The sequence below is a fragment of the Ensifer sp. Root558 genome (assembly GCF_001427045.1).
GTDB lineage: Bacteria > Pseudomonadota > Alphaproteobacteria > Rhizobiales > Rhizobiaceae > Ensifer > Ensifer adhaerens.
The window spans coordinates 1-57,671 of the sequence record NZ_LMGC01000004.1; the positions used below are offsets into that span (position 1 = coordinate 1).

The window sequence follows — 57,671 nt, forward strand, 5'->3', positions numbered from 1 at the left end:
CCGGCGGAGACGTTGACGCCCTTTGCCAGCATCTTGGCCACCGGCGGCGTCGCTTCAGCGACACCATGGCCGTAGCGCTCGACGAAGTACTCGCCCTGATAGGCCATGCGGTGCTGCACGGCGATGCCGCCGCCAAGGGCGGCGATCCGGTCGATCGAGCGGTCAGAGATCGTCTCCGCATGGTCGAAGAACCAGTTGATRCCCTCAAGCGGGATATCCYGGTTGACCTTCTCGAAGACGTCGAGCGCACGGGTGATCGTCTCGTCATAGGTGGCATGCAGTCGCCAGGGCCAGCGGTTCTCCGCAAGAATRCGCACGACCTCTTCGAGTTCGCCCTCCATCTCCGGCGGCATGTCCGGGCGCGGCTCGCGGAAGTCCTCGAAGTCGGCGGCGGAAAACACCAGCATCTCGCCGGCACCGTTGTGGCGGAAATAGTCGTTRCCCTGCTTGTACTTGACCGACGACGTCCATTTSAGGAAGTCGTCCTTCTCCTGCTTCGGCTTCTGGGTGAAGAGGTTGTAGGCAAGGCGGACCGTCATCTGGCCCTCGTCCGAGAGCTTCTGGATGACGGCATAGTCATCCGGGTAGTTCTGGAAGCCGCCGCCGGCGTCGATGACGCTGGTGACGCCGAGCCGGTTGAGCTCGCGCATGAAATGACGGGTCGAGTTGACCTGGTAATCGAAGGGCAGCTTCGGCCCCTTGGCGAGCGTCGAATAGAGGATGCCGGCATTGGGCTTGGCCAAGAGCAGCCCCGTCGGGKTGCCGCTGGCATCGCGAGTGATCTCGCCGCCCGGCGGGTTCGGCGTGTCCCTGGTGTAGCCGACGGCGCGKAGCGCCGCGGCATTGAGCAGCGCCCGGTCATAGAGATGCAGCAGGAACACCGGCGTATCGGGCGCGACCGCGTTGATCTCATCGATCGTCGGCAACCGCTTTTCGGCGAACTGGTGCTCGGTGAAGCCGCCGACGACCCGCACCCATTGCGGCGCCGGCGTGATCGCCACCTGCCGCTTCAGCATGTCCATCGCATCGGCAAGCGAGCGCACGCCGTCCCAGCGCAGCTCCATGTTGAAGTTGAGGCCGCCACGCMCGACGTGGGTATGATTGTCGTTCAGGCCCGGCAGGACGCGCTTGCCCTTGAGGTCGATGGTCTTTGTGCCTGAGCCTGCCAGCGCCATGATCGTCCTGTCGTCACCGACAGCGAGGATCAGGCCATCCTTGACGGCAACGGCAGTGGCAGTCGGATTGGCGCGGTCGAGCGTCGTCACGAGGCCGCTGTGAAGGATCAGGTCGGGCGTCATCGAAGTATCTCCGGTCTGTTGGGCGCCGGCGGTGCGGGCCGACGGGAAGAGAGCGGGCAGCGCCAGCGACGAGGCGGCACCGAGGAACGAGCGTCTTATCGAAGTATCTCCGGTCTGTTGGGCGCCGGCGGTGCGGGCCGACGGGAAGAGAGCGGGCAGCGCCAGCGACGAGGCGGCACCGAGGAACGAGCGTCTAGTCGGCATCGTCAGGCCCTTTCGTCGGTGCCGGCAGCATCCTTCGCCGTGCCGGTTGCGATCTGCCCGCCGGGCAGATGGCCGAACACGTGCGGCATGCACTGCCGATTGAACCAGGAGAGGTTGACCGGCTCACCCGACAGGGCGCGCTTGACCAGGGGGACGGATTGCTCCCCGATGAGAATGCCGAGCAGACCGATCAGCGCGATGACCGGCGGCGCCGGCGAGCGGACGTTGAGCAGCGCATAGATGACGCCGACGACCAGCCCGGCTCCAAGCGAGAGAAGGTACATCTTCATCGCCAACTCCTTTAGGGGATAAAGGTGGCGCTCCGGCCGCAGCGAGGCGGCCAGAGCGTTAATCTAGAGCGCGGAAGCGTTCTGTCAGTGGCCTTCGGACGCGCCGAACATCGACTTGGCGTAGATGATGCCGAGGCCATACGAACCGCCGAACTTCTTGGCGATACCGGTGGTCATGTCGTAGGTCTCGGTGCGCGCCCAGTCGCGCTGCAGCTCGAGCATGTATTGCAGCGAGGTCATCGGCCGGACGCCGGCCTGCACCATGCGGTCCATCGCCCGCTCATGCGCCTCATCCGAAACGTCGCCGCAGGCGTCGGCGATGACATAGACCTCGAATCCCTGATCGAGCGCCGAGAGGGTCGGGCCGACGATGCAGACCGAGGTCCACAGCCCGCACATGACAAGGCGCTTCTTGCCGATGCGGTTGACCTCTTCGATCACCGCGACGTCTTCCCAGGTGTTCATCGAGGTGCGGTCCAGCAGTTTCTGGCCGGGGAAGGCATCGGTGATCTCGGAGAACATCGGGCCGGAGAAGGTCTTTTCGGCAACGGTCGTGAGGATGGTCGAAACGCCGAAACCTGCCGCCGCATTGGCGACAAGTGCTGCGTTGTTGCGCAGGAGCACCGCGTCGATCGACTTGGTCGCAAAGGACATCTGCGACTGGAAGTCGATCATGATCAGGGTGTGGTCTTTGGGCGAGACGAGGAGTTTGCCGGGGGTCGCTGTCGCAGACATGGTCGTGACCTCTTACTGTTGAAACTGAACTCCGATTGGAGAGGCCCAACTATGCCGCCGACCGGCGACCCGTTCTTGTCGCCAAAGGTGGATTTTTGAAAGTTTCGCTCGCCTTCAGCCGGCAGGGCGCGTGTACTTTCAGAGGGTTACGACTGTCGGCTGCGCCGCCACTGGCGCGGCGTGGCACCTGCGGCCTGCGCAAAGGCCCGGGTAAAATGGCTCTGATCCGAAAAGCCGCAGACGACGGCAATTCCACTTAGGGACGTGGGCGAGAACTGCAACAGATCCTTGGCCTTTTCGATCCTCTGCTGCAGCAGCCAGCGGTAGGGCGTGCTGCCCATGGTCTCGCGAAAGGCACGCAAAAAAGCCGCCTGCGACAGATTGCAGGTCGCAGCCATGTCCTCGACGGTGAGCTCGCCATCCAGACGGGCTTGCACCAGATCGCGGATCTTTGCCTGGCAGCGCTGCGAAAGCCTGCGTCCTCCGGCAAGGCTCTCGCCACGGCCGTTACCGTACTGCCGGACCATATGCACGCCGATTGCCACCGAGAGCTGGTCGACAAACAGCGCGCTTCGATCCGTGTATCCGTCCACCGACGCAAACAAAGCGCCGAGCATGCCGCCGAGAACAGGGTCGGGCGAGCCGGAAACGGGCCGCAGCTCGCTCACGCCAGAAGCATTTGCCGCGTCTGCGATGCGTTCGAGCGCACCGTGGCCGATTTCAAGCAAGGTGAAATCGAAGGATCCTTTGAGATCGGCTTTATAATCGTCGGCAAAGTTCCTGACGTAGATCGAGTTTTGGCCGAATTCCTGGGTCGCAGAGTGGTGCGCTCCGAAAACCCGGCGGCGATGACCGCCCACAAGCGATAGGCCGATCAGATAGCCTCGCCCGTTGCCAGGTGTCGTGACCTGGCCCGGCGGTCCCGCTGTCGACCGCTTGCGGTGGAAGACCATGTCGCGGCCTTCGATCGTCCTGTCGTCATCCAGCTGGTCGAGCGAGCATCCGAGACTGTCGCGCGGTCGCGCTCCGGCCGAGGCAGCGGAAACATTCGTCATCGTCTTCGCTCCTATGTGTCGAGACTGCCCGCCAAACCCACCTGCCGTGACGACGAAAACGAAAGACGTAAGTCGCCGTGCGCAGGGTAAACGTGCGCGCAACTCATTCTCGGTTTCACCAAATCATTTGCAGGAGCGGCCCTATGATTGCCCCCGGTCGCCGCATCATTCTTGCACGTTTTTCACCTGTTTTGAAAATTTTGCACGAGGGCGCGCCCTCTTTCCACCCTATTGCGGAGATCGATCCACAGCGACGACGACCGACCGGTTCTTTTTCCGGAAGCGTGCCGGCGTTTCCCCCGTCAGGCTGGTGAATACCCGGGTCATGTGGCTCTGGTCGGCAAAGCCGCAGTGGATAGCAATTTCAGCAAGGGGTGTGTCCTGAAGCAGACACTCCTTAACCCGCGCGATCCGATATTCGGACAGCCACCTGGACGGTGTGCGCCCGAAGCTTTCCTTGAAAGCCTTGTTAAAATAGCTGCGCGAGAGCGCGCACTGGGCCGCAAGATCGCCGATCGAGAACGGCGTGTTGAAATGGGCGACCAGAAACTCCGTCGCCAGCCTCTCCTGCCATGGCGCCAGCGTCCCCTTCTTGTCGACGGGGAAATGCAGACCGCCATAGGCCTGGCTGAGATGGGCCAATGCGGCAAGGTTGATCTGTTCGACGAAGAGCAGATTGGCCCGGTCCGGCTCATCGAGCGAGGGCAGCAGGGCCTGGGCAAGGCCGAACATGACCGGATCCACGCGTCCCTGCACGGGAGACAGCGACACATACTCGCCGCGCCCGGCCCTTTCGGTAAAGCTCCGCATAGAGGCAAAGGGAATGTGGAAGCGGACATTGTCGAAGGGCGACAGATGGTGGCACTGCCATTGGTCGCGAAGATCGGTGATCGCGAGCGAGGCCTTGGGATGCCCTCCCTCATACACGAGTTCGCCACGCCGCCACAGGCGATGCGCCTCGAAGTCATGCATCTGGACGATGACGTTGAAGGCATCGGCGACCGGAATCAGCGGCCCGACTTCCAGATCGAAGCGATCCGAGAAGGTTCTCGTGACGGTGATGTCACCGACGCTGATCCGCTTGGCGATCGGGCGCGGTGTGCGTTCGTCTGCGCTCAGTCCTTCTTGCAAGGCCATCGGTCAGGGTCTCCCGATTTCCAGCTCAGCCGCCCGCTTCAGCGGCCGGGCGGATGCTACAACGGTTGGCTGTCGCAATATAGAGGCAAATCCAGCGATGCATCGCCGAGCGTCAAAGGTCAGCATGGTACCCTCACTGCAGCCAGCGCGCGCGCCAGACGGCGGGTGTCACGCCCGTCACCTCACGAAAGGCCTCGACGAACCGGGCCTCGTCGGCATAGCCGCAACTGGCGGCGGTTTTGCTCAGCGACCATCCCTCTTCGATCAGATAGCGCTTGGCGCGACCGATCCGGTACCGCATCAACCACTCTTGCGGCGTCTGGCCGGTCACGGATGCAAAAGCCGCGGCAAAACCCTCTTCCGAAAGATTTGCGGCCGCTGCTGCTGCCGCAAACGAAAAGTCCTTGGCCCAATGGTCGATCATGAAGTCCTTGGCCGCCTTCTCCTGCCACACAGACAGATCGGGGCCGCCGGATGCGACGGCGCGATCCGGGTAGGAATGCAGAAGATGCGCGCAGATGGCGACGGCGATGTGCTGCAGCAACGCACCCGGTTCACCCTCGCTCTCGTCAAGAAGCGGCGACAGCGCCAAGGCGAGATTGTGCATGACGTCGTCGACCTCGCCGCGACGGCATCTGAGACTGGTGGCGGCCGGAGCATGCGAAAACTCGCAGACTTCATGAAACAAGGCCCGTGGCAGATGGAAAGCGAGTGAATCGAGATCGCTGACGAGCCGGATACTGGCGCCCTCAGCGAGATCGACGAGACAGATCGACCCCTGCCGGTAGCGGCGAATTTCACTTTCGCTTTCGCCCGGCACCAGGTCGCAGTGCATGACATCCTTGAAGTAGAACATCAGGAAATAGGCGTCGTCGGCCGGCAGCGATACGATGCGGCTCAGTTCTCCGTTCAGCCGGCACCGCAGGCGCGTCACCGAAAACCGGGCGTCCCGCACGGGCCGCACCATGAGAAACGGCGCCTTCGGCTCGCCAAAATACGCTCCAATACCGCTTGGCTCTGTCATCATCCGTCCAGCCCCGCCCCCTGGCGATGGAGTTCACTCCTCGCGTGCAATCCGATTCGATGCGCGAAAGATCCGACGCAAGGGGGCATCTCGCTATTGCCGCTCATATCCGAGAAAACATGGGGGGTGCTGCCAGTAATTTCTTGTATCCTTTGCTCACATTTAGCCGCAAACGGCTCTGTATTGACTTCATGCCGCATGATCCCGCCGCTTCAAAGCGGCCGCGTCTCGGTGACGTAGCTCTCGAAGAAATCGGAGAACTTGGCAACCCTGAGCGGCAGCCGTTGACGGGCTGTGCGATATCCGGGCATTCGCGGCCTCCGTGGAAGACCTGGCGAACACCATCGGCGACAGGCGGCGTGTGTACCCGGGCCAAGCCGTCTATGGCATCGGCTACGCCACAGGCGCGACGCTGCTCGCCGCACTCCTGGTCAAATATCCTGGTCTGTTCGAGCGAGCGGTCCTGCTGCATCCCCTTGTGTCGTGGGTGCCACCCGGCAACGCCGGACTTCAGGGCAAACCGATCCTGGCCACCGGCGGCCAAGACGATCCTACCGGTCCATTGGCGCTCGCCGAACAACTGGTCGATTATCTTGCGGGGCAGAAAGCTGATGTCCGACCCCTCTACAATCGGGCCGCACACGAGATCGAGCAGGATGAATTGATAGCGCTTCGGGATTTCCTTCAGGCGGCCATCGACTGAAGCAATGCGGGCCGCATCTGATGACGCGGCCCGCGATAGATTTTACTGCGCCTTGGCTTCGATATCGACTTGCTCGAGCAGAAGCGCCGGGTTTTCGGCAGCTCCCATCAGTTCGAGCGCGCCGACACCGGCTTCATCCTTGGCCTTGACCTTCAGCGTGAAGGTGCCGGGCTTGCTGATGAACTGGGTAAACGCCGTCGCCGCGTCCTGCAGTTTCGGCTGCGTGGCGGCAAAATGCTGCACGCCGGCGCTCGTCATCAACACGAGCAGGCCGCGAACGCTGTCCTCGGTCATGTGGTTATCTTCGGCATAGAGCTTGATGCCCTTGGCCATGATGCCCTTGTCCTCGAGCTTGAGCGTGACTTCCCTCGCCGTAAGACCGAACATCGCGATCTGCGCGGCATTGAGGTCGCCAGAGAAGAAGTCCTCCGAAGCGCCGCCCATGACGCCGGAGAAGGAGAGGCTGCCCATGTCCTTGCCATCCAGCGAAATCTGCTTGATGACGAAGTTCTCGTTGGGCTCATCCCACGACAGTTCGACGTTGGACGAGAAGACCAGCTTGTCGAGGCCGATCTTGCGCAGCGTCTTGAAGCCCTCTTCCTGCGTGTCCGCAGGGATCGGAACGCTGAGGTCGCGGTAGCTGACGCGGACATCCGTCGGAATGCCGTTGCGCGGCTTCGTCAGCGCGATTTCATAGGTATCGAGCGTGAAACGAACGCGTTCCGGAACGGACGGCACGGCCGGCTGCTCTACGGGCGCCTCGGCCATCGGGTCTTCCGGCACTTCACCGGCGATCTCCGCGCCGCTGGCGGCTTCGCCGTCGGTCGCTTCATCCGCCGACTGCTCTGCAGGCGCCTCGGCCATCGGCTCTTCTGCTGCATCGCCGGGGACCGCCGCGTCGCTGGCGGCTTCGCCGTTTGTCGTTTCGTCCGGCACCTGCTCGGCTTCCGGCGCCTGTTCGGCACTGATCGACGGATCGACCTCGGTTTCGGTCGCGCTCTCGTCCTCGACGGTTTCACTGTCCGTCACGGCTGCCGGGTCGCTACCGGGCATGTCCACGTCGAGCCCGGCGATCCGGATCGTGCCGAATTCCGGCATCAGCGTGGTGTAGGGGAAGGTCTCGAATTCCTCCTCCTTCAGGCCCGCAAGCTTCGTCAGTGCCTCCATGGTCGGAGCCCAGGAGAAACCGTTGATGCTGGCTTCGGCAAACTTGAAGTAGTCGGTCCCCTCGCCCGCCGTGACACCGTTCATCGTGCCATCGAAACTGCGACCGTTGAGCTGGAACGCCATCTTGTCGACGGCGAGCTTCACGAGCTTGCCCTCGGCGCTTTCCTGCTCCGGCACTTCCATTTTCAGGCCGAGCAGTTCCATGTCGCCCTTTGCCAGCATGTCGACCAGCGAAAGAATGCGTTTGAAGAATGCCTGGCGCTCCGCCGGTGGCAGGCCTTGCGGATCGCTGACCGCCTGGAGTTGCTCGAGCGTTTCGAGAAGCGGCTCGGTCGGCATGCGGACGCTGAGGCCGCTGCTGCGCACTTCGTCGTAGCCGAAACGCGACTTGCTATCGGAGAAGGCAAGGTTCTTTACGGAGATCGGGCCGTAGAGCAGCTTCGGTTCCTTGTCCTCAGGACCGGCTTTTTGCGTGTAGATGCGGGCCATGTAGGCCACATCGAAGCTCTCTCCGGTGACGGCGCCCATGGTGCCGTCCATCTTTTCCCGCTTCGTTGCCCCTTCGCCGTCAGGAATATCCATGGCAAAGGCGAACGTGGCGCCGCTCGCCGAATAGCGCGCAACGCGGCCGCTGGCGATATCCTCGAGCCGGACATCCTTGTAGACCGTCTTCTGCTCGGAGCTTGCAACGTTCTGGACGATGGTCACTTCCGGCGCGGAGACCTGCTTTGCCGCGAAACGCTCGATGCGCTTCAAAAGGTCAGCCTTTTCCCCGCTTGCCGTCAGGCCGGCTGCGAAAAAGTCGGGATCTTCCAGCGTTGCCGCAGGCACGGAAAGCTTGGCGGCCTTCAGGTCGAGCTCCAGGCCCTTCACGTCGAGCTTGCCGCTCAGCGAAAAGATCTTCGGACGTCCGTCGATTGCCGCGATGCGCGCGCTGACACCATCGGCGAAAGGCAGCGTGACGTCGCGCAGATGAATGCGGCCGAAGAAGTCCGCCTCAACCGAACCGGCCTTCCCGCCGCGCTCGGCGATGAAGGTCCCGACCGCCTTTTCGAGCATGAACTTGCCGCCGACGACACCCGCGGCTGCGATCGCGATGACCGCGACAGCAGCCCAAAGTGCTTTGCGACGGCCCTTGCCGGCACCAATTTCTGTCTCAGCCACGATTTCTGTCCTTTCGTCACACGAAAAATGGAAAGCTCTTGAGTCGTTGCGGTGTGACTAACCATTGGCGCTACCTTCCGCAAGTTTGGCGGGAGTGCAGTGCAACAATTTTCTTGTATCGGCTGCAATCGGCAACGCTCGAACGTCATCAAAAATGCATGGAGGGCTGCAAGCATGCGCCCATGGGACCCACGTCCATTAGCGATAGGATCCGCTTATCGCCACAATCAGGAAATCCAACTTAAATTAATGGAACCACTTTGATAGAGTCCGCGCACAATGAGGGAGACGCAGCCAGTGGCGACACCGCTTCGCGGAACGACAACCACCGACGGCACCAGACATGCCGGGCCGCGGGCTCGGCTGGGCGCCTGTCCACGCCTGGCGCTTTTCCTCTGACCCATCCAATATTCACGTCATCTTGAAGGGAGATAAAAATGGACGCTAAGGCCGAAAAAACGGGCAAATGTCCCGTCATGCACGGAGCTCAGACGAGCGCACAGTCGCCCGGCACCTCGAACCGCGACTGGTGGCCGAACCAGCTCAACCTGAAGATCCTGCACCAGAACTCTTCGCTGTCCGATCCGATGGGCGAAGCCTTCGACTACGCCGAGGAATTCAAGAAACTCGACCTGCCGGCGGTGAAGAGGGACCTCTTCGCGCTGATGACCGATTCGCAGGATTGGTGGCCGGCCGACTTCGGTCACTATGGCCCGCTCTTCATCCGCATGGCCTGGCACAGCGCCGGCACCTACCGTACCGGTGACGGCCGCGGCGGCGCGGGCGCCGGACAGCAGCGCTTTGCGCCACTCAACAGCTGGCCGGACAACGCCAACCTCGACAAGGCACGCCGGCTGCTGTGGCCGATCAAGCAGAAATACGGCAACAGCATCTCCTGGGCCGACCTGATGATCCTCGCCGGCAACTGTGCGCTCGAGTCTATGGGCTTCAAGACCTTCGGCTTTGCCGGTGGCCGCCCCGACGTCTGGGAACCGGAGGAAGACATCTACTGGGGCACGGAAAAGACCTGGCTCGACGACAAGCGCTACTCGGGCGACCGCGACCTCGAAAACCCGCTCGCCGCCGTTCAGATGGGCCTGATCTACGTCAATCCGGAAGGCCCGAACGGCACTCCGGACCCGCTCGCCGCCGCGCGTGACATCCGCGAAACCTTCGCGCGCATGGCGATGAACGACGAGGAAACCGTGGCGCTGATCGCCGGCGGCCACACCTTCGGCAAGACCCATGGCGCCGGCGATGCGGCCAATGTCGGCCGCGAGCCGGAAGCTGCCGGTATCGAGGAACAGGGCCTCGGCTGGGCAAGCACCTACGCCAGCGGCCGTGGTGGCGACACCATCACGAGCGGCCTCGAAGTCACCTGGACGACGACGCCGACCAAATGGAGCAACAACTTCTTCTGGAACCTCTTCGGCTACGAATGGGAACTGACGAAGAGCCCGGCCGGCGCGCACCAGTGGACGCCGAAGCATGGCATGGGTGCCAACACCGTGCCGGACGCGCACGACAAATCCAAGCGCCATGCGCCGTCGATGCTGACGACCGACCTCGCCCTGCGCGTCGACCCGGCCTACGAGAAGGTCGCACGGCATTTCTACGAGAACCCGGATGCCTTCGCCGACGCCTTCGCCCGCGCCTGGTACAAGCTGACGCACCGCGACATGGGTCCACGCGCCCGCTATCTCGGCCCGGAAGTGCCGGCCGAAGAGTTGATCTGGCAGGATCCGATCCCGGCCGTCGATCATCCGCTCGTCGACGCCAAGGATATCGCCGATCTCAAGGCCAGGATCCTCGCTTCGGGCCTTTCGGTATCCGAACTGGTTTCGACCGCCTGGGCGTCGGCCTCGACCTTCCGCGGCTCGGACAAGCGCGGCGGCGCCAATGGCGCGCGCATCCGCCTTTCCCCGCAGAAGGACTGGCAGGTCAACCAGCCGGCGCAGCTGGCGAAGGTTCTCGAGGTCCTCGAAGGCATCCAGCGTAGCTTCAACGACGCCCAGTCCGGCGGCAAGAAGGTGTCGCTCGCCGACTTGATCGTGCTCGGCGGCGCCGCAGCGGTCGAGAAGGCAGCCAAAGCCGCCGGCCACGACATCGAGGTCGCCTTTGCGCCTGGCCGCATGGACGCGACGCAAGAGCAGACCGATGTCGAGTCCTTCGCGGTTCTCGAACCGATCGCCGACGGCTTCCGCAACTACCAGCGGGCCCAGTACGCGGTTTCGCCGGAAGAGCTGCTGATCGACAGGGCGCAGTTGCTGACGCTGACCGCGCCGGAGATGACCGTGCTCGTCGGGGGCTTGCGCGTTCTCGGCGCGAACCACGGCCAGACCGCTCACGGCGTCTTCACCGATCGTCCGGAAACGCTCAGCAACGACTTCTTCGTCAACCTGCTCGACATGGGCACGGCCTGGACGGCGACGTCTGACGCCAAGGATGTCTTCGAAGGGCGCGACCGCAGATCCGGCGACGTCAAGCGGACGGCCACCCGCATCGATCTCGTCTTCGGTTCGAACTCGCAGCTGCGGGCCATCGCCGAAGTCTACGGCCAGGCGGATGCAAAGGCGAAGTTCGTACGCGACTTCGTCGCGGCCTGGAACAAGGTGATGAACGCCGACCGTTTCGACCTCGTCTGACGGCTCGATCCGGCAACAGTACTAAGCCTGGTCCCGGCATCGCGCCGGGACCTGTCTACTCGACGGTTCCGCGGAACTGTCACCGGAGGTTGCAGGCCGGTCTCGTCAATTGTGACGATGTGGCACACGTAAAACGTTCGCCTCCACGCACTTCCCTCAACCGAAATCCGCCAAAATCAGCCTGTCGCCTCCCTCTGCCGTGAACGCACGATGGTCCGGCAAATCATTGCTTTTGTGACAAGTTCTCTCTGAACCCGACTTTCGCGGGTATTTACATCATCTTTGCAAGCCTCCGCTTAAATCAACCCATGATTGCGTGACTTGGCGCGGAGAACATGTTCTGATTTCAATGCACTGCCAAGGACTGATCTTATCTCCAGCTGTTTCGTTCAGGGGGAACGTTGCATGCGTCGTTCGAGAATTCCTGCCCTTTCACTATCATCAGCACTGCTTGTCGCGATCGGGTTTTCCGCGCAAACGGCATTGGCGCAGCAGGCGCCAGCCGTGGTCGTGGCGCCGGCCACCATCATGGACCTGCGCGAGAGCGTGGATCTGACGGGCAAGGTTACGGCGATCCAGAAAGTCGACATTCGCGCCCGCGTTTCGGGTTTCCTCGAGGCGGTCAACTTCACCGAAGGGCAGAAGGTGACGGCGGGCACGGAGCTCTACCGGGTGGAAGACGGCGCCTACCGCGCCGCCGTGCAGGAGATCGAAGGGCAGATCGAGGCAGCCGAAGCCGCCAAGGAATTCGCGATCCTCGAGCGCGACCGCGCCGAGCAGCTCCTCACCAGCAAGACGATCAGCCAAGCCAAGGTCGACGAAGCGCACGCGCAAGTCAGGAAAGCCGAAGGCGACCTGATCCGGCTCAAGGGCAGCAAGGACAACGCCGACCTCAACCTCTCCTATACGAAGATCACGGCGCCTTTCGACGGCATCGTCGGCCTGACGGCGGCCGATGTCGGCGCCCTCGTCGGCCCGGACAGCGGCCCGCTCGTGACGCTGACCCGGCTCGACCCGATCTATGTCCAGTTTCCGGTGGCGACCGCACTTTACCTCACCTATCGCGAACGGGTGCTGAGGGGCGAGATCAGCGGCGGCGCCAATGTCGGGCTCGGCCTTCCGAACGGCACCGAGTACAAGCAAAAAGGCACGATCAACTTTATCGCCAGCAACGTCTCGCAAGGGACGGACACCGTGACCGTGCGCGCCGAGTTCCCCAATCCGGACAGCATCCTGCTCGACGGTGCGCTGGTGCGGGTGATGCTCGAACAATCCGACAAGCAGAACGTGCTTGCCGTGCCGCAGCAGGCGGTCCAGCGTGACCAGCAGGGCGCCTTCGTTCTGGTGGTCGACGCCAGCTCCAAGGTCGAGCTTCGCCGCATCGACGTGTCACGCAACGCCCGCGGCCAGGCGGTCATCAGCAAGGGCCTCAAGGAAGGCGAGAACGTCATCACAGAGGGCGCCGGCAAGGTGCGGCCCGGCATCACCGTCGATGCAGCCACGGCAGCAGGTGGCTAAGCGATGATTTCAGAGATCTTTATCGATCGCCCGCGCTTCGCCACGGTCATTTCCATCGTGCTGACGCTGGCGGGTCTGCTTGCGCTCACCCGTCTGCCGATCGCCCAGTTCCCCGATATCGTGCCGCCGCAGGTGAGCGTCACCGCCAGTTATCCCGGCGCCGGCGCCGACGTGGTCGAAACCACCGTCGCCCAGCCGATCGAAAGCAAAGTCGTCGGCGTCGACGACATGCTCTACATGAAGTCGACGAGCGGCGCCGACGGCTCTTATACGCTGACCGTCACCTTCGCCGTCGGCACCGACCCCGACATCGCCACCGTCAACGTGCAGAACCGCGTGTCGCTCGCCGAGGCCGGCCTGCCCTCCGAGGTCAAGCAGAGCGGCGTCAGCGTGCGCAAGAAGTCCTCCGCGCTGATGCAGGTCGTCACGATCTTTGCAGCGGACGAGAAGCAGAACTTCGACAGCCTGTTCCTGTCCAACTACGCCACGATCAACGTGCTCGACACGGTCAAGCGCGTGCCCGGCGTCGGCGATGCCCAGCTCTTCGGCGCCCAGGACTACTCGATGCGCGTCGTGCTCGACATCGACCGCATGACCAGCCTCGACCTGACGCCGACCGATGTGATCAATGCGCTGAAGGCCCAGAACGTCCAGGCCGCGATCGGCCGCATCGGCGCCCAGCCGATGACCGACGACCCGCTGTTCCAGCTCAATCTCCAGACGCAAGGGCGCCTCACCGATCCCAAACAGTTTGAGGACGTGGTTCTGAGGGCACGGCCCGACGGCTCCTATGTGCGCATCCGCGACGTCGCGCGCGTCGAGCTCGGCGCCGCCAGCTCCGATTCCAACGCCCGGATCAACGGCAAGCCGGTCGCCATGATCGGCACCTACCAGGCGCCGGGCGCCAACGCGCTTGCCGCCGCCAGGGGCGTGCAGGAGGCGATGGAACGGCTGTCGAAATCCTTCCCGCCGGGCCTCACCTATTCGGTCTCCTACGACACAGCCCAGTTCGTCGAAGCCAGCGTCGACAACGTCGAGGAGACGCTGTTTGAGGCCTTCATCCTCGTCATCATCATCGTCTTCCTGTTCCTCGGAAACTGGCGGGCGACCCTGATCCCACTCGTTGCCGTTCCCGTCGCACTCATCGGCACCTTCGCCGTGCTGCTCGCCATGGGTTTCTCGCTCAATACCGTGTCGCTGCTTGCCATGGTGCTGGCGATCGGCATCGTCGTTGACGACGCGATCGTGGTCGTCGAAAACGTCGAGCGGGTGATGGAGGAAAATCCAGGCCTGTCGGCTGCGGAAGCGGCAAGGCGTGCGATGGGCGAAATCACCGGCGCCATCGTCGCCATCACGCTCGTGCTGCTCTCCGTCTTCGTGCCCGTCGCCTTCATTCCTGGCCTCAGCGGCCAGCTGTTCCAGCAGTTTGCCGTCGCCGTTTCGGTGTCGATGGTGATCTCGGCGATCAACGCGCTGACGCTCAGCCCGGCGCTCTGCGCGGTGCTCTTGAAACCCCATCATGGGCCGAAGCGCGGCATCCTCGGTTACATCTCGCGGACCATCGACAAGGGGCGTGACGGCTATGCCTTCGTCGCCGGACACATCGCCCGGCGCGCCATCATCGGCCTGGCACTGCTCGCGGTCGCCTTCGTCGCCACGGGCTTCCTCTTCAAGGTCGTGCCGACCGGCTTCCTGCCGGCGGAAGACCAGGGCGCGTTCTTCACGGAAATCCGTCTGCCGGAAGGCGCCTCCTACAACCGCACCGACGAAGTCGTGAAACAGGTCGAGACGATGCTCGGCGGCATCGAGGGCGTTGCCAACGTCATCACCGTCACCGGCTACTCCTTCCTCGACGGTTTGTCGAAGTCCAACTCGGCCTTCGCGATCGTCACGATGAAACCCTTTGCGGAACGCCTGAGCGAAGCGGCCGGCGTCGAGGCGGCGATCCGCACGACCATGGTCAAGGGCCAAGCGATCCGCGGCGCGCAGATCTTCGCCTTCAACCTGCCGCCAATCATGGGCCTCGGCACCGGCTCGGGCTTTGAGTACCAGTTGCTCGATCTGCAGGGCCGTTCCGTCGCCGATCTTTCGGCAACGGCGGGCGGCTTGATTATCGCCGCCAACCAGAACCCGGCGCTCGGGCCGACCTTCACCACCTATTCGGCAAGCTCGCCGCAGCTCTATCTCGATATCGACCGCGACCGCCTGCAGGCCCTCGGCGTTTCGGTGAGCGACCTCTTCACCACGCTGCAGGGCACGCTCGGCAGCTACTACGTCAACGACTTCAACCTCTTCGGCCGCACCTGGAAGGTGACGATGCAGGCGGCGCAAGCCGACCGCAACGCCGTCGACGACATCCAGCGCCTACACGTGCGCAATACGAGCGGCGACATGGTGCCGGTCGCCTCGGTCGCCAAGGTCGACTATATCGTCGGTCCCCAGTCGATCGTGCGCTACAACAATTATCGCTCGATCACGCTGAACGGCCAGCCGTCCGCCGGCCACTCCTCGGGCGAGGCGCTTGCCGCCATGGAAACGTTGTCGGCCTCGACCCTGCCGCCCGGCTACAGCTACGAATGGACCGGAACGGCGTTGCAGGAGCTGGAGGCGGCGGGCAAGACCACCGCCATCCTGGCAATGGCCGTGCTGTTCGCCTACCTCTTCCTCGTCGCGCTCTACGAAAGCTGGACGATCCCCGTGCCGGTGCTCCTGTCGGTTGCCTTCGGCGTCTCAGGCGCGCTCTTGTCCGTGCTCGTCGCGGGTCTGTCCTTCGACATCTACGCCCAGATCGGCCTCGTCGTGCTGATCGCGCTCGCCTCGAAGAACGCGATCCTGATCGTCGAGTTTGCCAAGGCGCACCGCGAGGCTGGAGCAAGCATCGTCGATGCGGCGATCGAAGGCGCCCGCGCCCGCTTCCGCGCCGTGATGATGACGAGCTTCGCCTTCATCGTTGGCCTGGTGCCGCTGGTGGTCGCCAAGGGCGCCGGCGAACTCAGTCGGCGCGCGGTCGGCACCGGTGTCGCTGGCGGCATGCTTGCCGCAGCGCTCGTCGGCATCTTCGTCATTCCGGCGCTCTACGTCGCTTTCCAGTGGCTGCGTGAGCGCGGCCACAAGCTCGTGGGCATTTCCCGGCATCCGGCCGTTGAAGGCGAAGCAGCGGAACGCAAGGCCGAGACGCCGGCCGGGCACTGACCGCCGGTCGAGTTCAAGCCGACAAGGGATCGTATCTCTCGTCTCAGCTTGACGCTCCTTGCGACCAAGCATCGGCGGCGCACCGCGCCGCCGTCTCGAGAAATCTCAAGCCGGCGCCGACAGGCGGATCCCCTGGTCGGCGAAGTAGGCTTCGAGGGCTTCCGGCATCGCTCGGTCCGCAACCACCGCCACATAGCTGTCCGGACGCAACAGATAGGCAGCATCCCGCACCAGGCCGCCGGCAGCCTGTTGCTCGCCCCATGGGAAGACGTGAAGCGGCATGTGCTTGGCCGCGCACCAAGCTCTTATGTCGTTTTGCGCCTCGCCATAGACATGCACCTGCCAGGCGATGGCCGCCAGCGAAGCGTAATTGTCGAGGCCATTGATGCCTAGCCAGGGCAGCCGATCGCCACCCTGCACCCGGCCGCGCGCACTCCGGCTCAAGGGGCCGCCGCGATAGTTGAGCTGCGTCTGCGACAGGATGCGAAACAGGAATTCTCTGACACCGCCGACGCGGTAGGCGACACCAGCCAAGGCTGGGGCGACGTGGATGCGCAGGAAATCCGCGACGCTGCCTTCGGCCGTCACGAAGGTGAACAGCCGGTCGGTCGTTTCGACGAGCTGGCGGGCAAATGCGATCCGTTCGCCTTCATAGCTGGCGAGCAGGCGGTCCGGCGCCTGTCCCTTCAGCACCGCTGCAAGCTTCCAGGCCAGATTGATGGCGTCGCCGATGCCGGTGTTCATGCCCTGGCCGCCGACCGGACTATGCACATGCGCAGCGTCGCCGAGCAGAAACACGCGCCCGCGCCCGAAGCGATCGGCGACACGATGATGCACACGGTAGGTGGAGAACCAGTTGACCTTGTCGACGGTGAGGCGAAGGCTTTCGATGGCGCGATGGCTCACATCGGCGAAGGTGAGTGCGTCTGCATCCTCCCGCTTCTCCCGCACCAGACCGATGAGGCGGCCCCGCCCCTCGGCATAGGCGAGCAAGGCGACGAAATCACCGGTTTCGAGCGATATATGGGCTTCTCCATTCGCAGTCGCCCCACTCACTTCAACGTCAGCGACGTAAAAGGTCTGGTCGTAGGTTCCGCCGGCAAAATCGACCTCCAGTCCGTGCCGGACCGGCGAGCGCGCGCCGTCGCACCCGGCAAGATACTGCGCCGTGCAAACGTCCGAGCCACCATCGGGCAACTGCAAGCGAGCGCTCACCCCGGCGGCGTCATGCTCGAACTCGACAAGCTCGGTCTGCCGCTCGACCTTGACGCCCAAGGCCGCCAGTCGGGCCTCCAGCAGCCGCTCGTGATGATCCTGCGGATAGACAAGAACGAAGGGATAGGGCGTCATTTTCCCGCCGGTCGGACTGAAGGATATCCGCGCCTTGACCTTGCCCTTCGCCCAGAGGTTGACCGAAGGGTTGCGGTGACCCGCCTCGAGCACGGCATCGGCCAGATCGAGCTGCCGGTAAAGCTCAAGTGTTCGCGCATGCACGACCATCGCCCGCGATGTCGGGCCGGGACCAACGTTCTTGTCGATGATGCGGACCTTGACACCCTGGGCGGTCAGCCAGAGAGCCAGCACCAGGCCGGTCGGTCCCGCGCCGGCGATCAGCACATCCTGTTTCACCCTGCTCTCCCCGCTCGCTCTGTCGGCGGCCCGGTCGCATCGGGATTTGGGTTTCTCCGCCCACAACGGCAGCCTACGCGCAGGTGCCGGCAAATGCCAAGCAGCGCGGCGAATTCCGCCTTGTGTCTTGCCGACGGACACGGCTGCGGATCAGCCGCGTGCCCTCAAATTGGCGATCAACTGCTGCTGGCCGACGCGGATCACCTGCTCCATCGCAACCCGTGCACCTTCCTCGTTGCGCAGGCGGATCTGCTCGACGATGCGGATATGCGCGACCGCGACGCGGTCGATCTCGGCACCATCGGCGGCCGTGTTGCTCAATTGAAAGACACCCATCAGCGCCGCCTCGATCAGGCTGCCGACGGTCTGCATGAACGGATTGAGCGACGCTTCAAGCAGACGGAGATGGAATTCGAGATCGGCGCGCGCCAGCGTCTGCGCGCTATGGCCGGCATCGCCCATGGCAACGGCCAGCCGCATCATCTGGGAAATATCCGCGTCCGTGGCGCGGCGTGCCGCCAGTCCGGCCGCATAGGGCTCGAGCGCCAGACGGACCTCGCTGACATGGCGGAGAAACGCCTCATCGACGCCGGCCCGGAAATGCCAGGAAAGCACGTCGCCATCGAACAGGTTCCAGTTTGCCTGCGGCATCACGCGCGTGCCGATGCGGGCGCGGGCGACAATCAGCCCCTTGGCGGCAAGTGTCTTCATCGCCTCGCGCAGGACCGTGCGCGAAACGTTGAAGCGTGCCGCCAGCTCCACATCACCCGGCAGGATATCCCCGACAGCGAATTCCCCTCCGACCACCGCCTGGCCGAGTTCCTCGACGACGAGCCGGTGGCTCGTGCGCTTGCGCGGCTGATGGGGGGACGGCCACATCGCGCGACCCTTGCCTCACGCCCGCTGCTGGCGCTGGCGCGAAACGAAGATGATACCCTTCTGCAGCAGGATAAAAGCAAAGAGCAGAAGGCCGATCAGGATCTTCGTCCACCAGCTCGACAGCGATCCGTCAAAGGTGATGTAGGTCTGGATCAACCCTTGAATGAGGATGCCCACCAGCGTGCCGGCAACGAAGCCCGAACCACCGGTCAAAAGCGTGCCCCCGATGACGACCGCGGTGATGGCGTCGAGCTCGACGCCGACGGCGGCAAGGGAATAGCCGGCCGAGGTGTAGAGCGAAAAGACGATGCCGGACAATCCCGCAAGCAGGCCCGAGAGCGCATAGATGCGGATCGTCGTCGCCGCAACCGGCACGCCCATCAGTCGCGCCGTCGCCGTGCCGCCGCCGAGCGCATAGACATTGGTGCCGAAGCGTGTGCGGTGCGCGATCAGGATACCGATCGCGAAGACGAGCAACATCAGGCCGCCAATCAGGGTGATGCGCCCGCCGCCCGGCAGCTTGAAGTAGAGCGCCTTCAAGGTCGCGTAGAAGGGATGCTTGATCGGAATGCTGTCGATCGACAACACGAAGGCCATGCCCCGCGCCAAGAACATGCCCGCCAGCGTGACGATGAAGGGCGGCATTTCCAGATAGTGGATGATCGCCCCCATCGCGGCGCCGAAGAGCGTCGCGATCGCCAGAACCATCGCGAAGGCAATGAGCGGGTGGATGCTCGTGTGTTCCAGCACGACGGCGAGAAACACGCCGGTAAAGGCGATCACCGAGCCGATCGAAAGATCGATGCCGCCGGAGATGATGACGAAGGTCATGCCGACAGCGGCAATGCCGAGGAAGGCGTTGTCCGTCAGAAGGTTGCCGATGACACGCGTCGACAGCATGTTCGGATATTGCGCCACGCAAAGCGCGTAGCCGAGCAGGAAGATCACGAGCGTTGCCGTGAGCGGAAGATATTTCGGCTTCATTTTGCGGCTCGCTCGCTCGGGTTTCTCGCACCGCGCGCCGGCACGAGGAAGGCAAAGGCCGTGCGGAAGCGCGGCGACTGAAGCACCAGGATGAAGACGATGATCGCGGCCTTGATGATCAGGTTGAACTCTGGCGGGAAGCCGGAGAGAAGAATGCCGGTGTTGATCGCCTGGATGATGATCGCGCCGAGCACCGATGCGGCGATGCTGAAGCGGCCGCCGAGCAGCGACGTGCCGCCGACGACGACCGCAAGGATGGCATCGAGCTCCAGCCACAGACCGGCATTGTTGGCATCCGCACCGCGGATGTCAGCGGCGGCGATAATGCCGGCGATGGCAGCGCAGAGACCGGAAAGCACATAGGCGGCGATCAACAGCACAGGCGTCAGCACCCCGGACAGCGTGCTTGCCTGGCGATTGACACCGATCGCCTCGATCAGCATGCCGAGCGCCGTCCGCCTTACGAGCAGCGCAGTCAATATGCCGAATATCAACCAGATCACCACCGGCATCGGTAGGCCGGCAAAGGAACCGCTGCCGATGAAGACGAGGCCGGGGTCGTTGAAGGTCAGGATCGCCCCCTCGGTGATGAGCTGGGCGACGCCGCGACCGGCGACCATCAACACCAGCGTCGCGATGATCGGCTGGATGTCGAGCACCGCGACCAGCACCCCGTTCCAGAGACCGCAAAGGATACCGACGCCAAGCGTGATCAGCAGCGTCGCGGCGAGCGAGTGTCCCGACGTGATCGCCGCGGCGGCCGTTGCGCCGCAGATCGCCATGACCGCGCCAACCGAGAGGTCGATGCCCTTGGTGGCGATGACGACCGTCATGCCGATTGCCAAAAGCACCACCGGCGCGCCGCGATTGAGGATATCGATGAGGCTGCCATAGAGGCGGCCATTCTGGATCTGCAGGTTGAGGAAGCCGGGAAACACCAGTGATACCGCCGCGACGATTATGCCGAGCGCAATCAGCTGCGGCAGCAACCGGTTGAAATAGAGCCTGAGGAACGACGTCACGACGTCCTCCTTTCATTGGTTGCGGCGATCGCTTCGACGATCTCACTGGCTGTGATGCGGCTGCCGTCGAGTTCGGCGACATGGGCGCGATCGCGAAGCACGATGACCCGGGTGCTGTAAGCGACCAGTTCCTCGATCTCCGAGGAGACGACGATCAGGGACAGGCCCTTCTCGCGCAGCGCCTCGATCAGCTTGACGATTTCCGCATGGGCGCCGACATCGATGCCGCGCGTCGGCTCGTCGAGGATCAGGAATTCGGGCTCGGTCGCGAGCCAGCGCGCGAGGATCGCTTTCTGCTGGTTGCCGCCGGACAGAAGCTTGATCGGCTTCTCCCGATCGGCCGTGCGGATATCGAGCGCGCGGATATAGTGGTCCGCCAGCCGGTTCTGCTCCGCCCGCGAGATCGGCCGCGTCCAGCCTCGGCGGGCCTGCAGCGCCAGCACGATGTTTTCGCGCACCGAGAGATCGCCGATAATGCCCGAAGTCTTGCGATCCTCCGGGCAGAAGCCGAAGCGATGGCGAATGGCAGCGCGCGGCGACGAGAGATCGACCGCACGACCATCGATCTCGGCCCCGCCGCTGTCGGCGCGATGGGCGCCGAAGAGAAGCTCGGCGGTCTCCGTCCGTCCGGAGCCGAGCAGGCCGGCCATGCCGACCACTTCGCCGGCCCGGACATCGAGGTCGAAGGGTCGGACGCGCCCCTTGCGGCCGTAGTTTCGGAAGCGGTAGCGCAACGGCCCTTGCCGGACCTCAGCGCGCGGCGCGTGGATTTCCGCCGCCAGCTCACGCCCGATCATCATCGCAATCAGCTCGCGGCGATCGAGATTGGCGGTTTCACGCGTTCCGACGAGCTGCCCGTTCCTAAGCACGGTAATCCGGTCGGAAATCTCATAGACCTGTTCGAGGAAGTGGGTGACGAATACGATGCCGAGCCCGCGTGCCTTGAGGCGGCGGATAATGCGGAACAGCATCGCCACCTCATGCGCATCGAGGCTCGCCGTCGGCTCGTCGAGGATCAGCACCTTGCCGGAGAGATCGACGGCGCGGGCAATGGCGACCACCTGCTGGATCGCCACCGAATAGCTGGCGAGATCGCGGGTGACGTCGATGTCGAGTTCATAATCGGCAAGCAGATCCCGAGCCCGCCGATTCATGGCACGGGCGTCGACCATGCCGAAGCGGCGCGGCTGGCGCCCGAGGAAGAGGTTCTCGGCAACCGTCAGGTTCGGCAGCAGGTTGACCTCCTGATAGACCGTGCCGATGCCGAGCGCCTGGGCTTCGAAGGTGTCGCGCGGATCAACCTCGGCATCGTCGAGCAGGATGGCGCCGCCGTCGCGACGATAGGCGCCGGTCAGGCATTTGATCAGGGTCGACTTGCCGGCACCGTTTTCGCCAAGCAGCGCATGAACCTCTCCGCGCCTGAGGTGAAAATCGACCTTGTCGAGGGCTCTGGTCCCCGGAAAAGTCTTTTCGATCCGGATCGCCTGGAGAATGTGGTCATTGGTCTGCATCGATACCGTCTCCGCGATGCTGGTATCTACTGACGAGAAGCACAGCGCCTAGCTGCGGCAAGCTGTGCTCTTCAGACGGAAACTTGGGAAAGAGCGTGGCCCGCGCGAGAAGCAGCGCGGGCCACGGCCAACGTCAGTAGCCGAGGCCCTTCTTTTCCTCGTAGACCTTCAGCGGCTCGTCGGCTTGCGTGTAGAGCTTCGATTCCGTCTGGATCCACTTCGGCGGCGCGGTGCCGTCCTTCTGGAAGGCGGCAAGCGCATCGAATGCGGGACCGGCCATGTTCGGCGTCAGCTCGACCGTGGCATTGGCTTCGCCGGCTGCCATCGCCTGGAAGATGTCCGGAACGGCATCGATCGACACGACAAGGATGTCCTTGCCCGGCTTCAGGCCGGCTTCCTTGATTGCCTGGATGGCGCCGACGGCCATGTCGTCGTTGTGGGCGTAGAGCGCGCAGATGTTCTTGCCGCCGTCCTCAGCTTTGAGGAAGCTCTCCATGACTTCCTTGCCCTTGGTGCGGGTGAAGTCACCGGTCTGGCTGCGGATGATCTTCAGGTTGTCGTGGCCGGATAGCGCCTGTTCAAATCCCTTCTTGCGGTCGATCGCGGGCGAGGAGCCGGTCGTGCCCTGAAGCTCGACGACGTTGCAGGGCTTGCCCGCGGTCGTGTCGACCAACCATTTGCCGGCAACATTGCCCTCATGCACGAGGTCGGACGTGACGGCCGTCAGGTAAAGCTCATTCGACGAATCGACCGTGCGGTCGAGCAGGATGACCGGAATTTCCGCGTCCTTGGCTTCCTGCAGCACTTCGTCCCAGCCGGTTGCAACCACTGGCGCCACGAGGATGGCATTCACCCCTTGCGCGATGAAGGAGCGGATCGCCTTGATCTGGTTTTCCTGCTTCTGCTGTGCGTCAGCAAATTTGAGGTCGATGCCGCGCTGTTCGGCCTGCTGTTTGGTCAGTGTCGTCTCGGCGGCGCGCCAGCCGGACTCCGAGCCGATCTGCGAAAAGCCGACGACCAGATCGGCCGCGGATGCGCTGCCAAACGTGCAGGCAGCAAGGATCGTTGCACTCGCAAGTGCCTTGGCGATTTTCATGATTTCCTCCCAAAGAAAGCTGCCTCCACGCAGCCATCGAGAAAAAATCATATAATATTACTTTTGTAAACGGGCACATCTCGCCTGTCGTGCGCAACGTGCCTATTTTTTTGGAGAGGTTGGCGCGGCGGGCTGAAGCGCCAGCCCCCCAACTGCGAGTTTCAGAAAGCCGATGGCAGGCAAAACAGCCTGGCTGCTGCGCTCTAGGCTTTCGCCAGCAAGGTTCCGGCGGCGCTCGCGAGCATGACGAGGGCCACGCCGAAGATCTGGTTGAGGGAAAGCGCCTGACCCAGCACGATGAAGCCGGCAACCGCGCCGATCGCCGGCTCCAGGCTCATCAGGATGCCGAAGGCCGATGGCTGCATGCGCCGCAGCGCCATGAATTCGAGCGCATAAGGCAGCAGCGGCACCAGGATGGCAAGCCCGGCCGTCATCAAGAGCATGTCGAAGGAGAAGCCGGACTGCGCCTGAGACAGGCCGAACGGAGTCGCAAAGAGCGCGGCAAACAGCAGCGAAACAGCGAGCCCTTCCAGTCCCTTGAAGCGTTGGCCAGCCTGCTTCATCAGGATGATGTAGCCGGCCCAGCCGATCGCCGCACCGAAGGCGAACAGAAGCCCGCGCGTATCTGCGACCCAGGAGGAACCGTCCCAGGAGAGGCAGAGCACGCCGGCCGCAGCGATAACGGGACAAAGCAGGCGCCAGCCACGACCGCCGAAAACGGCAGCGACCGTCAGAGGACCGAGAAACTCGATCGCCACGGCAAGGCCGAGGGGAATGCGGGCGATCGCCGCGAAGAAGCAGAGCGTCATCACCGCCATCGTCGCGCCGAGCGAAAGCGCGGAAATCCATTGCGCCCGGGTGTAGCGGAGAAAAGGCGGGCGGACGAGGATGAGCAGGAAGGCGGCCGCCCAGGATAGCCGCAGCCAGGTTGCGCCAAAGGCTCCGACGCTTTCCATGGCGGGCTTCGAAAGGGCTGCGCCAAACTGCACGCTCGACATCGAGAGAAGGCAGAAGACGATGGCAAGTGTGACGCGCCCGTTGGTGTCATCCGTCGCACCCGGTTCGCTCCACGCGCTATCCGCTGTCGTCTCTGTTTCCGCCATGTCCGTTCTCCCCTTGGGCTTGAACAGACATAACAATCCCGGCACAATAAGGAACGCTAATAATTGTGATACCTTCATAAGGGATCGTTATATGCATGATCTGGATATCGCCCTTTTGCGCGCCTTCGTCGTGACCGCCGAATGCGGCAGCGTCAGCGGCGCTGCGCAGCGGCTGGCCAGGACGCAAGCGGCCGTCAGCATGCAGTTGCGCCGGCTGGAGGACGATCTCGGCGCCAAGCTCCTGAACCGCAATGCAAGGGGCATGGACCTGACCGAAGCCGGGCATGTGCTGCTGCCCTATGCCCAGAAGATGTTGGGCCTGAGCGCCGGCGCCCGGCGGGCGCTTGCCGGGCAGGCCGTCCAGGGACCGATCCGCTTCGGCATGATCGAGGATATCGCGGTCGGCTCGCTACCAAAAGCGTTGCAACGGTTTGCCGAATGCCATCCGAATGTCGCGCTCGAACTGACGGTGACCGAAAGCACCGTGTTGTCGGAGAGGCTCTCGCAGGGCCGGCTCGATGTCGCGATCGGCGATCCGGCGCTGATCCGCGGCGAGGCGATCCTTACCTGGCGACTGCCGCTCCGATGGGTCGCGGCGCGCGGTTTCGAGGTGCCGGCGGAAGGGCCTCTGCCACTCATCACCTTCGACGGCGTCTGCACCTGGCGGCAGAAGATGATCGAGGCGCTGAAGGGCGGGGATCGCCCCTGGCGCACGGTGCTGACGAGCGCCAGCCTGTCTTCCATCCAGTCGATGATCGAGGCGGGCCTCGGCATAGCCGTTCTCCTCGATCTCAACATCCGTCCCAACACGATGCGGGTTCTCGGCGGTGAAGAGGGTCTGCCCCCTGCCCCGGTGATCGAGCTGGGGCTTTTCGCCGCCGACGATCAGGGTCTGGCGTCCCGCCCGGTCTCGGCTCTTTGGGCGTTTCTTTCCGACGAACTGCAAGCGCAGGCCTTGGCAATCGGCCGCGCCGCGTGACCACGCGCGGTTGCGCCCCGTTCCATGAACGAAATAAGACGCCCAGCGATTGAAAAAGCCCAGGCAAAATTTTACTAAATAAAAATTGCGCCGCGCCCGAAAGGAGGGCCGCGGCGGTGGGCAGGACGTTGGACATGGTAACAATCAAGGAAATCGCTTCGGCTGTCGGCGTCTCCTCGGCGACTGTTTCTCGGGTGCTGAATTACGATCCGACCCTCTCGATCTCCACCAAGAAGCGACAGGCGATCATCGAAACGGCCGAGGCGCTGAATTACGCCACCCCGCGCAACCGCGGCCGCGGCGCCGGGGCAATGCAGGGCCTGAAATTCGCGCTGGTGCATTTCCTTCAGCCCGCCCAGGAACTGATCGACCCCTATTATGTCGGCGTCCGGCTCGGCATCGAAAACCGCTGTCAGGCGCTGAAGATCGAGGTGGTCAAGGTCTTCCACAACGGCAACCTGCCGGAGGCCGCGATCCTGCAGGGCGCCAGCGGCGTCGTCGCCGTCGGCCACCATTATGGCGAAGAGGTCCATTGGCTGCGCCGGCACAGCCGCCATCTGGTCTTTGCGGACTTTGCCCCCGACGATGACGTCGACGACAGCGTGATGAGCGACGTCTCGATCGCGATGAACCGCCTGCTCGACGGCGTTTACGGCATGGGCTACCGCCGCATCGGCTTTCTCGGCTGGATCGACGCTTTCAGAGACAAGGACGACATCCATTCGGAGCGTCGCTGCCGCGCCTTCATACAATGGATGACGAAGGCCGGCCTCTACGATCCCGAACTCTGCATGGTCGAAAAGCTGACGCCCGATAGCGGCTATACGCTCGCCAAGGCGATGCTGTCGAAGCCCAATCCGCCCAAGATCCTCGTCACCTGCAACGACAATATGGCGATCGGCGCTTACCGCGCGATTCACGAAATGGGCCTGCGGATCCCGGATGATGTTGCCGTGGCGAGTTTCAACGACATTCCTGTCGCCCAGTTTCTCGGGCCGCCGCTTTCGACGGTGAAGATCCCCGCCGAAGTGATCGGCGAGACCGCCGTTGACCTCCTGGTCGAGCGGCTGACCGGGCGAGACGTGGCCAAGAAGGTGATCCTCGGAACCGAGATGGTCTGGCGCGGCAGCACGATGGCGAGAGCCGCCGCTCCCGGTGCGTAAAACGGTCGGTAAAAAACGCGTGGTAAAAATTTACTGAAATATTGCCTTCTTCAGAATTTTGCGAAATACTCCGCGCCGAGACTAGGAGGAACGTCTCGGGGAACGAATTTCGAGGGAGGAGAAACTATGGACACGCGTACCTATCTGCCGCGCTTTGCCGCCATCGCGCTTGCAGGCGCCAGCTTCTTGGCCGTCACGGCCGCCGAGGCCAAGGAAATCACCATCTGGTGCTGGGATCCGAACTTCAACGTCGCGATCATGAAGGAGGCCGGCGGGCGCTACACCAAGACGCACCCGGACGTGACCTTCAACATTGTCGATTTCGCCAAGGCCGACGTCGAGCAGAAACTGCAGACCGGCCTCTCGTCCGGCACCGCAGACGCCCTGCCGGATATCGTTCTCATCGAGGACTACGGCGCGCAGAAATATCTGCAGTCCTTCCCCGGCGCCTTCGCGCCGCTCTCCGGCACCGTCGATTACTCCGGCTTCGCTCCCTACAAGGTCGAGCTGATGACGCTGGATGGCCAAGTCTACGGCATGCCGTTCGATTCCGGCGTCACCGGTCTCTACTACCGCAAGGACTATCTGGAGCAGGCCGGCTTCAAGCCGGAGGACATGCAAGGCATCACCTGGGATCGCTTCATCGAGATCGGAAAGCAGGTCGAAGCCAAGACCGGCAAGAAAATGATGGGTCTCGACCCGACCGACGCCGGGCTCGTGCGCATCATCATGCAATCGGCCGGGCAATGGTATTTCGACAAGGAAGGCAAGACGAACATCACCGGCAACGCGGCGCTGAAGGCGTCGCTTGAGACGGTCGGCAAGATCATGGCCGCCAACATCTACAAGCCCGCCGCCGGCTGGGCCGACTGGGTCGGCACCTTCACGTCCGGCGATGTCGCCACCGTCATCACCGGCGTCTGGATCACCGGCACCGTCAAGGCGCAGCCGGACCAGTCGGGCAAATGGGGCGTGGCGCCGATCCCGGCGCTTTCGATCGACGGCGCGACGCACGCCTCGAACCTCGGCGGCTCGAGCTGGTACGTGCTTGAAAGCTCAGCCGAGAAGGCCGAAGCGATCGACTTCCTGAACGAGGTCTACGCCAAGGACGTCGACTTCTACCAGACGATCCTTACGGACCGCGGCGCCGTCGGCTCACTGCTCGCTGCCCGCGGCGGGGCCGCCTATGGCGAGGCCGATGCCTTCTTCGGTGGCGAAAAGGTCTGGCAGAACTTCTCCGACTGGCTCGCGAAGGTCCCCTCGGTCAACTACGGCGTCTTCACCAACGAGGCGGACACGGCCGTTACCGCACAGCTTCCGGCACTGCAGCAGGGAACGCCCGTCGACGACATCCTGAAGGCGATCGACGCCGAGGTCAGCGCACAGGTCCAGTAATCGCCGCGGCGATTATCTGCATTGCTCCTGGCCGCGGTAAACACGCCGCGGCCAACGGCTCCTGCTATCCATGGGGATGATGATGGCTCTCGCGCGTCGCGGCGGCATCGGCCGATATTACAACGTCAATGGCTGGCTCTTCGTCGCGCCGGCACTCGGGCTGATCGCCCTTTTCATGATCTATCCGATCGTCTGGTCGCTGTGGATGTCGTTCCAGTCCGGCCGCGGCATGATGCTGAAATTCGCCGGCTTTTCGAACATCGTCCGCCTCTGGAACGATCCGGTCTTCATCAAGGCACTGACGAACACGCTGACCTATTTCGTCGTGCAGGTGCCGATCATGATCCTGCTGGCGCTGATCCTTGCGTCGCTGCTCAACAATCCGAAACTCGTCGGCCGCGGCTTCTTCCGCACCGCCATCTTCCTGCCCTGCGTCACCTCGCTGGTTGCTTATTCGGTGCTGTTCAAAGGCATGTTCGCGCTCGACGGGATCGTCAACTCGACGCTCGAGGCGATCGGCCTCATCGCCTCGCCGATCCCGTGGCTGACCCATCCCTTCTGGGCGAAGGTGCTCGTCATCCTCGCCATCACCTGGCGCTGGACCGGCTACAACATGATCTTCTATCTCGCGGCGATGCAGAACATCGACAAGTCGATCTACGAGGTCGCGCGGATAGACGGCGTGCCTGCCTGGGCGCGTTTCACCCACATCACTATCCCGCTGTTGAAGCCCGTCATTCTGTTCACGACGATCATCTCGACGATCGGCACGATCCAGCTCTTCGACGAGGTCTATAACCTCACCGAAGGCAAGGGCGGACCGTCCAACGCCACGCTGACCCTGTCGCTCTATATCTACAACCTGACCTTCCGCTTCATGCCGAATTTCGGCTACGCGGCGACGGTCTCTTATGTGATCGTGGTGCTCGTCGCCCTGCTCGCCTGCCTGCAATTCTTCGCGGCACGGGAGCGCGACCGATGAACAACGGAACCACACGTATCGTCGGCACCATCGTCACCTACGGCTTCGTCGGGCTGATGGCCTTTCTCTCGATCTTTCCCTTCGTCTGGATGCTGCTCGGCGCGACCAATTCTTCGATCGACATCATCAAGGGCAGGATGATGCCGGGCAGCGCGCTTGCCACCAACATCGCCACTTTCTTCACCCAGGTGAACGCACCGCTGGTCTTCTGGAATTCGGCCAAGATCGCCATTCTCGCGACGGTGCTGACGCTCGCCGTGTCGTCGTTGGCTGGCTACGGCTTCGAGATGTTCCGCTCGCGCCACCGCGATAGGATCTACAGCGCCCTTCTGTTGACGATGATGATCCCGTTTGCCGCGCTGATGATTCCGCTGTTCATCATGATGGGCAAGGCGGGGCTGATCAACACGCACCTCGCTGTCGTGCTGCCGACCATCGGCTCTGCCTTCGTCGTCTTCTATTTCCGCCAGACCACCAAGGCCTTCCCGTCGGAACTGCGGGACGCCGCCAAGGTCGACGGGCTCAAGGAATGGCAGATCTTCCTGTTCATCTATGTGCCGGTCATGCGCTCGACCTATGCGGCGGCCTTCATCATCGTCTTCATGACGGCGTGGAACAACTATCTCTGGCCGCTGATCGTGCTGCAGTCGAACGAGCAGAAGACGATCACGCTGGTCATCTCCTCGCTCGCTTCCGCCTACTACCCCGACTACGGCGTCGTCATGGTCGGCACCATTCTCGCGACACTTCCCACCCTCGCCGTCTTCTTCTTCATGCAACGCCAATTCGTCCAGGGAATGCTGGGCTCAGTCAAATAGGAATGATCATGCGTTCTGTTACCTCTTTCAACGATACCTGGACTTTCTCCGAAGGCTTCGATGCGGCAAGCGCTGGCCGGCTGCAGGCAGGCAAATCGGTCAGCCTGCCGCACAATGCGGTGGAATTGCCGTTCAACTATTTCGACGAGGCATCCTATCAGCGCGCCTTCACCTATCAGAAGGTGCTTACCTGGCGTCGCGAGTTCCACGGCCGCGACGTCTCGCTCGTGTTCGACGCCGCCATGGCCGACGCCGTCGTCTATCTCAACGGCGAGGAGATCATCGCCCACAAGGACGGTTACACGCCCTTTGAAGCAAGACTGACGGATAAGCTGCGGGAAGGCGACAACCTGATCACGGTCAAGATCGACGGCAGCGAAAACCCTGAGATCCCGCCCTTCGGCGGCCGCATCGACTATCTCACCTATGCCGGCATCTATCGCGACGTCTGGCTGAAGGTCACCGATGCCGTTTCGATCGCCAATCTCAAGATCGAACCCCGCGATGCGCTCAGCGATGCCAAGTCCGTCTCGATCCGCTGCGATCTCGGCAATCCGCAAGGCGTCAACTTTGCCGGCACGGTCACGGCACTCCTCAAGGACGCGAACGGCAAGGTGCTGGCGGAAGCAGCCGGTGAAAGCCGCGGCGAGAGCGTCACCCTTGAGATCACGGGTCTGAGGGGCCTCTCGCTCTGGGATATCGACAGCCCCGTTCTCTATGAAGTGGAAGCGCAGCTGCGCAGCGATCGCGGCAGCGACCGGCTGTCGTCACGCTTCGGCTTCCGCACCGCCGAGTTCACCACGGATGGTTTCAAGCTCAACGGACGGCCGCTGAAAATCCGCGGCCTCAACCGCCATCAGGCTTTCCCCTATGTCGGCTACGCCATGGGCCGCACGGCGCAGGAGCGCGATGCCGAGATCCTGAAGAACACGCTGCATTGCAACCTCGTGCGCACCTCGCATTATCCGCAATCCAAGTGGTTCCTCGACCATTGCGACCGCATCGGCCTGCTCGTCTTCGAGGAAATCCCCGGCTGGCAGCATATCGGCGGCGAGGGCTGGAAACAGGAGGCGATCCAAAACGTCCGCCGCATGATCGAGCGCGACTGGAACCACCCGTCGATCATCATCTGGGGCGTGCGCATCAACGAATCCCAGGACTCGCATGATTTCTACGTCGAGACCAACCGGCTCGCACGCGAACTCGACCCCACGCGCCAGACCGGCGGCGTGCGCTACATTACCGACAGCGAATACCTCGAAGACGTCTACACCATGAACGACTTTATCCTCGGCAACGAGGAACTGCCGGGCGCAAACCGCCCGCGCACGGCGCTACGTCCGCAGCAGGAATGCACCGGGCTCACCCGCAAGGTGCCCTATCTCATCACCGAATTCGGCGGCCACATGTTTCCGACGAAGATCTACGACCAGGAGCAACGGCAGGCAGAGCATGTGCGCCGGCACCTGGAAGTGCTGAACGCGGCCTATGGCGACCCAAGCATTTCAGGCGCCGTCGGCTGGTGCATGTTCGACTACAACACCCACAAGGACTTCGGCTCCGGCGACCGGATCTGCTATCACGGTGTCATGGACATGTTCCGCCAGCCGAAATTCGCGGCTTATGTCTATGCCAGCCAATGCGAACCGTCGGAGGGCGTGGTGATGAAGCCGGTCACCTTCTGGGCACGCGGCGAGCGTAACATCGGCGGCGTGCTGCCCTTGATCGTGCTCACCAACTGCGACGAGGTCGAGCTGAAATACGGATCGCTCGTCAAGCGCGTCGGCCCCGACCGCGAGAACTTCCCGCATCTGCCGCACCCGCCCGTCGTCATCGACCATCGCCACTTCACCAAGGACGAACTCGGCGTCTGGGGCATGAAGTGGGATGACGCAGCCTTCACCGGCTTTATCGACGGCGAGCCCGCCGCCAACCTCCGCATGGTCGCCGATCCGGTTCCGACGGCGCTGGAAGTCGTCCCCGACAGCACGGCGCTTCGGGCCGAAGGGCGCGACAGCGTGCGGGTGATCGTGCGCGCGCTCGATCAGGCCGGCAACATCCTGCCCTTCCTCAATGACGCGGTCGACGTGACAGTCACCGGCCCTGCCCGCCTGCTCGGCCCCGATCGCCTGATCTTCCAGGGCGGTTCGACCGGCTTCTGGCTGGAAACGACGGGTGCTGCCGGCGGCATCGCCGTCGCGGTGACCTCGACGCGGCTTGGAACCGTGAGGCTGGAGCTTTCGGCAGTGTCGGACGAGGCGGCGGCTGCATGAGCGAACTCCAACTTAAGCACGTCAGAAAGTCCTATGGCAACTTCGAGGTCATCAAGGGTGTAGATCTCGACATCAAGACCGGTGAGTTCGTCGTCTTCGTCGGGCCATCCGGCTGCGGCAAGTCGACCCTGCTTCGGATGATCGCCGGACTGGAGGAGATCACGTCAGGTGATCTCACGATCGGCGGCGAGCGCATGAACGATGTCGATCCGTCGAAACGCGGCATTGCCATGGTGTTCCAGTCCTATGCGCTCTATCCGCATATGACAGTACGGGAGAACATGGGTTTCGCGCTGCGATTTGCCGGCGTGCCGAAGGCCGAGATCGCACAACGCGTCGGCGAAGCCGCGAACATCCTGGAACTCGGGCCGCTGCTCGACCGCAAGCCGAAACAGCTTTCGGGCGGCCAGCGCCAGCGCGTGGCGATCGGCCGGGCGATCGTGCGGCACCCGAAGATCTTTCTCTTCGACGAGCCGCTCTCGAACCTCGATGCGGAACTGCGCGTGCACATGCGTATCGAGATCGCCAGGCTGCACAGGAAGCTTGCGACGACAATCATCTACGTCACCCACGATCAGGTCGAGGCGATGACGCTTGCCGACAAGATCGTCGTCATGCGCGGCGGCGTGGTCGAGCAGGTCGGCTCGCCGCTCGACCTCTACGACGATCCGGCCAATCTCTTCGTCGCCGGTTTCATCGGTTCGCCGAAGATGAACTTTTTGAAGGGGATCGTCGAAACAAACGCGGGCGGGGAGAAACATGTCCGCCTGGTGGATTTCGGCAATGCGACGCTGCCGATTGCGGTCAAGGGCGTAACGCCCGGCAGCACCGTGACCATCGGCATTCGCCCCGAGCATTTCGGCGACAGCGGCTCGGCGAGCCTCGATTTGACGATCGACATGCTGGAGCATCTGGGCGGCGAGACCTTTGCCTATGCCCGGCACGGCGACGGCGAACTGATCATCATCGAAACAAAAAACGGCCGCGGCCTGACGTCCGGCGACAGCATCGCCGCCCGTTTCGAGCCCACAGCCGCTCTGGTGTTCGACGCAGACGGCGGGCGCCTGCGCTAGAAGCTATCCACCATAGGGGGGCGGCGCCACCTGCGAAGATGGCGCTGTTCGTCGTTGTCACGGGAACATGCCCTTCGGTGTCTCACCCTTCAGAAAGGGCTCGATGAAAGCCTCCAACAGTTCCGTCTGGTTGATGACGGCGGTGTGCGACGTCGCCGGCAGGATCGCGAGCCGCGAAGGCGACAGCGGCTTTCCCATGTCGCCCATGGCGCCGCCACCGAGCAGGCGGAACAGTGCCACCGTGTGCTCCAACGTCGCCACATCGGCATCGCCGGCGATGACGAGAACCGGGGTCTTCAGTGCCTTGACATCCGGCTCCCAGGCCATCGGTTCTTTTTCGAGCTGGATCAGCTTCTTGACCAGATCGGGAAACCCATCCGGATTGGCGGCGAGCTTGCGGTAGTCTTCGGCAAAGGGCATGCCGACGAACATCTCGACAGTCATCTGCGGGATGAATGCTTTGAATTCCGGCTGCCAGCCCTCGGCATCGTAGCCGACGGACGCGGCGGCTAGCTTGTTCACCTTGTCCGGATGGCGGATTGCCAGCTGCAGGCCGGCAGCCGCACCCATCGAGTAGCCGAAGACATCGGCCTTCTCCAGCTTCACCGCATCCATGAAGGCGGCGACGTCGTCGGCCAGGTTCGGATAGGTGATCGGGCGATCGATATCGGTGGTGCGGCCATGGCCCTGGAACTCGATTGCATAGACCTTGTGGGTCTCGGCCAGCTTCGGGATGATCGCACCCATCGAGGGAATGTTCATGTAGGCGCCGTGTAGCACGACCAGCGGCTCGCCCTCGCCCGAGACCTCGTAATACATCTTCATGCCGTTGACTTCGACGGTCTCAGCCTCGGCAAAGGCAGTGCCGGACATGAGCAGGGCGCCAGCGATCAAAGCGGTACGAAACATTCTCAATCTCCTTGTTGTCAGCGCGGTTGAGCACCGCCTTCGAGATTAAGACGCATGACGTCGTCATCTCCCGACATCGACAGCCAAGAAAATTTCGCGCATTCGTTGCGGTGCCCAGCAAACGCGTCGCGCCTTGGTCCGCCTGCGCTTCAGCCTGACGGGTTGAGGCTCACCCGCAGGGGCGCGAACTGCGATACGGCAAAATCCATGAGCTTTCGCACCCGGGGCAATTCACGTAATTCCGGGTGAACACCGAGCTTCAGCGGCAGAACCGGCGCGGCAACGCCGAGGTCAAGGGCCACAAGGCCATTCCGGTCGGCGGCGATAAAGTGCGGCAGCGGGGCAAGTGCCTGTCCGGTCTCAACCGCACTCAATTGCGAGCGGATCGAATTCGTGCGCAGCAGCACTCTCGCCTCCGGCAAAAGATCTTTCAGCCAGGTCGAGAGCGATACCCGCACAGGCACCTCCACCAGCTCGACAATCGTCTGGTTCCTGCCTTCGCCCGCAACATCCGGATGGCCGAAACGATCAAGGTAGGCCTCTGTTGCAAACAGGCCGTAGGCGACATCGGCAACCTTGCGCTCGACGATATCGTTTTGGTCGAAACTGCCGAAACGCAAGGCGATGTCCGCGTCCCGTCGCGACAGGTTGAAGCGCCGGCCATCGTTCAAAAGGTGAATGCTGACGCCGGGATGCATTGCTGCAAACTTGGTCAGGATCGGCGCCAGGAGGTAGTCTCCGATCCAGTCGAGGCTGGTCACGGTGATGGTGCCTTCAAGTGCGTCGTCCTGCACCGCAAGGCGCCGCTCCACCGCAAGCGCGTTCGCCTCCATGTGCTCGAGCGCAGAAAGGATGGAGAGGCACACGGCGGTCGGCACGAGGCCGCCCGGTTGCCGCTCGAACAGCGTTTTGCGCGTCTTCTGCTCAAAAGCCTCGAGGCGACGGCTGAGCGTCGGTTGCGTGGTGCCCATCGCACGGGCCGCTGCACTCAGCGAGCCGTGGCGGACCAAGTGCTGAACAAGATGGAGTTCTTCCCAGTCCACAGGCACCTCAGGGTTCAGCCGGCCGAGGCGGCTCGCCTCGACGGTAATTCATAGGCACTTTCGTGCCCGCCGTCATGCCCCCGTCGATCGGCAGCACCACGCCGGTGATGTAACTCGCCGCATCGGAACAGAGCCAGAGGACACTTGCGGCCACCTCCTCCATCCGGCCAAGCCGGCGCATCGGCGTCGAAAGTGCTGCGTGCCGCTGGATGTCCGCGCCGGCGGCCTCGAGATGGTGGGTGAGGATCGGCCCGGGCGCAACGACATTGATCCGGATGCCCTGGTCGGCATAGTCCAGCGCCGCCGCCTTTGTCAGCCCGATGATCCCGGCCTTCGCACCGACATAGGCGGAAAGCCCGGAGGCGCCGTTGATGCCGGCGACGGAGGCCATGTTGACGATCGCGCCGCCACCAGCCCTCGCCATCGCCTCGATCTGGTAACGCATGCCGAGAAAGGTGCCGCGAATGTTGGTGCGGATGCCGCGATCGAACCCTTCGATGTCGAGATCGGCAAGCGGGGCCGGCATGGTTCCATCCGTCGCATTGTTGAAGGCGGCGTCGAGCCGGCCATAGTGCTGCATCACGCTTGCAAGCGCCTGCTTCATGGCATTCTCGTCGCCGACATCGGCCGCGATCGCCAGTGCGTCGCCGCCGGCCTGGCGGATGGAAACCGCCAACGCCTCGACCGCCGGCTGCGAGCGGGAAAGAAGGACAACGGATGCGCCGGCCTGCGCAAAGGCGCGGGCGGTGGCCGCGCCGATACCCTTGCTGGCGCCTGCGACTAAGGCGACTTTGCCTGCAAATCCCAGATTGTTTGTGTTCATCAACCCGACTCCATCTGACGTTGTCGCACCGTTTTTAGCGCCGGACGACGACGGCTGCCTCGTGCAGGCGCGTATGCCTCCCATACGGGAACAGACGATCGACCTTCGCTGCGAACGGGCTTTGCCTTTGTCCGGGAGCCCGAATTTCGCCCTGAAGCGTCGACCGGGCCGCAGTTTCGAGGAGCACAGGAGACGAGCATGGATGCGACAAGACAGGGAAGATCGGAGCGCAGAACGCGGCTGAAGGCCGAACTCGACCGGGTGATCGCGGAAGCCCTGGATGAACAGCGCATCGTCGGCACAGTCGTCGAGATCCTTATCGACGGCAAGCCCGGCTACCGACATGCCGCCGGGCTTGCGGACCGTGAGGCCGACCGGCCGATGACCGAGGACAGCATCTTCCTGCTCTCCTCGGTCGCAAAGCCGATCGTCACGGTCGCCGCTCTCAACCTAGCGCAAAGCGGCACCATCGGTCTCGACGATATCGTGTCGGAATGGCTGCCCGCGTTCAGGCCGCAGCTGCCGGACGGCAGCGAGCCTCGGATAACCATCCGCCAACTCCTGACGCACAGTGCCGGTTTGAGCTACGTGTTCATGGAGCGAGGCGACGGCCCTTATCGCCGGCACGCCATCAGCAGCGGCCTCGACGACACCGACGATGATCTCACCGCCCTCATCGGCAAGCTCACCGCCATTCCGTTATCCTATCCGCCCGGACACGGCTGGGGCTATTCGATGAGCCTCGACGTGCTTGGCGCCGTTATCGAAGAGGCGACGGGATCAAAGCTGCCGGAGGCGATTGCTGCGCTCGTCACACGCCCGATGGGGATGAACGACACCGCCTTTTCCGTGACCGATAAACGCAGGCTCGTGGTCCACTATGGCGATGCCTCGCCGCGGCCACGGCGGCTCGTTGGCGACGACGCGGTTCCCTTCTTTGGCAATCCCGTGCGCCTCTCGCCCGGCCGGATCCTGAACCCGCGGGCCTTTCCCTCCGGCGGTGCCGGCATGGCAGGCACCGCCGGCGACGTGATCCGCCTTCTCGAAAGCCTCAGGACCGGACACTCGCCGGTGCTCGACGCCGCCAGCACCCGCTCGATGTTCGACATTCAGGCAAGGACGGGCGGATTGGCCGCCGGCGCCGGGTGGGAGTTCGGTTTCGGCGGCGCCGTGCTTGTCGAACCCGAGATGGCGGGAACACCGCAGTCGCGCGGCACGCTGCAATGGGACGGCGCTTATGGGCACAAGTGCTTCATCGACTCGGCCCGCGGCCTGACAGTCGTTGCGCTCACCAACACCGCTTTTGAGGGCATGAACGGACGCTTTCCGGACGATCTTCGCGACGCCATCTATCGGAGCCTCTAGCCATGCGGAGCGCCTCATTTCCCGTCGACCTCGGCCGCTACTTCGCCCGCATCGGTCATGTCGGGCCGCTCTCGCCCGATCTCACAACGCTTGGCAGGATCGTCGCCCGCCATGCCGCGTCGATCCCCTTCGAGGCCATCGACGTGCTTCTCGGCCGTCGGATCGACCTTTCGCCGGCGGCGGTCGACGCCAAGCTCATCGACCGCCGGCGTGGCGGCTATTGCTTCGAGCAGAACGGCCTGTTGCAGCGCGTGCTCACGTCGCTCGGCTACCGGGTGGATCCCTTGATCGCCCGCGTCCTGTGGATGCGCGCCCCGGGCGCGCCGCCGCCGGCCTGGTCGCACATGGCGCTCCGCGTCTTCGTGAACGATGTCGGCTATCTGGTCGATGTCGGCTTCGGCAGTTGCGTGCCGACCGCGCCGCTGCGTTTCGACCGGACCACGCCGCAACCGACGCAGCATGAGCCGTTCCGTCTCAGCCGAACGCTCGATGGCTACGTGCTGGAGGCATTACTTGGTCGTGACTGGGTACCGGTCTACGAGGTATCGCCGAGCATTTGTGGAGAGGACGCGTATAGGATCGCAAACATCGCGACATACACGGATCCGCATTCGCTTTTCCGACAGACCCTGCTGGTGACGTTGACCACCGAGGAGACACGTAACATCCTGCTCGGAAACCGGCTGACGATCCGTGACAGGAACGGCACCGTGACGCGCCAAGAATTCGATACACCGGCAATCGAATCTGCCCTTATCAACGTCTTCGGATTACCCCTCGACGGCGACTGGCGCCGGATCGCTGCGCGCGCCGGCGGCGCATTCGAGGCATCCATTCCAACGGCATGACGTGAACCCGGCGCCTCGTCTATCGATGGGTAAGGATGTAGCCTTTGAGGATCTCCGCATGATTGCGGGCCTCATCCTTCACGCTGTAAAGCAAAGTCACCGGGCCCTCAGCAATGCGCTGTCGCAACAGATCAACTGCCACCGGATTGCCGTCGAGCTCGGCAAGGTAGCGCTCGCGAAACTCTTCCCACGTGCCTTCATCCGCATGGAACCAGCGGCGCAGCTCCGTGGTCGGCGCTATGTCCTTCAGCCAGAGATCGACCGCGGCTTCCGCCTTGGTCAAACCGCGCGGCCAGAGGCGATCGACGAGGACGCGCATCCCGTCGCCATCGGCCTTCGGCTCATAGACACGTTTCGTCTTCAGCTGCATGAACGCCCCTCATTGGTCTTGATTTGAGGACCATAGCTGCCGCCGATTGGCGATCCAAGCGCGAAGGCGCTTGCCGGCAAGCGGTAAGGGGGCGCCTGCCGCCTACACCCCGCGCCTGTTGCCCCAGAGCAGGACGTGCAGCTGCGGCAGGACGCGGGCCTCGAACCAACGATCTTCCGTCACCTTGCCGACAAGCCAGAGCATGCGATCGATGATGCCGTCGATGTCGACTTTGGCGTCGTCGTCGTCAGGGGGTGGAGGCGTATGGTTGCCAGGCTGCAGGTAGAGCGGCAGATGGGGGTACCGGGCCGCCGTATCCCGGGCATAGGCATAGTCGCGCTCGTCGAAAACGACGATCTTCAGCGCCACCTGCGGCCCATCCGCTGCCATTCGAAGACAGTCGTCGAAGGCCTGCCAGTCCGTTTCCATGCCGCTCGACGGCGGCTTCGGGCTCAGCACCAGCACGTCGAGATCCGCAAACCAGTCCTTGGCGATGCTGCCCTGCGTTTCCAGCGCGAAGCGATAGCCATCGGCTTTCCCGCGGGCGATCAGGGGCGCCAGCGGCTGGATCGCCGGATTGCCGCCGGAAAGCGAGACCGTCAGCGGCTTGCCACCGGAGAGCGTGACGACCTCGCTCCAGATCTCTTCGACGCCCATCGGCAGCCATTGGTCGCGATACTCGCTGTCGACCGCGTGCAGCGTGTCGCACCAACTGCAGCGATAGTCGCAGCCGCCGGTTCGCACGAACACGGTCGGAAGCCCGATCAGGATGCCCTCGCCCTGGATCGTCGGCCCGAAGATTTCGCTGACACGGATGCGCGTTTCGCCGGGCCCGCTCATGGCCGGTATTCCGCCCAGGTCTTCGGCGTCTCGCTGACACGCACGGCGGAGGTTTCCGGCAGCCTCGCCTTGCACCAGTCGTAAAAGTGCTTCGCCAGACATTCGGCCGTCACCCGGTCGTGGCCGAGAACGTCGTTTAGATGGCGGTGATCGAAACTCTCGTCGATGTAGCGCTTCAGTGGCGAAAGCTCGTGATAGTCGCGCACGAAGCCGTGCTCGTTGAGCTCCGCGCCGGCAAGCTCGACTTCGACGATATAGTTGTGGCCGTGTAGTCGCGCACATTGATGGTCGGCCGGCAGGCTCTTCAACTGATGCGAGGCGGAGAAATGGAATTCCTTGGTGATCCGGAACATCACTTCACCTCCTCGGCCGCAAAGGCCGATGTCGTCGCCACCCAGAAATCCGGATCTTCGTAGTCGGTCGGATCCGCAACGCCGGCCAGATGGAAGGCCTCGCGCCGCTCGACGCAGGTGCCGCAGCGCCCGCAATGGCGCGCGCCGCCCTTGTAGCAGGACCAGGTCGCTTCGAAGGGCGTCTGGTGGCTCGCGCCGTCGGTGACGATATCCGCCTTCGAAATCGTCACATAGGGCGCGTAGAGCGTGACGTCGGCGTAGCCGTCGAGCGCGTAGTTCTGCATCGCCTGAAACGCGTCGATGAAGCCGGGACGGCAGTCGGGATAGATGAAATGGTCGCCGCCATGCACGGCGACGGCCACCGCATCCGCCTTCTGCGCCGCTGCCAACCCGAAGCCGATGGCGAGCATGATGGCGTTGCGGTTCGGAACCACCGTCGCTTTCATCGTTTCCTCGGCGTAGTGGCCGTCGGGCACGTCGACATCGTCCGTCAATGCCGATCCGGTGAGATGGGCGCCGATCGCGCTGATGTCGATGACCTGATGCGGAACGCCGAGCCGCTTGGCACAGGCGGCGGCAAAGTCCAGCTCCTTGCGGTGTCGCTGGCCATAATCGAAGGAGAGCAGGCCAATGAGTTCGTGTTCGGCTGCGACCTTGTGGGCAAGCGATACCGAGTCCAATCCGCCGGAGCAGATGACGATTGTCTTCATGATAGGTGTCCTTGTTTTGACCGGGTAGGCTGCGACCGGATTACGGCGCGCCTTCTAGGGCAAAGCAGGACGGATGGGAAGCATTATGTTGAAGTGCGGGAGTACGCAGCCTCTTCCTGCGTGCCATACACGCGACCGGCGCATTCTCAAACTGAGCCAGAAACGCACGCGTCCCACCCTTAAGTGCAAGGGTGGGACGCGCAAGCATCAGGCGCTTTCGGGGATGTTCCGATGACTACTGCTGCAGCCCCGGATAGGCCCATACGCCCGAAACACGCATCAGATCACGGTAAATGACCAACCGCTCGTCCGCCCCGATCTTTGCCGCTTCATCCTGGGTTGGCGCGTCCAGTGCATTCAGCGGCACTACTGCCGATGGCAGGTCGCGCTGCTTCAAGGCATCCTCCATGACCGTGCGCGCGCGGCGCATGTGGCTCGAACTGGTCACCAGGATTACCGTGTCGGCCTGATGCCGCACCAGGAGATTGGCGGCATTGATCACATTGCCGATCGTATCTTTCGACTTGTCCTCAATCATGATGCGATCGCGACTGATACCCTTGTCGACCAGCCACTTGGACATGACGTCACCTTCCGTAACGCCATTTTTCGGCACGCCGCCACTCACCATGACGAGCGCTGTCGGGTTGGCCTCGGCGACCTTCAACGTCACCTCGAGACGATCGAGCAAGGTTTGCTGCGCCTTGCCGTCATCGGCGAGCGCGTAGCCCAGCGCGACGATCACGACTTTCCCTGGCACAGTCGGGACGTCGAAGTTCGGCTTTTCAGCCATGATCTGTTCTGCGCGAACAAACCGCTTGCGATACTCTTCCGCTCGCTCGCGATCGAGACCGGCCAGAGCCTGGTGGGCAAGCGCCGCGCCGGTCTCATCGCCACGGATGCGGGCAATTGCCTCAAGCCAGCTTTGCGCATCAAAAGCGGTCGGGTCCTTGCCAAGGATGCTCTGGAAGGTCGCCTGCGCGTCGTCGAGCTTCTTCTGGATGATCTGGGTCGCAGCAACGGCATATTGGAAATCCAACCGCTCAGGCGCGAGCGTCGACGCTTCCTTGAAGGCTTCCTCCACGACATCATATTTGCCATGCAGCGTAATGCCCTTGAAGACTTCGGCTTCCGCCTTTTTGACGTCGCCGCCCGACCAGTAATACTGCATGCCGGTGTCGACCAGCTGTTTGATACGGGCAGCGTTTGCCTGGTCGAAGGCGCCGGCTGGAACCGCTGAAATGAGACACGCTGTCGCTGTCAACAGTCCAAGGAGGCGGCGCCGTGCGCTACCCGCCTTCACCGAACGCGGGGTGCCCGATGCTGTCACGGTCGACCCCAACGGGGCAAAAATGGCACTCGGCTTCATTTAAATCTCCCAGTTTTCCGGTTGCCCGCCGGCTTGCTCGCCCTCGGGCCGATAGCGTTCCGTATTCACTTCCGATTTGGCCCATCTCCTTGCGGCCAGTATTAGAAATACCAAAACATGACCACCTGTCCAGATCGCGGCGGCGCAACTATCCGTAATGGCGACTGAAGCCGGGATAATTCGTGTTACATTTCTTACAGATAGCGCATACAAGTTGCGTTCACGTTCCGAAACAGTCGCTGATTGGCGTTATATTGGTATTATCCAATTGCACGCGCAGCGGGCGTGCGCATTCGCTGAATGACCAGGATGTCATGAACATTGGCTTGCCGGCAGTGATTTCCATGGTTCGGCAAGAGCAAAGCCTGCGTCAGCGACCTCGCTGCCGACGGGTAGCCGAAAACCTACCCCGGCGCTCGGGAGTTCGTGGCGGTCGTTGCGCGCCGTGCTGTCGAAGACACCGTAAGGTGAATCCATGCGCTGGCCCGTTTGGATTGTTCGAAGGGATCTGACCTTTGAACTCACGCAAATCCGAAGAGGACGGTTCCGCACGGTTTTTCAGATTTCGCTCTCGATCCGGCCAGCCGCAAACGCAAAATTGCAGCGAATGATGCAAACTGATTGCGGCCCGGCGCTGCGGCGCCGGGCCGCAATCTTCTCTACTCATCGTCATGCATGTGCATGCGGATGCTGCCGTTCGTCCCAGACGGCCCAGATCGCGAGCGCGGTCACCAACACCCCAAGGACGACATGCGTCCACATGGGGTTGGGACTGGTCGAGAAACCGAGCAGCCAGGGTGAAGCGATCAGCCAGAGCCCGACGATGAGGCTTGCCCATTCTTCCCATTCCGCAAACATGGCAAGCGTCGCGATAGCCAGAACGCCGAGCACGACGCCGGCGCCCCAAGCGTTCCAGGCCGGAACGCTTTCGACAACGAAACCCATGATCCAGGGGGAGACGAACAGGCAGACGGCAAGAACCAGATTGATCCAGTCCTGTGCTTTCTTTCCTTCCATCAGTGCCATGACAACCTCCACGAATGAAGCTTGGCCAAAGCGTACGATCGCGTGCGGTCGCACGCTCTGAAAACATAATAAATTCAACCGGAACCGCTTTCAAATCTTTTTCGCGTGAGCACGCGGTGGTCGCATGCGCGAAATCAGGCGGCGAACCGACGATCCGCCGCTCTGAATGGGTGTCGAGGGCGCAGCTTTGCGCCGATTCGCGTGCGTCTAGTAACCGCGCGCAGCACCCGCGCCGATGCGGCTGTCGACTGCGCCATTGTAGCGGGCGCCGCCGCCGGCCTCGATGTCCGAAAGGCTCTCGCCGCCGACGAGGATGCCGGTCGCCTGTCCCCAGATCGTCCAGCTTTCATCGATCTGGACATTGTGGCCCATGGCCGACAGCAGCTTGCGGGTATCTGGCGAGAGCGCATAGGGCTCCATGAACACCTTGTCCGGCAGCCACTGGTGATGGACGCGCGGCGCGTCGACCGCTTCCTGGATGTTCATGCCGTGGTCGATGACGTTGAGTATCGCTTCGAGCGTGATGGTGATGATGCGTGCACCGCCGGGGCTGCCGATCACCATGAAGGGCTTGCCGTCCTTGGAGATGATCGTCGGGCTCATCGATGACAGCGGCGTCTTTCCGGGCGCGATCGCATTGGCCTCGCCCTGCACCAGACCGTAGAGATTGGGCACGCCTGGCTTGGCGGTGAAATCATCCATCTCGTTGTTGAGCAGGATGCCGGTTCCGGGCGCCACGACGCCGGCGCCGAAGGAGCCGTTCAGCGTATAGGTGACGGCAACCGCATTGCCCTCGTCGTCGATGATCGAATAGTGCGTCGTCTCCTTGCTTTCGCCGAAACCCTTGGGGATCAGCGTGGCGGAAACGCCGGCGCGGAACGGATCGATCTTGTCGCGGATGTCCTTGGCATAGGCCTTGTCGGTAAGCTTGGCGACGGGGTTCTCGACGAAATCAGGATCGCCGAGCGACGTGTTGCGGTCGACATAGGCGTGGCGCATGGCCTCGATCATCACATGCACGGTGTCGGCGGCACCATAGCCCATGTAGGAAATGGGGTAGCCTTCGAGAACGTTGAGGATTTCGCAGATGATCACGCCACCGGAGGATGGCGGCGGCGAGGAGACGATGTCATAGCCGCGGTAGTTGCACTTGACCGGCTCCAGTTCGCGCACGGCGTAGCGCTCGAAATCTGCCTTGACGAGCACGCCGCCTTTCTCCGCGCTCGCCTTGACGATCTGGTCGGCGATCGCGCCCTTGTAGAAGGCGTCGGTGCCCTTCTCGGCGATGCTCGAAAGCGATGCGGCAAGATCGGCCTGGATCAGCTTCTCGCCGGCGACGAACGGCTTGCCGTCCTTCAGGAAGATCGCGGCCGCGGCCGGGTCCTTGGCGAGCCTGTCCGTTTCGCCCTCGAAGGAATCGATATCGCCCTGCTCCAGCACGAAGCCGTCTTTGGCAAGCGCGATCGCCGGAGCGATCAATTCGGCAAGCGGCTTGGTGCCATAGCGGCTGCGCGCCATTTCGAAGCCCAGGACCGGACCGGGAACGCCGACGGCGAGATAGCCCTCGGTACTCAGGCCGTCGACGACATTGCCCTTGGCGTCGAGATACATGGTCTTGGTCGCGGCTTGAGGCGCCCGCTCGCGGAAATCGAGGAACGTCGTCTTGCCGTCCTTGAAGCGGATGGTCATGAAACCGCCGCCGCCGATATTGCCGGCGGTCGGATAGGTGACGGCAAGCGCATAGCCGACGGCAACGGCTGCATCCACGGCATTGCCACCGCTTTTCAGCACGGCAACACCGATATCGGATGCCAGGTGCTGGGCGGTGACCACCATGCCGTGCTCCGCCTTCACGGGCTCGGGTGAAGCCGCCTGCACCGCCCAGGGCGTCAGGCTCGATGCAAAGAGCAACGTAATCGACAGGGTCTTCAAGCGGAAACTCGGCATGCGTCTCTCCCTCGCAGGGTCGCGGCGCATTGCCAGATTTCAATGACCGTGGTCTCGCCGCGTCGAGCGCGGTGGCAACGATCGTTCGGTAGGGGCAAGCACCTGATATGGACGGCTATGAAGTGCGGGAAGTATAGTCACGCTCAATCGACGATGGCAAATCACGCCTGACGTTCAACGACACCCCTATGCCTGACCGGCCACTGCGTCGGGTCCCCCAGTCGACAGAAAAGCCGTGCCGCTCAGGCGGCATCGGCAAGGATCAGATCGGCACCTTTCTCCGCAACCATCATCGTCGGCGCGTTGATGTTGCCCGCGGTGATGTTGGGGAAGATCGAGGCGTCGACGACGCGGAGACCGGGCACGCCGTGAACCTTCAGGCGGCTGTCGACCACCGAACTCTCCTGGTCCGGCCCCATCGCGCAGGTGCCGCAAAGATGGTAGATCGAGCCGGAGTTTTCGCGGAAATAGTCCATCAGCGCTTCGTCGCTTTCCACGCGCGGCGCCGGCGAAATCTCTTCCGCCGTCAACGACGAGAGTGCCGAGGCCGACGCGATCCGGCGGACAAGCCGGCTTCCCTGCAGCACTTCGTCGATGTCGCGATCGGTCGTCAGGTAGTTCGGCCGGATCAGCGGTTTCACCGAGGGGTCGCCGGACGCAATCGAGATGCTGCCGCGGCTCGTCGGCCGGCAGGAATTGAAGCAGATCAGGTAGCCGGGATAGGGCTCCGGCTTCAGCCCGGCCTTCGGATCCGTCGGGATGCGGTAGGAGAGCGGGTTGAAATAGAGCTGGATGTTCGGCCGCTCTTCGTCGGGCCGGCCGCGGAAGAAACCGCCCGCCTGGTTGACGCTCATCGAGAACGGTCCTTTGCCGGTCAAGAGATACTGCAGACCGAGACGCATCTGGCCGAACAGACTGCCGAACTCGTCGTTGAGCGTCGGGATCGTCGCGCGATAATAGAAGCTGGCGCAGAGATGATCCTGCAGGTTCAAGCCGACCGACGGCAGATGCCGGCGCGTTTCGACCCCGAGCAACGACAGCTGCTTGCCGTCGCCAATGCCCGAGACCTGCAGCAGCTGCGGGCTACCGACCGCACCGGCGGCCAGGATGACCTCGCGCCCCGCCGTGAAGCGACGCCGCGTCCCATTCTGGATGACATCGACACCGGTCACGCGTCCGTCTTCGCCGAAGACCAGCTTTTCTGCCTGCGCGTAGCGTTCGATCGTGAGATTGGGACGCTTGAGGGCGGGCCTCAAATACTCCGCGCTCGAATGCGAGCGGCGGCCGTTGTTGGTGTTGACGTCGTAGACGCCGGCGCCCTCGATCGAGGCGCCGTTGAAATCCTCGTTCAGCGGCAGCTGCAACGATCCGCAGCTTTCGAGGAAAGCGTCGGTGATCGGGTGCGTCATGCCGCGCATCGGGGTGATGTGGATCGGGCCTTCGCCGCCGTGCCATTCGGACGATCCGCGCGCATGGGTTTCGAGCCGGCGGAAATAGGGCAGGACGTCGTCATAGCCCCAGCCCGTATTGCCGGCGTTTTTCCAGTCGTCGAAGTCGTCGCGCGCGCCGCGCACATAGATCATCGCATTGATCGAGCCGGATCCGCCCTGGACCTTGCCACGCGGCACGTAAATGCTGCGATCCTGAAGCTCGGCCTCCGGCTCGCTCGAATACATCCAGTTGACCTGGGGATTGTAGTAGCTGCGGGCGTAGCCGACCGGGATCTTGAACCAGAAGGAATTGTCGTTGCCGCCAGCCTCGATCAAAAGCACCCTGTGGCGACCATTTTCGCTGAGCCGGCTCGCAAGAATGCAGCCGGCCGACCCGGCGCCGACGATGATGTAGTCGTAGATCATCTGCATGTCCTATCGTCGGAGTTATCCGCGTGCCGGCGCGAAGGCCTTCACGTCCGCCGGCCGGCTGTCCATCTGCAGGTGCAGGCGCTCGCCGGTGTACGGCGTGTGCTTTTCGACGACGTCCATGTTGAGCTCGATGCCAAGGCCAGGCTCGCGCGACGGGATGATGTAGCCATCCTCGACGGCGAGCTTGGTCTTCAGCACATCCGCATGAAATCCGCTGAAATCGAGGATCGCCTCATGGATGAGGAAGTTCGGCGACGCAGCTGACAGCTGGATACTGGCCGCAGCCCCGACCGGGCCGTTATAGAGATGCGGGGCGATCTGGGCGTAATAGGCTTCTGCCATGCCGGCGATCTTCTTCGCCTCGAGAAGCCCGCCGACGCGTGCGACGTTCATCTGCAGGATCGAGGCAGCCTTCAGTTCGAGGACGCGCTGGAACTCGTACTTGGTCGTCAGGCGCTCGCCGGTCGAAATCGGGATCGAGGTCGCGCGCGCCACCTCTGCCATCGCCGCTTCCTGTCCGGGAGGAACCGGTTCTTCGAACCAGAGCGGGTCGTATTTTTCGAGACGCCGCGCCAGCCGGATCGCCGAGGACGGCACCATCTGGCCGTGCGTGCCGAAGAGCAGATCGGCGCTGCTTCCAACGGCGTCACGGATCTTGCGGCAGAATTCCTCCGAGCGGTCCATCACGCCGAGCGAAAGCTGGTGGCCGGAATAGTTGGTGTAGGGACCGGCCGGGTCGAACTTGACGGCGGTGAAGCCCATCTCGACCATTTCGACGGCGCATCCGGCGGCGAGATCCGGATCGTTGAAGTCGAACTCTCCAGCCGCGTTCTTCGGGTAGAGATAGGTGTAGGCGCGGAGCTTCTCGTGCACGGTGCCGCCGAGCAGGTCCGCGACGGGCCGGCCGGCGGCCTTGCCGATGATATCCCAGCAGGCGATTTCGAGACCCGAGACGATGCCCATCATCGTCGGGTCGGGGCGCTGGGTGAAGCCGCTCGAATAGGCCGAGCGCCAGAAGCGCTCGATCTGGTGCGGATCATGGCCGAGCAGATGCCGCTCGAAGACGTCTTCGATCAGCGGCGTCAGCGCCTTTGGATGGAACGAGGTCGCGTAGATCTCGCCGATGCCCTCGATGCCGCAGGCGGTCGTGAGGCGCACGAAGATCCAGTACATTCCGCCCACATGCGGCGGCGGGACGGCGACGGCATAGGTCTTGAGAGACGCGATCTTCATTTGTGTCATCCCTTTTTCTTGAGGCGGGCCATCAGCACCAGGGTGGCGATGGCGCCGAGGACGCAGATGGCGGCGATGTAGCCGAAATAGAACTGGTAGCCGGCGATGCCCGGATAACGGTCTGAGAGGTATCCGTTGACGAGCGGCAGGTAGGTGTCGGGCGCGTAGCCGACGAGCGAGATGATGCCGATCGCAAGGCCGGTGATGTTGGCCGGCACGTGGCAATCGTCGAGGATCGCCCAGTAGAGGCCACGGATCGTATAGGTGATGAGGCCGACGAGCAGCACCAGCCCGACGAAGAGGACCGTCGAGCCGATGCCCGGCAGGGCGATCATCGCCACGAGGCTGGCGGCTGCGACGAGGAAGCTCAGGAGCAGGATGCCCGTCTTGCCGTAGCGGTCACCGAGCAGGCCGCCGCCGATGCCCCCGACCGGGCGCAGCCAGAGCTTGATCGTGACGATCAGGCCGGCCATGGCGGCGGAAATGCCGAAGCCGCCTTCCTGCAGATAGGCCGAGAAGCTGTAGGTCGCGAGGAACACGTGATAGCCGCAGAAGATGATGGCGGCGACGAGCCAGACCTCGGGGATACGGAGCAGCGTCTTGATGTCGGCAAGCAGGTTGCCTTCGCGCTTGCGCGCGCCTTTCTCGACAGCGACGGGCTGCGACACGGCGAAATAGGCGATGCCGACGACGATGCAGAAAACGGCATAGAGCAGCACGACATCACGGAAACCCATGGCAAGCCCGGCACCGCGCGTTTCCGTCGTGAAGACAAAGAGCGCGATGGCGACGCTGGCAAGCAGCGCCTCGACCAGGCCACGGCCGCCGTCGAGAATGCCGAAGAAGCGTCCCTGCTCATTGGCGCCGGCGATCAGGTTCACCTGCTTCAGCGTCGCCGCCCAGAACGTCAGGCCCGTCGTGACGCCGAAGCCACAATAGATGACGAGAAGCGATGAGTAGCCGGGCAGCGTCGCATACCAGAGGCCGAGCAGTCCCGTGCCGACCATGGAAACGAGGATCAGGATGCGCGGCTGGACGCGGTCGGCGAGCCAGCCGCTCGGCAGGTAGCCGACCAGGAAGCTGGTGCCGAGAATGGAATAGAGAACGCCAAGCTCGGTGTTGGTGAGCTTAAGTACCTCCAGCATCGTCGTCTGGTAGGACTGGCGCAGGTAGAGGATCGGATAGATCGCGCCCGCGGCGATCACGATCAGCGCCAGTTGCAGGTAACGGCTGCGGGCCGACACGGACGGCGCAGCGATTTCTGTTTCGGAAATTGAGCTCAAGGGTAGTCTCCTCCCCGACCGATGGCGGGAGCATGCCATCGGCCCGGTCTTGATGTTGATGTCCGAACAATTCCGGTTCCCGTCCGGAATTGCGTCATTTCAAATGATCAGTGTTTCAGGACGACGAGGCGCGTCTGGGTGAATTCCAGCATGCCGTGCTTGCCGTCGTCGCCGCCGAGGCCCGAGCGTTTCCAACCGGCGTGGAAGCCCTGATAGGGGTCCGCCGGGAAACGGTTGACGTAGAGTTCGCCGGCCTCGATGGCGTCGCTGGCCCGCATGACGGTGCGATAGTTCTCGGTGAAGAGTACCGAGCTCAGGCCGAACTGATGGTCGCTCGCCAGCGCCAGCGCTTCCTCGAAGGTCGAGTAGCGGATCACCGCGAGAACAGGCCCGAAGACCTCCTCGCGCACGATCTCCATCTCCTGGCGGCAGCCGGAAATCAGCGTCGGCGGATAGAAGTAGCCCGGTCCTTCCGGCAGGTAACCGCCGGTCTCGACCGTTCCGCCTTCCGCCCGCGCCTGCTCGACCATTTCATGCACGCGTTTCTGCGCGGCGGCGTTGGCGAGCGGGCCCATGCGGGTCGCATCCTCGGCGCGGTCGCCGAAGGCGCGGGCAGCGAAACCTTCGCGCAGCTTGGCGAGCAGCGTGTCATGCACGCTTTCGTGTACATAGAGCCGCTCGGCACTGGTGCAGACCTGGCCGCAATGGGCGGTCTTGGCGGCGATGATCGCCTGTGCCACAGCATCGAGATCCGCATCCGGCTCGACGATGACGGGGGTCTTGCCGCCGAGTTCGAGAGAGGGCTTGGCGATGTTTTCCTTGCAGTAGTCGAGCACGATGCGGCCGGCCGAAACGCTGCCGGTCAGCGTGATCATGCCGACGCCGGGATGGGTGCAGAGCGTTTTCGCGACGTCATGCGACATCGTCAGGATGTTGACGAGACCTTCCGGCAGGCCGGCCTCGACGATCGCTTCGGCAAAAACGAAGGCGGATGTCGGCGTGTTGTTGCTCGGCCGTACGACAACGGCGTTTCCTGCAATCAGCGCCGGGGCGATTTTGCGCACCAGTGTGTAGATCGGATAGTTGAACGGGATCAGCCCGGCAACGACGCCGATCGGAACGCGCTTGAGAAGCAACGTTTCACCGGGATTGTCGCTCTCGATCACTTCGCCCTCGATGCGGCGCGCCCATTCGGCGTGGTAGCGCATCAGTTCGGCGCCATAGATGACTTCCGCGGTCGCGTCGGCAAGGCTCTTGCCCGACTCTTTCGCCAGGGCAGCGCCGATGGTCTCAGCCCGGCTTTCCAGCACCGTCGCCAGTCGACGCAGCGCATCGCCACGCTGGATGGCCGGCAGTGCCGCCCAGGCGCGTTGCGCCTTCATTGCTGCCTCGACCGCCGCTGTTGCTTCCTCATCCGTTGCTGCCGGCACCGATGTGAAGACCTGGCCTGTCGCCGGATTACGGACGTCGATCGTCACCGCAGACGTGCTTTCGATGAAACGACCGCCGGAAAAATTGCGATAGGGGCTCATGGCATCTCGGATGTGTTGGCCGCAGCTCCCGGCGCCAAAGGCGCGCAGGACAAGCGGACTGCGCGGGAGAGAGCACAACGAGCGACGGCCCGTCTCTCTCCCAACCGAGACCGTCACGAAACTGTTGCGACGATAGGGCCGGAGGCACAAGCGAGTAATTTTCAGCGAGAGCATTCCAAAATGGAATGCTTGGCTCAGGCAGCCCGGTCGGCCGAAACTTCCGTAAGCAGCCAGGCACGAAACGCGTCGACCTTGCGGTCGTTTCCGGCCTGGGGCCGCGTGACGAACCAGTAGGATTCATGCCCTTCGACTTCGACGTCGAAAAGCTGCACGAGCTGCCCAGTTTCCAACTGACCGCGCACCATCGAACGGTCGGCGACCGTGACGCCGAGGCCCGCACAGGCCGCTTCGATCGCAAGATCGAGCAGGTCGAACTCTAGCCCGCCGCGGGTATCGACATCCTGGAACCCCGCCGCGTCGAGCCAATGCCGCCAGGTCAGATAGCGCCGGTCGGGCGAGGCAAGCACGTGCAGGAAGGTAAAGCGCTGAAGATCCGTCGGACCCTCGACTTTCACCCCTTCGAGCAGTGATGGCGCACAGACAACCACATGCCGCTCCGTCATCAGGATGCTGGCATCCAGCATCGGCCACTCGCCATCACCGAAGCGGATGGCGCAGTCGAGAAGACCGCGCTCGGCAAGCGTGTCCGTGGCTTCGGTGCTGAGGCTGATATCAACATCGGGCAGAGCCTCGCGCAGCCGCGGCAGACGCGGCAGCAGCCAGCGCTTGGCAAAGGTCGGCGGAACGTTGATCCGCAAGCGGTTCTGGTTGCTCTTCTCGGTGATGCTGCGCAGCGAAACCTCGATGCTATGGAACGCTTCCTGGATCGTCGCCAGCAGTTCGGCACCGGCCGGCGTCAGCTCGAGATGGTGGTGGCGACGGATGAGCAGGTCTTCGCCAAGCTCATCCTCGAGGTTGCGAACCTGGCGGCTGACCGCACTTTGCGTGAGGTTGAGCCGCTCGGCCGCCCGCGTGAAGCTGCGGGTCTGCCCGACCACTTCGAAGACCTTCATCGCCGACAATCCAGGAAGTCTTCGCATCGATAACTTGGCCTCAGGAAACGCTGCATCCCGCGGGTCGTCGCGGGATCGATGCGCACCTTTGCGTGTCACGCTCCGGCGCACAAGCACGAAAATCCAAATCGTATCCAGCAAAGCGGAAGCGCACGCCTGGCTAGCTCCGAACGACGAACGGCGGCTCTCGCCGCCGTTTGCCTATCCAATCTATCGCCTGGCCAAGCCCAGACGAAAACTGGAAACTTAACCGCGCCTACTCCGCAGCATAAAAGCCGTAGAGCACCGGCATCAGCCCGACCAGCGCCTCGAAGCGCTTGAAGGACTTACGTTCGGGTCGCGTCCATCCGGTTTCGGCGAGCGCCGAAAGCCGCGGGAAGACGAGCCGGTCGAAGACGGCGCGGTCGGTCATCGGTTCGGACCAGATGCAGCATTGCACGCCGAGCAGGTGCTTTTTCTGTGCGTCGGTCCAGCCTTCGACCGGGTCAAAGGTGTAGAGCTTTTCCGGGTCTGACCAGCCGGCCCAGCTGCCGCCGGGCTCCGACCAGGCCGGGCTGTTGGCCATGTCGAGATAGTAGACTTGGCCCGGGCAGACGACGATGTCGTAACCTTCCTCGGCAAGCGCGGCCGACGCCTCGACCGTGCGCCAACCGAAGAGCAACGACTTCGCCTTGTCGATGACGTTGCCGTGGGCCGCCTCCTGCCAACCGCCGGTAACGCAATTTCGGCTCGCCAGGAACGCCTGGACACGCGCCAGGAACTCGCCCTGCAGCACCGCCGCACCCGAACCGTCGATCTCGTCGGCGCCATGGGTGTTGGTGACGACGTTCAGGCGCTTGGCGTGGGTTTCGGCGACCTCGTCACCGGCAAGTGCACGAAGCCGCGTGAGCGCTTCCGGCGAGCCGGACCAGGCACCAAGCGGCACCTCGTCGGCGCCGACATGAATCGCCCGCATCGGGAAGAGTTCGATCAACTCGTCGAAGATGACTTCCAGCACGCGATAGGTCTCTTCGCGCGCCGGGTTCAGGCAGTTGTCCGGGAAGCCCTGGACCGAATGATAGCTTCCCTTTTCCTCGGGATCGCGCAGTTCCGGGATTGCCTGCAGCATCGCATAGGAATGGCCGGGGATGTCGATTTCCGGCATCACCTCGATGCCGAGGCTGGCGGCAAGCGCTACGATCTGACGAACCGCCGCCTTGGTGTAGTAGCCGCCGGTCGGTTCAGGACCCGAGCCGAGCAGCGGCGGGATCTTGCGGCCATGGCCGCGCCAGGCGCCGATTTCGGTGAGCGCCGGATAGGCGTCAATCTCCACGCGCCAGGCCTCGTCGTCGGTCAGGTGCCAGTGGAAACGGTTGAGTTTGTTCCAGGCCATCAGTTGCAGGAAGCGCTCGACCTCCGCGGTGCTATAAAACTGCCGGGCGACGTCGAGATGGGTGCCGCGCCAGGCGAGCGCCGGCTCGTCCTTGATCTCCCCGCCAGTCGGAAACACGAAGGTGCCCGGATGCGACCGCGCCCCGCGCAGGACCTGGCCGAGCGTGATCAGGCCGTAGAGAATACCCGTCTGGCTACCGCCCGAAATGGCGACGCCGGCAGGCGAGAAACGGATCGTGTAGGCCTCCGGACCAAGGTGCGGCGCCTTTGACAATTCGACCGGGAAACCGCCCTCCGCCGCCGGCCGGACAAGGCCCTCGACCGGAAACAGGCTGGCCGTGAGATCGGCAAACGCCTTCGCCGCGGCGGACGCTTCACTGCCTTCGGCCTTCAGATCGAGGCCCGGAGGTGCCAATAGCTGACCGGAGACCGCAACCGCTTGCGGCCACGGCACGATCGAGACTGGCACCGGGGCCACTTTCGGCACTGGATAGACGGCGGCGCCACGCTTCAGCTCGGCATTGTCACCGTGCGCCCGCGAGGCAAGCACGGCAACCGGCGCATTCGTGCCATCGGACAGGACGAGGAAGGCGGCGTTGGCGCCATCGGTCCAGTGGCGCGGCTCGAAGCTCATGCCGTGAGCCTTGAGCGTCCAGGTCGCGCCGGGCTTCAGCTCAAAACCTTCCGGCGGCGCGAATTCCGCATAGTTGGAGAGCCGGACCAGAAGCTGCCCGCCCTCGACCTCAGCGGCAGGATCGATGCGCGCCGGGCCCGAGACGCCGAGGCGAAAGCCCTTGATCGGCCGGTCCGAATTGTTGGTGAGCGTCAGCGCATAGACCGACCTGTCGGCGGTGCCGACGGGCACCCAGAGCGTTTCCAGAAGATAGTCAGATTTGGCGGCAAACGTCATCAAATGGCTCCATGAGTGATTGGTCTCTGCGGCCGGCCGGGGGCCAGCGCGTTTCTTGGGGAATGCGGGTCCTCGGTTCACATAGCTCACGCCGGCGTTCGGCCAAGGGCACGGACGAAGTGATTCACGGTAACTTCTTCCACGTTGTCGGAGGCCGGACGGCTCTTTCGCCGCACGTCGTCGGCATGGGCAAGGAAGCGGGCGCTTTGCCCTGGCACAAAGGGGCGATCGGGGTCGGGGACCGCGGAAAGAAGCAGTTGCGTATAGGGATGGCGGGGATTGCCGATGACGGCGCTGGTCTCGCCCCACTCGACCATCTGCCCGGCAAACATCACCACGACCTCCTCGGCGATGTGGGCGGCCGTGGCTATATCGTGGGTGATGTAGAGCATGGCGAGGTTCCGCTCGCGCTTGATGCGCGCGAGCAGTTCCAGGATGTCGAGGCGGATCGACACGTCGAGCATCGATGTCGGCTCGTCGGCAACGAGCACATCCGGCCCAACGGCAAGCGCCCGGGCAATGTTGACGCGCTGGCGCTGGCCACCGGACAGTTCGTGCGGAAACTTTCGTGCCGTCACATCGGCGTCCAGACCGACATCGGCGAGCAGACGCGCGACGGCAGCTTTCGCCTCGCCCCCGTTCTTGGCGTGACCATGCAAAAGCAGTGGCCGCGCGAGGTGATGGTAGACGGAGAACACCGGGTTGAGTGAGGCGAAGGGATCCTGAAACACCATCTGGATCGCCCGCCGACGCATCTTTTCGTCGGCCCTTCCTCCGGCCTGGGTAACGTCGGCGCCGCGAAACGCCATCGTCCCCGATGTCGGCGCATCGAGCCGCGCGACGATGCGGGCGCAGGTGGTCTTGCCGCAACCGGATTCGCCGACGAGCGCCAGCGCCCGGCCGGGCTTCAAGGCGAGCGAAATGCCGCGCAAAGCCTCGACGGTACCGAAGCTGCGCCTGATGTCCTTGAGGCGCACGATCGCGTCGTCTTCGTCAGCCATGGTCGTCGTTAGCGGCATCACGTTCATTCGACGACCCCCAGGCTGCGGACGGATGAGGGCAGTTGCGGGATCGCGCCCCAGAGTTTCCGCGTGTAGTCGTGTTCCGGCGCACGGCTGATCTGCTGCGTGTCGCCGACCTCGACCAGTTGCCCTTTGAGCATAACACCGATGCGATGGCAGAGCTGCGCCATCAGGTGCAGGTCGTGGGTGATGAACAGCACCGAAAAACCGAGGTTGCGCTGCAGGTCGACGAGTTGCTCCAGGATTTCCCGCTGCACGACGACGTCGAGCGCCGTCGTCGGCTCGTCCATGATGATCAGTTCCGGCTTCAGCGCCAGGCAGATTGCGATAACGATGCGCTGGCGCATGCCGCCGCTGAACTGGTGCGGATAGTCGTCGAGGCGGTTGATCGGGATTCCAACGAGCCGGAACATCTCCTCGGCCCGTGCACGGGCCTGCGGCCTGGTCGCGCCGGTGTGCTTGCGCAAGACGTCGAAAAACTGCGCCTCGACCCGCATCAGCGGGTTGAGCGAGTTCATTGCGCTCTGGAACACCATGCCGATCCGCCGCCAGCGCACGTTCTGCAGCGACGCTTCCGGCATCTTCAGGAGGTTTTGACCATCGAGCAGGATCTCGCCGCCGGCGACCCAGGCCGGCGGTTTTGACAGCCGCGTGATCGCATAGGCGATCGTGCTCTTGCCGCAGCCGGATTCGCCGGCAAGGCCGAAGAGTTCGCCGCGGCGGACTTCGAAGGAGACATCGTTGACCGCGCGGAAAGCGCCGTCGTCAAGCAGGTAATCGACGTTCAGGTTGCGGATTTCCAGGAGTGCATCGCTCATCGGGCCGCCTCCAGTTCGCGACGGCGCAGCCGCGTGAGACGCAGCCAGCGGCTGAGCGCCGGACCGGAGCGAAGCTGCGGATTGGCGATCTCGTCGAAGGTGAAGTTGATGAGCGCGAGACCAAGACCGACGAGCGCGATGCCCGCGGCCGGAACGGCGATGTCCCACCAGGCGCCGACGATGATCGCCGAGGAGTTTTGCGCATTGTAGAGCATGGTGCCCCAGGTCACCCGGAGCGGATCGCCGAAGCCGAGATATTCGAGCGTCGTCTGCGCGACGATCGCATAGATGATGCTGCCGACCACGTTGATGCCGATCAGCGGCACCAGATTGGGCAGGATCTCGACGAAGATGACCCGCCAATGCGGCTCGCCGACCATGCGCGCCGCCACCACGAATTCACGCTGCCGGAGCGCCATGGTCTGCGACCGCGTCATGCGCGCGCCCCAGGGCCACGAGGTGAGCGCGATGATCGCCATGATCGCCATCGGCCCGACCGTGCCGGCAAAAGACGCAAGCAGGATCAGCAGCGGAATATTCGGTATGACAAGGACGGCATTGGTGGCGAGATCAAGCGTCGCATCCGTGCGGCCGCCGAAGTAACCGGCGACGAGGCCGACGATGGTGCCGAGCGCGGTAATCGCAAGGCCGGTGGCAAAGCCGACGGCAAGCGACGGCCTGGCACCCCAGACGAATTGCGAGAAGACGTCGCGGCCCATCTTCGTGGTGCCGAAGACATGCTCGACGGTTGGTGGCTGATGCGAACGACCGACACGCTCGCTCGGATCACCCGGTGCTAGAACCGGCGCGAACAGCGCCATCAGGCAGAGCGTGAGAATGATGACAAGGCCGGCGACGGCTTTCTTCTGCCGCCAGAACAAGGAGACGCCCGCATTCATGCCCTGCCCTCCCTTATGCGCGGATCGACCACGCCATAGATGATGTCGACCAGAAGATTGGCGCCGAGCGTGGCGATCGTCATCAGCAGCAGTTGCCCCTGGATCACGGGATAGTCGCGGGCAACGCTTGCCGTATAGAGCGTCAGTCCGAGACCCGGATAGTTGAAGACGATCTCGGTCACGATCGAGCCGCCAAAGACCGCCCCCAGCATCAGCGCCAGGTTGGTGAGCACCGGCAGCATGGCGTTGCGCGCCGCGTAGCCGAACATGACGGCTGCTTCCGAGAGGCCCTTGGCTCGCCCCATGGTGACGTAGTCCTCACCGAGCACCGAGATCATGCTGGAGCGCATCGTCGTCTGAAACTCGCCAATCAGATAGGGCGAGAGCGTCAGCACCGGCATGATCGCATGCAGGAAGACGCTGCCGAAGAAGGTGAAGTTGAGCCCCGGGTCGAGGCTCGGATCATAGGCGTAGCCGACCGGCAGCAGCCGGAGCGTCACGCCGAAAGTGAAAAGCGTCGCAAGCGCGATGATGACGGGCGGAACGGCAATCAGCACCACCGAGAACGGCGAGACGAAACTGTCGAAACGCCCGCCACGGCGCCAGGCGGCGACGGCGCCGAGCAGCACACCGATGCAAAGAGAGAAGGTTATGGCGGTGACCACGAGAAACGCCGTCCACCCGGCCGAGCGGCCGAGAACTTCAAGCACCGTCTGCGGATAATACTTGACCGAGACGCCGAGATCGAAATGGGCGAGCCCGACGACATAGTCGACGAACTGCTGCCAGATCGGTTGCTCGATCGCACCGAAACGCGCCTTGATCGCCTCGATGGCCGCGGGCGTTGCCCGCGGTCCGAGTTGGGCGATCATGCTGTCGACGGGGGACCCCGGCATCAGCCGGGGAACCGCGAAGTTCATGACGATCGCGAAGAGGAACGCCACGCAGTAGACGGTAAGCCGTCGACGGGAAAGTCGCATCGCTGGAACCCGCTGCCACTTATTGTACGGGCTTCAGGCGGAGCAG

The 57,671-nt window shown here is 63.3% G+C and carries 48 protein-coding genes (1 of these 48 running past the window's edge); 13 read left to right on the forward strand and 35 right to left on the reverse strand.

The window, feature by feature from the left end:
* The 6 genes from ASD63_RS07805 to ASD63_RS07830 all read right to left on the reverse strand — a co-directional run.
* The coding region (locus ASD63_RS07805; RefSeq protein WP_060529015.1) for an amidohydrolase at positions 1-1,298 on the reverse strand (1,298 nt) is incomplete at its 3' end.
* Between the two features lie 206 nt (positions 1,299-1,504).
* Complete coding sequence (locus tag ASD63_RS07810; protein ID WP_034789552.1) at positions 1,505-1,792, reverse strand: XapX domain-containing protein; 288 nt, start codon at positions 1,790-1,792, stop codon at positions 1,505-1,507.
* Between the two features lie 84 nt (positions 1,793-1,876).
* The gene (locus ASD63_RS07815; RefSeq protein ID WP_060528934.1) at positions 1,877-2,527 is read right to left on the reverse strand and encodes a hydrolase; all 651 of its coding nucleotides are present in this window, start codon (positions 2,525-2,527) and stop codon (positions 1,877-1,879) included.
* A gap of 146 nt (positions 2,528-2,673) precedes the next feature.
* The gene (locus ASD63_RS07820; RefSeq protein ID WP_034789557.1) at positions 2,674-3,582 is read right to left on the reverse strand and encodes an AraC family transcriptional regulator; all 909 of its coding nucleotides are present in this window, start codon (positions 3,580-3,582) and stop codon (positions 2,674-2,676) included.
* A 228-nt stretch (positions 3,583-3,810) separates the two neighbouring features.
* Entirely contained in the window at positions 3,811-4,719 is a 909-nt protein-coding gene (locus ASD63_RS07825) for an AraC family transcriptional regulator (RefSeq protein ID WP_060528935.1), read from the reverse strand.
* A 133-nt stretch (positions 4,720-4,852) separates the two neighbouring features.
* Positions 4,853-5,743: an AraC family transcriptional regulator gene (locus ASD63_RS07830; RefSeq protein ID WP_060529016.1), complete on the reverse strand. Its 891-nt coding sequence runs from the start codon at positions 5,741-5,743 to the stop codon at positions 4,853-4,855.
* A 322-nt stretch (positions 5,744-6,065) separates the two neighbouring features.
* On the opposite strand from ASD63_RS07830, the gene ASD63_RS07835 reads away from it, so the two are divergent.
* Positions 6,066-6,446 (forward strand): hypothetical protein, encoded by a 381-nt coding sequence (locus ASD63_RS07835; RefSeq protein WP_146749526.1) that lies wholly within the window; start codon positions 6,066-6,068, stop codon positions 6,444-6,446.
* Positions 6,447-6,488: 42 nt separating this feature from the next.
* On the opposite strand, the gene ASD63_RS07840 is transcribed toward ASD63_RS07835, so the two are convergent.
* Entirely contained in the window at positions 6,489-8,777 is a 2,289-nt protein-coding gene (locus tag ASD63_RS07840; RefSeq protein ID WP_060528937.1) for a hypothetical protein, read from the reverse strand.
* Between the two features lie 437 nt (positions 8,778-9,214).
* Between ASD63_RS07840 and katG the strand changes: the two genes are divergently transcribed.
* The 3 genes from katG (at position 9,215) to ASD63_RS07855 (ending at position 16,132) form a co-directional block, all read left to right on the forward strand.
* Entirely contained in the window at positions 9,215-11,422 is a 2,208-nt protein-coding gene (gene katG, locus ASD63_RS07845) for a catalase/peroxidase HPI (protein WP_060528938.1), read from the forward strand.
* Between the two features lie 405 nt (positions 11,423-11,827).
* Positions 11,828-12,940 carry an efflux RND transporter periplasmic adaptor subunit gene (locus tag ASD63_RS07850; RefSeq protein ID WP_060528939.1) on the forward strand — a complete coding sequence of 371 codons (1,113 nt, stop codon included), beginning with the start codon at positions 11,828-11,830 and terminating at the stop codon, positions 12,938-12,940.
* Positions 12,941-12,943: 3 nt separating this feature from the next.
* The gene (locus ASD63_RS07855) at positions 12,944-16,132 is read left to right on the forward strand and encodes a multidrug efflux RND transporter permease subunit (protein ID WP_060528940.1); all 3,189 of its coding nucleotides are present in this window, start codon (positions 12,944-12,946) and stop codon (positions 16,130-16,132) included.
* A gap of 105 nt (positions 16,133-16,237) precedes the next feature.
* On the opposite strand, the gene ASD63_RS07860 is transcribed toward ASD63_RS07855, so the two are convergent.
* From ASD63_RS07860 to ASD63_RS07890, 7 genes are all read right to left on the reverse strand, one after another.
* Positions 16,238-17,761 carry an FAD-dependent monooxygenase gene (locus tag ASD63_RS07860; RefSeq protein ID WP_060528941.1) on the reverse strand — a complete coding sequence of 508 codons (1,524 nt, stop codon included), beginning with the start codon at positions 17,759-17,761 and terminating at the stop codon, positions 16,238-16,240.
* Positions 17,762-17,911: 150 nt separating this feature from the next.
* Positions 17,912-18,640 carry a FadR/GntR family transcriptional regulator gene (locus ASD63_RS07865; protein ID WP_060528942.1) on the reverse strand — a complete coding sequence of 243 codons (729 nt, stop codon included), beginning with the start codon at positions 18,638-18,640 and terminating at the stop codon, positions 17,912-17,914.
* A gap of 15 nt (positions 18,641-18,655) precedes the next feature.
* Positions 18,656-19,624, reverse strand: coding sequence for a galactofuranose ABC transporter, permease protein YjfF (gene yjfF / locus ASD63_RS07870; protein ID WP_034789588.1), 969 nt, complete (start codon positions 19,622-19,624; stop codon positions 18,656-18,658).
* Positions 19,621-20,646, reverse strand: coding sequence for an ABC transporter permease (locus ASD63_RS07875; RefSeq protein WP_060519347.1), 1,026 nt, complete (start codon positions 20,644-20,646; stop codon positions 19,621-19,623). The genes yjfF and ASD63_RS07875 overlap by 4 nt, the downstream gene beginning before the upstream one ends.
* Entirely contained in the window at positions 20,643-22,157 is a 1,515-nt protein-coding gene (gene ytfR, locus ASD63_RS07880) for a galactofuranose ABC transporter, ATP-binding protein YtfR (protein ID WP_060528943.1), read from the reverse strand. The genes ASD63_RS07875 and ytfR overlap by 4 nt, the downstream gene beginning before the upstream one ends.
* Before the next feature lie 133 nt (positions 22,158-22,290).
* Entirely contained in the window at positions 22,291-23,253 is a 963-nt protein-coding gene (gene ytfQ / locus ASD63_RS07885) for a galactofuranose ABC transporter, galactofuranose-binding protein YtfQ (RefSeq protein WP_034789595.1), read from the reverse strand.
* A 203-nt stretch (positions 23,254-23,456) separates the two neighbouring features.
* Entirely contained in the window at positions 23,457-24,356 is a 900-nt protein-coding gene (locus ASD63_RS07890; RefSeq protein WP_034789599.1) for an EamA family transporter, read from the reverse strand.
* Between the two features lie 91 nt (positions 24,357-24,447).
* On the opposite strand from ASD63_RS07890, the gene ASD63_RS07895 reads away from it, so the two are divergent.
* The 7 genes from ASD63_RS07895 to ugpC all read left to right on the forward strand — a co-directional run bounded on the left by ASD63_RS07895 (position 24,448) and on the right by ugpC (position 33,039).
* Complete coding sequence (locus ASD63_RS07895) at positions 24,448-25,335, forward strand: LysR substrate-binding domain-containing protein (RefSeq protein ID WP_060528944.1); 888 nt, start codon at positions 24,448-24,450, stop codon at positions 25,333-25,335.
* Positions 25,336-25,469: 134 nt separating this feature from the next.
* Complete coding sequence (locus ASD63_RS07900) at positions 25,470-26,498, forward strand: LacI family DNA-binding transcriptional regulator (RefSeq protein WP_034789603.1); 1,029 nt, start codon at positions 25,470-25,472, stop codon at positions 26,496-26,498.
* A 126-nt stretch (positions 26,499-26,624) separates the two neighbouring features.
* Entirely contained in the window at positions 26,625-27,893 is a 1,269-nt protein-coding gene (locus ASD63_RS07905) for an extracellular solute-binding protein (RefSeq protein WP_060519337.1), read from the forward strand.
* Between the two features lie 82 nt (positions 27,894-27,975).
* Positions 27,976-28,875, forward strand: a complete 900-nt coding sequence (locus tag ASD63_RS07910; protein WP_060519380.1) for a sugar ABC transporter permease — start codon at positions 27,976-27,978, stop codon at positions 28,873-28,875.
* Entirely contained in the window at positions 28,872-29,693 is an 822-nt protein-coding gene (locus ASD63_RS07915) for a carbohydrate ABC transporter permease (RefSeq protein WP_051659165.1), read from the forward strand. The genes ASD63_RS07910 and ASD63_RS07915 overlap by 4 nt, the downstream gene beginning before the upstream one ends.
* Positions 29,694-29,701: 8 nt before the next feature.
* Complete coding sequence (locus tag ASD63_RS07920) at positions 29,702-31,966, forward strand: glycoside hydrolase family 2 TIM barrel-domain containing protein (RefSeq protein ID WP_060529017.1); 2,265 nt, start codon at positions 29,702-29,704, stop codon at positions 31,964-31,966.
* Positions 31,963-33,039: a sn-glycerol-3-phosphate ABC transporter ATP-binding protein UgpC gene (ugpC, locus tag ASD63_RS07925; RefSeq protein ID WP_060528945.1), complete on the forward strand. Its 1,077-nt coding sequence runs from the start codon at positions 31,963-31,965 to the stop codon at positions 33,037-33,039. The genes ASD63_RS07920 and ugpC overlap by 4 nt, the downstream gene beginning before the upstream one ends.
* Positions 33,040-33,096: 57 nt before the next feature.
* On the opposite strand, the gene ASD63_RS07930 is transcribed toward ugpC, so the two are convergent.
* The 3 genes from ASD63_RS07930 to ASD63_RS07940 all read right to left on the reverse strand — a co-directional run bounded on the left by ASD63_RS07930 (position 33,097) and on the right by ASD63_RS07940 (position 35,814).
* Complete coding sequence (locus ASD63_RS07930; RefSeq protein ID WP_060519334.1) at positions 33,097-33,948, reverse strand: alpha/beta hydrolase; 852 nt, start codon at positions 33,946-33,948, stop codon at positions 33,097-33,099.
* Between the two features lie 149 nt (positions 33,949-34,097).
* Entirely contained in the window at positions 34,098-34,997 is a 900-nt protein-coding gene (locus tag ASD63_RS07935; protein WP_082572803.1) for a LysR family transcriptional regulator, read from the reverse strand.
* Position 34,998: 1 nt separating this feature from the next.
* Positions 34,999-35,814: an SDR family NAD(P)-dependent oxidoreductase gene (locus tag ASD63_RS07940; RefSeq protein WP_060528947.1), complete on the reverse strand. Its 816-nt coding sequence runs from the start codon at positions 35,812-35,814 to the stop codon at positions 34,999-35,001.
* A gap of 198 nt (positions 35,815-36,012) precedes the next feature.
* On the opposite strand from ASD63_RS07940, the gene ASD63_RS07945 reads away from it, so the two are divergent.
* Both ASD63_RS07945 and ASD63_RS07950 read left to right on the forward strand, forming a co-directional pair.
* Complete coding sequence (locus tag ASD63_RS07945) at positions 36,013-37,179, forward strand: serine hydrolase domain-containing protein (protein ID WP_060528948.1); 1,167 nt, start codon at positions 36,013-36,015, stop codon at positions 37,177-37,179.
* A gap of 2 nt (positions 37,180-37,181) precedes the next feature.
* Positions 37,182-38,027, forward strand: a complete 846-nt coding sequence (locus ASD63_RS07950) for an arylamine N-acetyltransferase (protein ID WP_060528949.1) — start codon at positions 37,182-37,184, stop codon at positions 38,025-38,027.
* 19 nt (positions 38,028-38,046) lie between these two features.
* Here ASD63_RS07950 and ASD63_RS07955 read toward each other — a convergent pair whose 3' ends face one another.
* The 18 genes from ASD63_RS07955 to ASD63_RS08040 all read right to left on the reverse strand — a co-directional run.
* A complete protein-coding gene (locus ASD63_RS07955; RefSeq protein WP_060528950.1) occupies positions 38,047-38,397 on the reverse strand; it encodes a DUF488 family protein in 351 nt (116 codons plus the stop codon).
* Positions 38,398-38,499: 102 nt separating this feature from the next.
* Positions 38,500-39,237, reverse strand: coding sequence for a 7-carboxy-7-deazaguanine synthase QueE (queE, locus tag ASD63_RS07960; protein ID WP_060528951.1), 738 nt, complete (start codon positions 39,235-39,237; stop codon positions 38,500-38,502).
* Positions 39,234-39,590: a 6-carboxytetrahydropterin synthase QueD gene (gene queD / locus ASD63_RS07965; RefSeq protein WP_060519321.1), complete on the reverse strand. Its 357-nt coding sequence runs from the start codon at positions 39,588-39,590 to the stop codon at positions 39,234-39,236. The genes queE and queD overlap by 4 nt, the downstream gene beginning before the upstream one ends.
* A complete protein-coding gene (gene queC, locus ASD63_RS07970) occupies positions 39,590-40,300 on the reverse strand; it encodes a 7-cyano-7-deazaguanine synthase QueC (RefSeq protein ID WP_060528952.1) in 711 nt (236 codons plus the stop codon). The genes queD and queC overlap by 1 nt, the downstream gene beginning before the upstream one ends.
* 235 nt (positions 40,301-40,535) lie before the next feature.
* Positions 40,536-41,669 carry a YdcF family protein gene (locus ASD63_RS07975; RefSeq protein WP_082572804.1) on the reverse strand — a complete coding sequence of 378 codons (1,134 nt, stop codon included), beginning with the start codon at positions 41,667-41,669 and terminating at the stop codon, positions 40,536-40,538.
* Between the two features lie 669 nt (positions 41,670-42,338).
* Positions 42,339-42,695, reverse strand: coding sequence for an SPW repeat protein (locus ASD63_RS07980; protein WP_034789629.1), 357 nt, complete (start codon positions 42,693-42,695; stop codon positions 42,339-42,341).
* Between the two features lie 207 nt (positions 42,696-42,902).
* On the reverse strand, positions 42,903-44,642 hold the full coding sequence (gene ggt, locus ASD63_RS07985; RefSeq protein ID WP_060519315.1) for a gamma-glutamyltransferase: 1,740 nt from the start codon (positions 44,640-44,642) through the stop codon (positions 42,903-42,905).
* A gap of 242 nt (positions 44,643-44,884) precedes the next feature.
* Positions 44,885-46,498 (reverse strand): GMC family oxidoreductase N-terminal domain-containing protein, encoded by a 1,614-nt coding sequence (locus ASD63_RS07990; protein ID WP_060529019.1) that lies wholly within the window; start codon positions 46,496-46,498, stop codon positions 44,885-44,887.
* Between the two features lie 21 nt (positions 46,499-46,519).
* Positions 46,520-47,737 (reverse strand): mandelate racemase/muconate lactonizing enzyme family protein, encoded by a 1,218-nt coding sequence (locus tag ASD63_RS07995; RefSeq protein ID WP_034789633.1) that lies wholly within the window; start codon positions 47,735-47,737, stop codon positions 46,520-46,522.
* Between the two features lie 5 nt (positions 47,738-47,742).
* Positions 47,743-49,020, reverse strand: coding sequence for an MFS transporter (locus ASD63_RS08000; protein ID WP_200953449.1), 1,278 nt, complete (start codon positions 49,018-49,020; stop codon positions 47,743-47,745).
* A 107-nt stretch (positions 49,021-49,127) separates the two neighbouring features.
* Positions 49,128-50,552 carry an aldehyde dehydrogenase gene (aldA, locus tag ASD63_RS08005; protein ID WP_060528954.1) on the reverse strand — a complete coding sequence of 475 codons (1,425 nt, stop codon included), beginning with the start codon at positions 50,550-50,552 and terminating at the stop codon, positions 49,128-49,130.
* 194 nt (positions 50,553-50,746) lie between these two features.
* Complete coding sequence (locus ASD63_RS08010; protein WP_113188589.1) at positions 50,747-51,625, reverse strand: LysR substrate-binding domain-containing protein; 879 nt, start codon at positions 51,623-51,625, stop codon at positions 50,747-50,749.
* Positions 51,626-51,881: 256 nt separating this feature from the next.
* A complete protein-coding gene (locus ASD63_RS08015) occupies positions 51,882-53,906 on the reverse strand; it encodes a beta-N-acetylhexosaminidase (RefSeq protein WP_060528956.1) in 2,025 nt (674 codons plus the stop codon).
* Positions 53,907-53,992: 86 nt separating this feature from the next.
* A complete protein-coding gene (locus ASD63_RS08020; RefSeq protein ID WP_051659167.1) occupies positions 53,993-54,934 on the reverse strand; it encodes an ABC transporter ATP-binding protein in 942 nt (313 codons plus the stop codon).
* Positions 54,931-55,746 carry an ABC transporter ATP-binding protein gene (locus ASD63_RS08025; protein ID WP_060519302.1) on the reverse strand — a complete coding sequence of 272 codons (816 nt, stop codon included), beginning with the start codon at positions 55,744-55,746 and terminating at the stop codon, positions 54,931-54,933. The genes ASD63_RS08020 and ASD63_RS08025 overlap by 4 nt, the downstream gene beginning before the upstream one ends.
* A complete protein-coding gene (locus ASD63_RS08030) occupies positions 55,743-56,645 on the reverse strand; it encodes an ABC transporter permease (protein WP_034789645.1) in 903 nt (300 codons plus the stop codon). Before ASD63_RS08030 ends, ASD63_RS08025 begins: the two co-directional genes overlap by 4 nt.
* Entirely contained in the window at positions 56,642-57,625 is a 984-nt protein-coding gene (locus ASD63_RS08035; protein WP_034789647.1) for an ABC transporter permease, read from the reverse strand. Before ASD63_RS08035 ends, ASD63_RS08030 begins: the two co-directional genes overlap by 4 nt.
* Before the next feature lie 19 nt (positions 57,626-57,644).
* On the reverse strand, positions 57,645-57,671 hold the 3' end of the coding sequence (locus ASD63_RS08040; protein WP_244496833.1) for an ABC transporter substrate-binding protein. 1,587 nt of this gene lie beyond the right edge of the window; only the last 27 of its 1,614 coding nucleotides appear in the window; the start codon falls outside the window, past its right edge; it ends in the stop codon at positions 57,645-57,647.

Excerpts from the sequence above, each read along its gene's own strand:
- ASD63_RS07810 (WP_034789552.1), bottom strand. The coding sequence starts at position 1,792 with ATGAAGATGTACCTTCTCTCGCTTGGAGCCGGGCTGGTCGTCGGCGTC.
- ASD63_RS07815 (WP_060528934.1), bottom strand. The coding sequence starts at position 2,527 with ATGTCTGCGACAGCGACCCCCGGCAAACTCCTCGTCTCGCCCAAAGAC.
- ASD63_RS07820 (WP_034789557.1), bottom strand. The coding sequence starts at position 3,582 with ATGACGAATGTTTCCGCTGCCTCGGCCGGAGCGCGACCGCGCGACAGT.
- ASD63_RS07825 (WP_060528935.1), bottom strand. The coding sequence starts at position 4,719 with ATGGCCTTGCAAGAAGGACTGAGCGCAGACGAACGCACACCGCGCCCG.
- ASD63_RS07830 (WP_060529016.1), bottom strand. The coding sequence starts at position 5,743 with ATGACAGAGCCAAGCGGTATTGGAGCGTATTTTGGCGAGCCGAAGGCG.
- katG (WP_060528938.1), top strand. The coding sequence starts at position 9,215 with ATGGACGCTAAGGCCGAAAAAACGGGCAAATGTCCCGTCATGCACGGA.
- ASD63_RS07850 (WP_060528939.1), top strand. The coding sequence starts at position 11,828 with ATGCGTCGTTCGAGAATTCCTGCCCTTTCACTATCATCAGCACTGCTT.
- ASD63_RS07855 (WP_060528940.1), top strand. The coding sequence starts at position 12,944 with ATGATTTCAGAGATCTTTATCGATCGCCCGCGCTTCGCCACGGTCATT.
- ASD63_RS07865 (WP_060528942.1), bottom strand. The coding sequence starts at position 18,640 with ATGTGGCCGTCCCCCCATCAGCCGCGCAAGCGCACGAGCCACCGGCTC.
- yjfF (WP_034789588.1), bottom strand. The coding sequence starts at position 19,624 with ATGAAGCCGAAATATCTTCCGCTCACGGCAACGCTCGTGATCTTCCTG.
- ytfR (WP_060528943.1), bottom strand. The coding sequence starts at position 22,157 with ATGCAGACCAATGACCACATTCTCCAGGCGATCCGGATCGAAAAGACT.
- ytfQ (WP_034789595.1), bottom strand. The coding sequence starts at position 23,253 with ATGAAAATCGCCAAGGCACTTGCGAGTGCAACGATCCTTGCTGCCTGC.
- ASD63_RS07890 (WP_034789599.1), bottom strand. The coding sequence starts at position 24,356 with ATGGCGGAAACAGAGACGACAGCGGATAGCGCGTGGAGCGAACCGGGT.
- ASD63_RS07895 (WP_060528944.1), top strand. The coding sequence starts at position 24,448 with ATGCATGATCTGGATATCGCCCTTTTGCGCGCCTTCGTCGTGACCGCC.
- ASD63_RS07900 (WP_034789603.1), top strand. The coding sequence starts at position 25,470 with ATGGTAACAATCAAGGAAATCGCTTCGGCTGTCGGCGTCTCCTCGGCG.
- ASD63_RS07905 (WP_060519337.1), top strand. The coding sequence starts at position 26,625 with ATGGACACGCGTACCTATCTGCCGCGCTTTGCCGCCATCGCGCTTGCA.
- ASD63_RS07910 (WP_060519380.1), top strand. The coding sequence starts at position 27,976 with ATGGCTCTCGCGCGTCGCGGCGGCATCGGCCGATATTACAACGTCAAT.
- ASD63_RS07915 (WP_051659165.1), top strand. The coding sequence starts at position 28,872 with ATGAACAACGGAACCACACGTATCGTCGGCACCATCGTCACCTACGGC.
- ASD63_RS07920 (WP_060529017.1), top strand. The coding sequence starts at position 29,702 with ATGCGTTCTGTTACCTCTTTCAACGATACCTGGACTTTCTCCGAAGGC.
- ugpC (WP_060528945.1), top strand. The coding sequence starts at position 31,963 with ATGAGCGAACTCCAACTTAAGCACGTCAGAAAGTCCTATGGCAACTTC.
- ASD63_RS07930 (WP_060519334.1), bottom strand. The coding sequence starts at position 33,948 with ATGTTTCGTACCGCTTTGATCGCTGGCGCCCTGCTCATGTCCGGCACT.
- ASD63_RS07940 (WP_060528947.1), bottom strand. The coding sequence starts at position 35,814 with ATGAACACAAACAATCTGGGATTTGCAGGCAAAGTCGCCTTAGTCGCA.
- ASD63_RS07945 (WP_060528948.1), top strand. The coding sequence starts at position 36,013 with ATGGATGCGACAAGACAGGGAAGATCGGAGCGCAGAACGCGGCTGAAG.
- ASD63_RS07950 (WP_060528949.1), top strand. The coding sequence starts at position 37,182 with ATGCGGAGCGCCTCATTTCCCGTCGACCTCGGCCGCTACTTCGCCCGC.
- ASD63_RS07955 (WP_060528950.1), bottom strand. The coding sequence starts at position 38,397 with ATGCAGCTGAAGACGAAACGTGTCTATGAGCCGAAGGCCGATGGCGAC.
- queE (WP_060528951.1), bottom strand. The coding sequence starts at position 39,237 with ATGAGCGGGCCCGGCGAAACGCGCATCCGTGTCAGCGAAATCTTCGGG.
- queD (WP_060519321.1), bottom strand. The coding sequence starts at position 39,590 with ATGTTCCGGATCACCAAGGAATTCCATTTCTCCGCCTCGCATCAGTTG.
- queC (WP_060528952.1), bottom strand. The coding sequence starts at position 40,300 with ATGAAGACAATCGTCATCTGCTCCGGCGGATTGGACTCGGTATCGCTT.
- ASD63_RS07975 (WP_082572804.1), bottom strand. The coding sequence starts at position 41,669 with ATGAAGCCGAGTGCCATTTTTGCCCCGTTGGGGTCGACCGTGACAGCA.
- ASD63_RS07980 (WP_034789629.1), bottom strand. The coding sequence starts at position 42,695 with ATGGCACTGATGGAAGGAAAGAAAGCACAGGACTGGATCAATCTGGTT.
- ggt (WP_060519315.1), bottom strand. The coding sequence starts at position 44,642 with ATGCCGAGTTTCCGCTTGAAGACCCTGTCGATTACGTTGCTCTTTGCA.
- ASD63_RS07990 (WP_060529019.1), bottom strand. The coding sequence starts at position 46,498 with ATGATCTACGACTACATCATCGTCGGCGCCGGGTCGGCCGGCTGCATT.
- ASD63_RS07995 (WP_034789633.1), bottom strand. The coding sequence starts at position 47,737 with ATGAAGATCGCGTCTCTCAAGACCTATGCCGTCGCCGTCCCGCCGCCG.
- aldA (WP_060528954.1), bottom strand. The coding sequence starts at position 50,552 with ATGAGCCCCTATCGCAATTTTTCCGGCGGTCGTTTCATCGAAAGCACG.
- ASD63_RS08010 (WP_113188589.1), bottom strand. The coding sequence starts at position 51,625 with ATGAAGGTCTTCGAAGTGGTCGGGCAGACCCGCAGCTTCACGCGGGCG.
- ASD63_RS08015 (WP_060528956.1), bottom strand. The coding sequence starts at position 53,906 with ATGACGTTTGCCGCCAAATCTGACTATCTTCTGGAAACGCTCTGGGTG.
- ASD63_RS08020 (WP_051659167.1), bottom strand. The coding sequence starts at position 54,934 with ATGAACGTGATGCCGCTAACGACGACCATGGCTGACGAAGACGACGCG.
- ASD63_RS08025 (WP_060519302.1), bottom strand. The coding sequence starts at position 55,746 with ATGAGCGATGCACTCCTGGAAATCCGCAACCTGAACGTCGATTACCTG.
- ASD63_RS08030 (WP_034789645.1), bottom strand. The coding sequence starts at position 56,645 with ATGAATGCGGGCGTCTCCTTGTTCTGGCGGCAGAAGAAAGCCGTCGCC.
- ASD63_RS08035 (WP_034789647.1), bottom strand. The coding sequence starts at position 57,625 with ATGCGACTTTCCCGTCGACGGCTTACCGTCTACTGCGTGGCGTTCCTC.